Annotated in this window: 37 protein-coding genes; 14 read left to right on the top strand and 23 right to left on the bottom strand. The window is 61.2% G+C overall.

The features are described from left to right. Window positions 1-108: 108 nt before the first annotated feature. The 3 genes from AC1DRE_RS22835 to AC1DRE_RS22825 all read left to right on the top strand — a co-directional run bounded on the left by AC1DRE_RS22835 (window position 109) and on the right by AC1DRE_RS22825 (window position 3,542). A complete protein-coding gene (locus tag AC1DRE_RS22835) occupies window positions 109-1,041 on the top strand; it encodes an isocitrate lyase/PEP mutase family protein (RefSeq protein ID WP_476986775.1) in 933 nt (310 codons plus the stop codon). A 389-nt stretch (window positions 1,042-1,430) separates the two neighbouring features. Next, complete coding sequence (locus AC1DRE_RS22830) at window positions 1,431-2,642, top strand: acyl-CoA dehydrogenase family protein (RefSeq protein ID WP_476986774.1); 1,212 nt, start codon at window positions 1,431-1,433, stop codon at window positions 2,640-2,642. Window positions 2,643-2,861: 219 nt separating this feature from the next. Beyond that, entirely contained in the window at window positions 2,862-3,542 is a 681-nt protein-coding gene (locus AC1DRE_RS22825; RefSeq protein WP_476986773.1) for a riboflavin kinase, read from the top strand. 265 nt (window positions 3,543-3,807) lie between these two features. On the opposite strand, the gene AC1DRE_RS22820 is transcribed toward AC1DRE_RS22825, so the two are convergent. Then, a complete protein-coding gene (locus AC1DRE_RS22820) occupies window positions 3,808-4,869 on the bottom strand; it encodes an IS110 family RNA-guided transposase (RefSeq protein ID WP_476986772.1) in 1,062 nt (353 codons plus the stop codon). A 398-nt stretch (window positions 4,870-5,267) separates the two neighbouring features. On the opposite strand from AC1DRE_RS22820, the gene AC1DRE_RS22815 reads away from it, so the two are divergent. Next, window positions 5,268-5,756: a hypothetical protein gene (locus AC1DRE_RS22815; protein WP_476986771.1), complete on the top strand. Its 489-nt coding sequence runs from the start codon at window positions 5,268-5,270 to the stop codon at window positions 5,754-5,756. A gap of 6 nt (window positions 5,757-5,762) precedes the next feature. On the opposite strand, the gene istB is transcribed toward AC1DRE_RS22815, so the two are convergent. The 3 genes from istB to AC1DRE_RS22800 form a co-directional block, all read right to left on the bottom strand. Continuing rightward, window positions 5,763-6,551 carry an IS21-like element helper ATPase IstB gene (gene istB / locus AC1DRE_RS22810; protein WP_476986770.1) on the bottom strand — a complete coding sequence of 263 codons (789 nt, stop codon included), beginning with the start codon at window positions 6,549-6,551 and terminating at the stop codon, window positions 5,763-5,765. Beyond that, on the bottom strand, window positions 6,551-7,768 hold the full coding sequence (istA, locus tag AC1DRE_RS22805; RefSeq protein ID WP_476986769.1) for an IS21 family transposase: 1,218 nt from the start codon (window positions 7,766-7,768) through the stop codon (window positions 6,551-6,553). Before istA ends, istB begins: the two co-directional genes overlap by 1 nt. A gap of 231 nt (window positions 7,769-7,999) precedes the next feature. Next, window positions 8,000-8,842: an SDR family NAD(P)-dependent oxidoreductase gene (locus AC1DRE_RS22800; protein WP_476986768.1), complete on the bottom strand. Its 843-nt coding sequence runs from the start codon at window positions 8,840-8,842 to the stop codon at window positions 8,000-8,002. A gap of 663 nt (window positions 8,843-9,505) precedes the next feature. Between AC1DRE_RS22800 and AC1DRE_RS22795 the strand changes: the two genes are divergently transcribed. The 3 genes from AC1DRE_RS22795 (at window position 9,506) to AC1DRE_RS22785 (ending at window position 12,424) form a co-directional block, all read left to right on the top strand. Further along, window positions 9,506-10,294 (top strand): ABC transporter ATP-binding protein, encoded by a 789-nt coding sequence (locus AC1DRE_RS22795; RefSeq protein ID WP_476986767.1) that lies wholly within the window; start codon window positions 9,506-9,508, stop codon window positions 10,292-10,294. After that, a complete protein-coding gene (locus AC1DRE_RS22790; protein ID WP_476986766.1) occupies window positions 10,294-11,190 on the top strand; it encodes an ABC transporter permease in 897 nt (298 codons plus the stop codon). Before AC1DRE_RS22795 ends, AC1DRE_RS22790 begins: the two co-directional genes overlap by 1 nt. Window positions 11,191-11,329: 139 nt before the next feature. Continuing rightward, window positions 11,330-12,424: an ABC transporter substrate-binding protein gene (locus AC1DRE_RS22785; protein WP_476986765.1), complete on the top strand. Its 1,095-nt coding sequence runs from the start codon at window positions 11,330-11,332 to the stop codon at window positions 12,422-12,424. A 397-nt stretch (window positions 12,425-12,821) separates the two neighbouring features. Here AC1DRE_RS22785 and cofC read toward each other — a convergent pair whose 3' ends face one another. From cofC to AC1DRE_RS22725, 12 genes are all read right to left on the bottom strand, one after another. Then, window positions 12,822-13,418 (bottom strand): 2-phospho-L-lactate guanylyltransferase, encoded by a 597-nt coding sequence (cofC, locus tag AC1DRE_RS22780; RefSeq protein WP_476986764.1) that lies wholly within the window; start codon window positions 13,416-13,418, stop codon window positions 12,822-12,824. Continuing rightward, complete coding sequence (locus tag AC1DRE_RS22775; protein WP_476986763.1) at window positions 13,411-14,958, bottom strand: flavin-containing monooxygenase; 1,548 nt, start codon at window positions 14,956-14,958, stop codon at window positions 13,411-13,413. Before AC1DRE_RS22775 ends, cofC begins: the two co-directional genes overlap by 8 nt. Continuing rightward, window positions 14,955-15,443, bottom strand: coding sequence for a hypothetical protein (locus AC1DRE_RS22770; RefSeq protein ID WP_476986762.1), 489 nt, complete (start codon window positions 15,441-15,443; stop codon window positions 14,955-14,957). The genes AC1DRE_RS22775 and AC1DRE_RS22770 overlap by 4 nt, the downstream gene beginning before the upstream one ends. Next, the gene (gene cofG / locus AC1DRE_RS22765; RefSeq protein ID WP_476986761.1) at window positions 15,433-17,856 is read right to left on the bottom strand and encodes a 7,8-didemethyl-8-hydroxy-5-deazariboflavin synthase CofG; all 2,424 of its coding nucleotides are present in this window, start codon (window positions 17,854-17,856) and stop codon (window positions 15,433-15,435) included. The genes AC1DRE_RS22770 and cofG overlap by 11 nt, the downstream gene beginning before the upstream one ends. 94 nt (window positions 17,857-17,950) lie before the next feature. Beyond that, window positions 17,951-19,003 carry a glucose-6-phosphate dehydrogenase (coenzyme-F420) gene (fgd, locus tag AC1DRE_RS22760; RefSeq protein ID WP_476986760.1) on the bottom strand — a complete coding sequence of 351 codons (1,053 nt, stop codon included), beginning with the start codon at window positions 19,001-19,003 and terminating at the stop codon, window positions 17,951-17,953. A gap of 314 nt (window positions 19,004-19,317) precedes the next feature. After that, window positions 19,318-20,244 (bottom strand): LLM class F420-dependent oxidoreductase, encoded by a 927-nt coding sequence (locus AC1DRE_RS22755; protein ID WP_476986759.1) that lies wholly within the window; start codon window positions 20,242-20,244, stop codon window positions 19,318-19,320. A gap of 212 nt (window positions 20,245-20,456) precedes the next feature. Continuing rightward, window positions 20,457-21,203, bottom strand: coding sequence for an NADPH-dependent F420 reductase (locus tag AC1DRE_RS22750; protein ID WP_476986758.1), 747 nt, complete (start codon window positions 21,201-21,203; stop codon window positions 20,457-20,459). Window positions 21,204-21,336: 133 nt separating this feature from the next. Further along, window positions 21,337-22,266: an alpha/beta hydrolase gene (locus AC1DRE_RS22745; RefSeq protein WP_476986757.1), complete on the bottom strand. Its 930-nt coding sequence runs from the start codon at window positions 22,264-22,266 to the stop codon at window positions 21,337-21,339. Further along, window positions 22,266-22,865 (bottom strand): nuclear transport factor 2 family protein, encoded by a 600-nt coding sequence (locus AC1DRE_RS22740; RefSeq protein ID WP_476986756.1) that lies wholly within the window; start codon window positions 22,863-22,865, stop codon window positions 22,266-22,268. Before AC1DRE_RS22740 ends, AC1DRE_RS22745 begins: the two co-directional genes overlap by 1 nt. Window positions 22,866-22,969: 104 nt before the next feature. Then, entirely contained in the window at window positions 22,970-23,764 is a 795-nt protein-coding gene (locus tag AC1DRE_RS22735) for a citrate/2-methylcitrate synthase (RefSeq protein ID WP_476986755.1), read from the bottom strand. Between the two features lie 28 nt (window positions 23,765-23,792). Continuing rightward, window positions 23,793-24,974 (bottom strand): LLM class flavin-dependent oxidoreductase, encoded by a 1,182-nt coding sequence (locus AC1DRE_RS22730; protein ID WP_476986754.1) that lies wholly within the window; start codon window positions 24,972-24,974, stop codon window positions 23,793-23,795. Further along, window positions 24,974-26,848 carry a flavin-containing monooxygenase gene (locus AC1DRE_RS22725; protein ID WP_476986753.1) on the bottom strand — a complete coding sequence of 625 codons (1,875 nt, stop codon included), beginning with the start codon at window positions 26,846-26,848 and terminating at the stop codon, window positions 24,974-24,976. Before AC1DRE_RS22725 ends, AC1DRE_RS22730 begins: the two co-directional genes overlap by 1 nt. Before the next feature lie 322 nt (window positions 26,849-27,170). Between AC1DRE_RS22725 and cofE the strand changes: the two genes are divergently transcribed. The 5 genes from cofE (at window position 27,171) to AC1DRE_RS22700 (ending at window position 34,986) form a co-directional block, all read left to right on the top strand. Further along, window positions 27,171-28,031 (top strand): coenzyme F420-0:L-glutamate ligase, encoded by an 861-nt coding sequence (cofE, locus tag AC1DRE_RS22720; RefSeq protein WP_476986752.1) that lies wholly within the window; start codon window positions 27,171-27,173, stop codon window positions 28,029-28,031. Continuing rightward, window positions 28,028-29,029: a 2-phospho-L-lactate transferase gene (cofD, locus tag AC1DRE_RS22715; protein ID WP_476986751.1), complete on the top strand. Its 1,002-nt coding sequence runs from the start codon at window positions 28,028-28,030 to the stop codon at window positions 29,027-29,029. The genes cofE and cofD overlap by 4 nt, the downstream gene beginning before the upstream one ends. 658 nt (window positions 29,030-29,687) lie before the next feature. Next, the gene (locus tag AC1DRE_RS22710) at window positions 29,688-30,776 is read left to right on the top strand and encodes an ABC transporter substrate-binding protein (RefSeq protein ID WP_476986750.1); all 1,089 of its coding nucleotides are present in this window, start codon (window positions 29,688-29,690) and stop codon (window positions 30,774-30,776) included. A 352-nt stretch (window positions 30,777-31,128) separates the two neighbouring features. Further along, window positions 31,129-32,511 (top strand): MFS transporter, encoded by a 1,383-nt coding sequence (locus AC1DRE_RS22705; RefSeq protein WP_476986776.1) that lies wholly within the window; start codon window positions 31,129-31,131, stop codon window positions 32,509-32,511. Window positions 32,512-32,829: 318 nt separating this feature from the next. Beyond that, a complete protein-coding gene (locus AC1DRE_RS22700) occupies window positions 32,830-34,986 on the top strand; it encodes an amylo-alpha-1,6-glucosidase (RefSeq protein WP_476986749.1) in 2,157 nt (718 codons plus the stop codon). 801 nt (window positions 34,987-35,787) lie between these two features. Here the strand turns inward: AC1DRE_RS22700 and AC1DRE_RS22695 are convergent. Further along, the gene (locus tag AC1DRE_RS22695; RefSeq protein ID WP_476986748.1) at window positions 35,788-36,165 is read right to left on the bottom strand and encodes a hypothetical protein; all 378 of its coding nucleotides are present in this window, start codon (window positions 36,163-36,165) and stop codon (window positions 35,788-35,790) included. Between the two features lie 160 nt (window positions 36,166-36,325). Here AC1DRE_RS22695 and AC1DRE_RS22690 point away from each other — a divergent pair, with 160 nt between their 5' ends. Then, window positions 36,326-37,780, top strand: coding sequence for an FCD domain-containing protein (locus tag AC1DRE_RS22690; protein WP_476986747.1), 1,455 nt, complete (start codon window positions 36,326-36,328; stop codon window positions 37,778-37,780). A gap of 783 nt (window positions 37,781-38,563) precedes the next feature. Here the strand turns inward: AC1DRE_RS22690 and AC1DRE_RS22685 are convergent. Beyond that, complete coding sequence (locus tag AC1DRE_RS22685; protein ID WP_476986746.1) at window positions 38,564-39,070, bottom strand: cupin domain-containing protein; 507 nt, start codon at window positions 39,068-39,070, stop codon at window positions 38,564-38,566. A gap of 141 nt (window positions 39,071-39,211) precedes the next feature. After that, window positions 39,212-40,315, bottom strand: a complete 1,104-nt coding sequence (locus tag AC1DRE_RS22680) for an ABC transporter substrate-binding protein (RefSeq protein ID WP_476986745.1) — start codon at window positions 40,313-40,315, stop codon at window positions 39,212-39,214. Window positions 40,316-40,687: 372 nt separating this feature from the next. On the opposite strand from AC1DRE_RS22680, the gene AC1DRE_RS22675 reads away from it, so the two are divergent. Next, the gene (locus tag AC1DRE_RS22675; protein ID WP_476986744.1) at window positions 40,688-41,566 is read left to right on the top strand and encodes a LysR family transcriptional regulator; all 879 of its coding nucleotides are present in this window, start codon (window positions 40,688-40,690) and stop codon (window positions 41,564-41,566) included. Between the two features lie 969 nt (window positions 41,567-42,535). On the opposite strand, the gene AC1DRE_RS22670 is transcribed toward AC1DRE_RS22675, so the two are convergent. The 4 genes from AC1DRE_RS22670 to AC1DRE_RS22655 all read right to left on the bottom strand — a co-directional run bounded on the left by AC1DRE_RS22670 (window position 42,536) and on the right by AC1DRE_RS22655 (window position 46,946). Beyond that, the gene (locus tag AC1DRE_RS22670) at window positions 42,536-43,492 is read right to left on the bottom strand and encodes an ABC transporter substrate-binding protein (protein ID WP_476986743.1); all 957 of its coding nucleotides are present in this window, start codon (window positions 43,490-43,492) and stop codon (window positions 42,536-42,538) included. A 441-nt stretch (window positions 43,493-43,933) separates the two neighbouring features. After that, window positions 43,934-44,875, bottom strand: a complete 942-nt coding sequence (locus AC1DRE_RS22665) for an aspartate/glutamate racemase family protein (protein WP_476986742.1) — start codon at window positions 44,873-44,875, stop codon at window positions 43,934-43,936. A gap of 97 nt (window positions 44,876-44,972) precedes the next feature. Beyond that, entirely contained in the window at window positions 44,973-46,118 is a 1,146-nt protein-coding gene (locus AC1DRE_RS22660; RefSeq protein ID WP_476986741.1) for an acyl-CoA dehydrogenase family protein, read from the bottom strand. A gap of 318 nt (window positions 46,119-46,436) precedes the next feature. Beyond that, a complete protein-coding gene (locus tag AC1DRE_RS22655; RefSeq protein ID WP_476986740.1) occupies window positions 46,437-46,946 on the bottom strand; it encodes a nuclear transport factor 2 family protein in 510 nt (169 codons plus the stop codon). Between the last annotated feature and the right edge of the window lie 608 nt (window positions 46,947-47,554).

The following is a 47,554-nucleotide window of genomic DNA, read 5'->3' as shown; positions in this document are numbered from 1 at the left end:
ACCACTTACACAACGAGCTAAGCAGCTGCATCCGCTAACAGCTTGAACACTCCACAGCTACTCCGGCTGCAGTTCAGGGTATAGTGCAGCACCCAGAAAGGAACAACGATGTCTCCGAATGGAAGAAGGACAAGACCCGCGTCCGCAGCCTCTCGGCTGCGGGAGCTGATCGCCGGAGAAGGACTCGTGCAGATTCCGGGTATTCACGATCCGTTCTCGGCACGGGTGGCGCAGGAACTTGGTTTTGAAGCGGTCACGATCGGTGGCGGGGTGACCGTGTCGGTTGCCTATCACGTAATGCCTGACATGACCATGCTCTCTACACGTGACGTTATTGAGGTGGCGCGCGGTATCACTCGGGCCATCGATATCCCGCTTATTGTGGATTTCGACGATGGTGGCGGAAACCCGCTGCAAGTCCGTCAGGCCGTCCAGATGGCGGAGGCAGCGGGTATCGCAGGCATGATGATCGAGGATACTGACTTCTCGTACCCCAAGCACACGCCGCCCAAGGAGCTGGGCAACGTGATGCAGTTCAAGGACAACCACCACCTGACCCGGGATGCAGCGGTCCAGCGGGTTCGGGCGGCTGTGGAAGCCCGTCGCAACCCCGACACGGTCATCATCGCGAGAACGGACAGCGCCCTCATATCGAAGGAAGAGGCGCTGCTGCGGATGCGGCTGTTCGCTGAAGCGGGAGCCGATGTCATTAAACCGACACATTTCGCTTTCGAGGACGCTGCGGAAGCGGTGGAAGCGTCCGGCGGCGTGCCGGTGATGATGGTGCCAATACGGCTTGGTAGTTCGACACGGGAAGAGCGTGAACTCGCGATCCAGAACGGCGTGAAGATTCTGCTCGATCCCGTCCCAGTGTCCTATGCGATCTACGAGGCAGCGATCAAGACTCTGACGGAGCTCAAGAAAACCGGTACGGTCGACGCAGATTATTCAAGCACCGCAAAATTCGTCCAAGAGACGATTCGCTACCGCGAGTGGGGCGACCTGGCCGTCCGCTATCAAACGTCGGGTCCTACGCCGTGACTTCAGCATGCGCATCCCCGACGTGCTGCAGTGCGCAATACGAAACAGCGCGGGGAGGTCACCGGTGCACCCGTGCTCGACAGCAATGACGGGAGAGGCAGTGTTGCCCCACCATCACCTGTTGCCACCATCGCAGATTAGTGGCGCCCGAGTGGTATCTATCTCTGCAGACAGCACGACACCTCGGCACTTTGATCGAGTCGCAGGCACAGGTGCGGCTTCACAAGCGTCTAGGTACTGTTGCTGGGAGGGACCAGGGCTGATGGCTCGCGTCGCTGCATTCTCAAGGCGGGCGCCGTGACAATCGGGCTCTTGGGGCCTCAGCACCAAGAGCCGTGCCAACACATCCGTCCACACTCCAAACATCTCGCCCTACGGAGGTCAACATCATGGGGACAGTAACCACCGCACCTGATATCCACACCGCTCACGAGTCGGATGAAGCGCAGAAGTGGGTCGCCGTGGCGCGGTCCTTGGCGCCGCTCGTCGAGTCCGAAGTCCGGCAGGCCGCTGAGGACACCATTATCACGTCGAAGGTCATCCAGGCTTGGAAGGATGCCGGTCTGTACGGCGTGCTGCTGCCCAAGCACCTCGGCGGTGCGGGCGTTGATGACGTGACGTACCTCCTGATCGCAGAAGAGATATCCCGCCAAGACGCCTCGGCGGGTTGGGTCTACGCCAACCATCAAACAGGGACCCTGTTCCCTGGGATGCTGCTTCCGGAGGAGGCATTCCGCGAGCTGATCGGTCCGAACGCACAAGGCATCGCTTGTGGCGCGGGAGCACCGGGAGGAACGTTCGGGACCGCAAAGCGTGTCGACGGCGGATACCTCGTGAAGACGGGACCTAGGTTCTTCGGATCTGGATCGCAGCACGCAACGCGAGTTGTCACACGGGTGGCCCTGATCGATGATGATGACGAGATGTTGATCGGCCATGATGGGGAGCCGATCATTGTCTTCATCTGGGTCGATCCAAAGTATGTGGTGTGGTCCAACGATTGGAATCCGTCTGGCCTTCGCGGGACGGGCTCGGGGTCCTACCGTGTGAAGGAACACGTCCTGGAGACGAAGTGGATGGCAATCGAAGATGTGAAAGGGTTCCCCGACGATCCAGCCTTCGCCCAGGGATTTGCCGCGGTGCCGATTCTGCACCACGTCGGCTTGGGGCTCGGCTTGGCGAAGCGAGCTCTCGAGGAGATGGCGAAGTCCGCTCGCGGACGGCGCCGCGGCGACGTGCCGTCAGTCGACAACTATCCCCTGTTCCAATATGACTTCGTCCGCATCGAGTCGCAGTACCAGGCGGCTCGCGCGTTCGCGCTGGACTCCTACAGGAAGTTGTGGGAGGCGACTGCGGAGCACCGCTTGACAGACCTGCATATTACGCGCATCGAGCAAGCGAGCCTCAACCTTTATCGCGTACTTGACGATGTCATCTCAACGTCATCGCTTTGGGCTGGTTCGGACGTCATCCCGGAGGACGGCATCTTTGCCCGCCTCAATGCAAACGCGCGTGTCGCGATGAATCATCTTCTTGTGGGCCCGCAACAGTTCGCTCACATCTCGCCGCCATTGATTAAGTTGTGGCAGGGCGAAGACTGAACGATAGATTCGGGTTCGGGAGCGGGTGGCGAACGCCGCGAGGGTTGAGGAAACCAGGCGCGCTCGGGTGATGGAAAGCTCGCGCCATCGACGCGTTTGGGTTTACGGCCGGGCGGGTGAGTGGAGCATTAAACCGCGAGTCAATTTCGCAGCAACCGCTCGTGAGAAGAAAAACACCGCTTCATCACGGGATGGATAGTGAGAAGGATCGAGACAAGAGTGAGTGACCTGACCAAGGTGGTCGAGGGCAGAGTCGTGCAGGGAGACAAGAGGAGCCGCACCCTCGGGTTCCCGACAGCGAATATCGACGGCGGCGGTGCGCTTGAACTCGATGGTGTCTACGCTGGCACCCTTGAGCTGGAAGTGGGGGCCGACAAGAGGAAGTATGTCACGGCCGTCTCTGCAGGCCGCCGCCCCACCCTGCGTGAAGGCGGCGCACAGCTGATCCTCGAGGCTCATATTCTCGACTTTACGGGTGACTTGTACGGACGGGACGTGCGCGTTGAGCTTCATACGCGGTTGCGACCCCAATTCAGGTATGTCGATGCCCCCACCCTGATGCGCCAGCTGCATTTAGATGTCGAAGCCGCACGCGCTTGGGCCTTCGCGAACGGCCTTGAATATCTGCTAAAACCACCATCGGACGCGGCCGAGTCTTCGGAGCTGGACAGTCGGGGTATTCGCTCGCGACCTGTCATCCGTCGGAAGAACCAGGGAGGTGCCGCAAAGAGCGCAGAGCGCCGCCAACTTCGCCAGCAGCGGCTTGAACAGGCAATCGATGAATGCCGTGACCGAAGACAACTCTCTCCGGAGTGGCTGGCACAACGAACTGGCCTCCCTGTCGGATTTGCCCGGTGGTATCTCGAGTCATCGAAGAATGTGATGTCCCCTTCAGTTTAGTTCGCGATTTGTCCTCGACGAGGTGAAGCATCGTGCAATGATCGGTGAGAACTGTCTAGGTTGATGATCTGGTCCAAGCAATTAGTGCACGATTTCGGATTTTAAAGTCCGAAGTCTCCAAGATCTGGGCCACCGGGACCGAGAGGTCGTGGCGTGTCGACCGCGCAACACCTCGGCTGTCAGGGATGGTCGAAAAGTGAGCCATTTCGCGGGCTTGGCAACTAGTGGTCGACTCTTCTATGTCTGTCAACCGCGTCCGTCGCATCTACCGCGCCGCGCTGAGCGTGCGGTAGATGCGGCGGGCCAGGTAGCGTTTGGTGCAGCGACGTATTTCCTTGTCCGTACGACCCTCGGCGCGTCGCTTCTCCACGTACTCGCGGGTTTCGCCGTCATGGGTCATCCTGACGATCGCAACCATGTGTAAGGCACTGTTCAGAGACCGGTCACCGCCCCGGTTCAACCGGTGCCGGACAGTGTTCCCGGAGGACGCGGGTATTGAATTTACCCCGGCCAGAGAGGCAAATGCTGCCTCGTTACGGACCCTGCCTTCGTGCGACCACGCGGCGAGGCACTTCGCAGCGCTGATCGCCCTGAACCCCGTCTCCTCCAGCAGCGGTGCGGCCTCGCTGACCTTCACCAGATCGTCCAGCTGGTTCTCGTTGGCCTTGAGTTGCTCATCCAGCGCCAGGACGTGTTTGGCCAGCCGCACGGCCTCGACACGGGCGATGGACAAGGAAAGCTCTTCCTCGCGGGAACGCCACTTTGAGACTTCCGTGATCTGGGCGTCTGTGAGCTTCTGGCGGGCATCGATGCCCAAGTCGTTGCCCCGCACCAGCGCGTTGAGCGCGTTGACCGACCGGGTCCGGTCCTTGCTCATGGATCCCCGCGCCGTGACCAGGATCCGCACGCCCTGGCGAACCCCATCATGAAGGCGCGGTCGGCGCAGCTTGCCCACCGGCAAGGGCAGAACGGCCATGGCGATCCGGTGGGCGTCCAAGGCATCGGACTTGCCCACGCCCCGACTCTTCTTGGCATCCATCGACGGGGCCTCGGCGACTGGGAACCCGTGGGTAGCCACGGTGCCGGTGAGGATCGCACCGTAGGATGCGGCTCCTTCGATGACCCAGAGGGTGTCTGCATCAGCGTTGGTGCGGCGTGCGACCCATTTGATGGCCCGGCCGATCCCGGCTGCAGTAGTGGGGAAAGACTGCGTATCCAGTAGTGCGCCGTTGGTCGCGTCGAAGATGGCGTAGACATGGTTTCGGGCGTGCGTGTCGACACCCACGACAAATGGATGGGCACGCGCGACGATAGACATGGCGGTCATTCGTACCTTCCACTTAACGGATGTAGTCATGGCCGTCACCGGCCGGCACCAGTCCGGGAAGAGGTCACCAAAGGAACAGCACTGTGATGGGCCACGCCCCGCAAGGGGTGGGCAATCTTCTGATCAAGCTACCGAGGTGGGCCGGACGAGTGCCGGCCGGACCACCCCGATGGACGGACAAGTCGACCGAATGACACCTGGGGTCAGTTGCAACATGAGTCACGTCCACAAGGTGGAACGGGCCGATCACTATCCTGCCAGCCAGTCCCAGACCAGCTACAAACACTCTCACAGTTGCAACACCTGAGCTTTTCGGAGTTGCGATTGGGTAGAGATGAACCACCACGAAGTCACGGGACCCGCCAAAGAACGTTGCACGGGTTCACTATGATCAGCTGATGAAACAACTGATGGGCAATTCCGAGGCCTGCCGAATCGTCGCAATCAGCCGTAGTTCGGGCACTCGGCGGCACGGTCACACAGTTATTCTGAAGTCGGGCGATGCGAAAAAGATCCCTCGCATCTCCCATCTGAAACCAGCCGCGATTTCTGCCCGGTTTCTCTCCGAATCCGAAACGATCACGATCGCGGACCTCCTGCATGCCGGGCAGAGCATTCGCGCTATCGCAATAAACTGCGCGCAATCCGTCGACCGTGAACAGAAAGATCCGTCGGAACAACCACGAACCATCTGGCAACTACCGGCCACGGACAGCAAAGCGCAGCGCCGAACAGACGGAGCCGCCAGCGGACAGGCAAGATTGCAAAGAACCCTGCACTGCACCCGCGTTCGTGGTCGACGTACTCACGCGGACCGGAGCCTGAAGAGTTGTCAGCGCTGGTCGAAAAGTGAGCCATTTCGTGGGTTGAAAAGTGAGCCACGTTGACGTTGGTTATTCTGCCGTATTTTCCGGTCTTGTCGAGGGCAGAGAGTCTGTTTGTGCATGTTTGAGCCGGTAGCTGGAGCCTTTGAGGGTGACGACTTCGGCGTGGTGGACGATGCGGTCGATCATGGCTGAGGCGACGACCTGGTCCCCGAACACGTCTCCCCAGCGGGCGAACGGCAGGTTCGAGGTCAGGATCAGCGAGGCGTGTTCGTAGCGTGAGGAGACGAGCTGGAAGAACAGGTTCGCGGCGTCCTGCTCGAACGGAATGTAGCCAACTTCATCGACGATTATCAGCCCGTAGCGGCGCAGCCGGACCAGCTCCTGCGGTAACCGCCCACCTTGATGAGCAGCCTGGAGCCGGGCGACCCAGTCGATGGCGGTCGCGAACAGGACCCGGTGGCCCAGCTGGGTGGCGCGCAGCCCCAACCCGGTGGCGAGGTGGGTTTTCCCGGTCCCGGGCGGCCCGAGCAGGACGATGTTGGACGCCTCGGTGAGGAACGCACCGGTGGCCAGGTGCGCGATGGTGTCGCGTTTGAGGCCCGGCTGATGGTCGAAGCTGAAATCCTCCAGCGACTTGCGGGCAGGGAACCCGGCGGCTCGGGCACGCATCTCGGCTCCGGAGGCTTCGCGGGCGGCGACTTCCCGGGACAGGACCGCGGCGAGGTATTCCTCATGGGTCCAGCCGGTCTCGCGGGCCTGGTCCGCGAGCCTGGCTGCTGCTTCCCGAATCCGTGGTGCCTTCATGGCCCGGGAGTAGTACTCGATCTGGCCGGCGGTTTCTTTGGCCTCGGTCATCAGGCGACCTGCCCGTCATCAAGGACGACACCGAAGGCCCGGTCGTAGTCAGCCAGATCCCGCAGCCCGGCCGTGTCTGCTGCAGGTGGGGGATTTTGGAAGGCTTTCCGCAAGGTCTTGGCGGCTTCGACGTGGTCCGGATCGGTGATCGTCAGGCCCTTGCCCCAGGACCTTGCGTGGTTGCCGACGCAGCGTCCGTCCAGGCTGATCGTGACTGTTTCCAGGTCAGCGGTGACATCGACGAACCTGCCGATCGCCTGCGGATGCACGGAGTAGTCGTTGGACCCCATACGGACGTAGTAGTCCCGCGGGAGCCGGACCCTGGCGGCGAATCCGGTCACGGGTGGAACCGGCGGCAGCCCCAGCATCGCCGCCTTATCCTGTCGGATCAGCTCCGCGGGCCGGGCCCCGGTCCGACGGACCAGCCGGGCATTAGCCAGCTGCAGCCACTGGCTGAGCTGGGCGTTGAAGTCCTCCGGGGACGTGAAGGTCCGGCCGGGCAGGAACGAGGTTTCCAGGAACTGGTTGGCCCGCTCCACCACGCCCTTGCTCTCCGGGTCGTAGGGCTTGACCTGCACAATCCTGGTCGCGAGGACCCCGGCGAACGCAGCGACTCCGGCGGCGTAGCTGTTCCGCCGACCGATGCCGGTTTCGTTGTCCCAGATCAGCCGACGCGGCACCGCACCCAGGGACCCGATCAGCGCCCACATCCCGGCCAGCAGGTCCCCGGTCATCCGGGACGGGATCATCCGGGCCATGATGAACCGTGAATGCGAGCACACCATCACCAGCACCGGCAGAACCCTGGGCTTTCCAGTCCCGACGGGTATCCGGACCTCGGGGAACCACAGGTCGCACTGCGCCTGATCGCCGGGGTCGTAACTGATCCGGTCCGCGGGATCAGCAGGGGCATACTCCGGCCGGATCCTGGCCACGTTCTCCCGGAACCACGCCGGGGACCCGGACCAGCCCACACGTTCGGCGAGCACCGTCGCAGGCATCCGCGGGTTTTCCCGCAACAGCGCCCTGATCGCCGGTTCCACCGCCTTGATCCCGGAGTCCTGCGCCGCACGCACGTAGGTCGGCGGGCCCTCAGCGCTGACCGCTTTCGCAACGGTGTTCCGGGAAATACCCAGCCGCGCCGCTATCGACCTCATCGACTCACCCTCGGCAAGATGCAACCGCCGAATAAGCGCCCAATCCTCCACTGTGATCACCCACCCAATCGTTTGGAACAGGTGGCTCAGTTTTCAACCGTCACAATGGCTCAGTTTTCGACCGTCACCGACAAGAGTCTCGCCTTCAGGGATCCAAGACACCGTTAGACACCGTCGCGACAATCATCAACATGCCCTTCTCGAAGTAACGAGTTGATCACAGCACGTGCACTCGCCAGGAGCCGTTGGATCGGTGAATATGCACTTCATGACGAGGTCCGTCTGCGATGGTCATGCCGGCAGTACGTCGTGGGCGCCCGCCTCGTAATCGCGTACCCGGCGCCCTAGAGTATCCAGCGGCGCGGGATGGGTGAGGCAGTAGGGACGGTTCTGCTCGATCGCCTCGATGACCATCGCGCCGATAAGATGGGGCTCAATGGCCTTATGATAAGCGGCGGCCGGCCGGACCGACTCGTAGGGCTTCACCCCCCGTACCTCCGAACGCTCGGATGCGTCACGCAGACGCTCGCTGGTGGCGATCCGCGTGGTGACCACCCCGGGGTAGAGAACCGTGACGCCGATCGGGTCACCCTGGTCCTCGAGTTCGGCCCGGAGCACCTCTGAGATACCGTCCACTGCGGCTTTCGACGCCGTGTACATCCCGTGTCCCGGCACCTCATCGAGCGTGACGAACGACGAGGTGTTGACGATGTGGCCCCGTTTCCCCTGGGCTCGCATGCGCGGAACGAAGGACAGGATTCCGTTGACGACTCCAAAGTAATTGATGCGCATCATCCATTCGAAGTCCGTAATGGAGGCGTCCCACACCGCGCGGAAGGGGCGCATAGACACACCGGCGTTGTTGACGAGGACATCGACCCTGCCGCGGCGCAGGAAGACCTCGTTGGAGACTGCCTGCATTGCCTGTGCGTCGCCGACGTCGACCTGCATCGCCTCTGCCCGGCCGCCGTGGCTGAGGATGTCCTGCACGACCCGATCAGCTGCACCCATTTCGATGTCAGCGGCGACGACGATGCCTCCGCGTGCTGCGAGCTCGCGGGCGATCGACTCGCCTATGCCGCCCCCGGCGCCGGTGACGAACGAGACGGCGCCGTCCAGGCTGATGGTCTCCATAACTAGTCCTTTCGTATGTGGCCGCTCCCATCGGGCAACGCAGCGGTGAGAGCCCTGCGGGTGTGGTGTCTGGGAGCACCCTCTGTGGTCCCAAGTCGTGCGCCACTGAAGAAGTTTGCCGAGGGTGGGTGCTGCGTCGATCATACAACTGGATTCGTATTCAGACTAGTGCCAGCGCACAAGGGGAAGGAGCTGAGGCCAGTGGGGGCCTCCGGGCTCTGGTGGGCGTCAATTCCCCGCTTCCTACCGGCGCCGCCCGGGCTACTCTGGCTGGTTTTGGGCAGACCATCGCTAAGCCGTCACGGAGACAGGCCCACGGCTCGTTCATGAACCAGCCAACCCGCTGACCATCATCAGGCGCAAGCAGCACTTCAAATTCGCAAGCCCCAAGACCCCGCCGAGCTCCAATAACCATTGCGGGACAGCCTCTTTGGATTCGTATGTAAGACGCGTTGACATCGTACCCAAAGGACCGGTACCGTGGCGTGAGGAACGTCACCGTTGACTGCTTCAAATCGCGTGGTTCGCAACGGTGGATACGAGTCCGGAATCTACGCGAACGGAAAATTAATGAGAAGTAAAGTGGGTCTCTCGGAGTTTGAAGTAACGTCTGAGCCGACCGATATGCCCATGGTTTCGCCTAGGAGCAAAGGTGCCCCTGCCGTGAATGATGTGATCCAGGTGGAGTATTCGTCGGTCGCCCGGACTTTCAACGGGCCCATGGGGTCCTTCGTAGCGGTGACGGACATTGACTTACAGGTTCGTGCCGGTGAGTTCGTTTGCATCATCGGTCCGAGTGGGTGTGGTAAGAGCACGTTGCTGAACATGGCGGCGGGCTTGCTGACCCCGAGTGAGGGGACCGTCACCTATTCAGGCGAGCGGGTTCGAGGCATCAACACTGACGTGGGCTATGTGACCCAGAAGGATTCTCTGCTGCCATGGCGGACTGTGGAAAAGAACGTCATGCTTCCGTTGGAGTTGCACAAGGTCCCAAAGGCTGAGCGCAAGCGACGGGTTGCTGAGATGCTGCGGCGGGTTGGTCTGGAGAAGTTCGCCAATCATTACCCAAGCCAGTTGTCTGGTGGCATGCGCCAGCGGGCGATGCTTGCCCAGACATGGGTGTATGAGCCGCACACCCTATTGATGGATGAGCCGTTCGGGGCGTTGGATGCCCTTCTTAGGACGCAGCTCCAGCAGGACCTGCTGGAGATGTGGCAGCGCGACCGCAAGACGATTCTGTTTGTCACCCACGATCTTGAGGAAGCGATCCTGATGGCCGATCGTGTGGTGGTTTTCGGTGCTGCCCCCGGGACCATCCTGCATGTGGAAGAAGTGAACTTTGACAGACCTCGGGACTTGATGGAGTTGCGGGCGACGCCTGAGTTTGTCGACACGTGGAAGCGATTGTGGCATCTGTTGGAGACACAGATCGATGCGAGTGGAGAAAACTGATGACGACCGTAAATACCCACACCGGGCAGACTGCTGGAGAACTTGCAGGCGCACCGGCGCCAGTCCCACCTCGTCGTCTAGGTTCGATTAGCGCACGGCGATTCGGCCGCCGCGTCACTCTGATCCTTGTATCACAACTGATCCTATTTGCCGTGATTTTGACGGTTTGGCAGTTTGCGTCAGGGACCCCCGGCGAGGCAGGCAAATTCCTCGATGAGTTCACGACAAGCACCCCGTCAGCCATATGGGAAGCGTTGAAGGGTTTCCAAGACCGTGGTGAGCTTTGGAGCAACATCTTATTGACATATCGCGTCACTCTCATCGGCTTTACTATCGGCGCCTCCGCGGGCTTCCTGACGGGTCTGATCCTAGGGTCCAGCCGCTACCTTGCTGATGTGCTGTCTCCGATCATCAATGCCCTCAATTCCACCCCGCGGCTGGCGTTGATGCCCCTTTTCCTGCTTTGGTTCGGCATCGGGGACGGCGCGAAGACCGCGCTGGTGGTCTGTATCGTTTTCTTCCTGGTCTTCTACGCCACTTTTGCTGGAGTCAAGGAAGTGGATCCGCAGGTCATTGATCGGATGAAGTTGATGCGGGCCGGCCGAATCAGCATCTACCGTAAGGCAATCCTTCCTTCGGCAGCCAGCTTCATAGTCGAGGGTTTGCGCGTGTCCGGCCCCTTCGCGCTTGTTTCCGCCGTGACAGCCGAGATGTTCTCATCCAATCATGGGATGGGCTACTTGGTGCAGCGTTCGGCCACTCAATTCGATACAGCTGGCGTGTTCGCGTGCATCATTGTCATGTCAGTAATGGGAATCCTGCTAATGGCTGCAATACGTCTGCTCGAGGCGCGCCTGCTTCGATGGAAGCCCGAGCGGATCGCCCGCGGACGTTGAACTTCGACTTCCCAAGGAAGCCCACGAGAGGTGGGACCTGGTCCCGCGAAATCAAGCCACCGTTTGCCGTCAATACGTCACGGTGTGGCGTTCATTCCCTGCGGTTCGACTCAGAGCGCAGCTACCTATAGGAAAAAGCATGAACAAACGACCCCTGAAGCTCCATGCGGTGCGAGCGTTCGCAGCGTTGACGGCATCAGTGCTGGCACTGACTCTGTCCGCGTGCGGATCCGGAGACGATTCGGCGATGTCAACGGGCGCGAACGGACCAACGAAGGTACGCGTAGCCAACGCAGGGATGAATCCTGCCTCCCTGGACCTGGCGTGGGGGCAGGAGAGTGGAGCCTTCAAGAAGCACGGGCTCGACGTCAGCCTCAATCCACCGCAGCTCTCCGCCTCAGACTTGGCTAATACTCTTATCAACAAAGACGCCGATGTGGGGCTCATCAACGGAACAGTCGTGCCGAGCGCCCGCAAGGCCGGGCGACCGTTGAAGATCGTTGCGACGACTCAAATTCCCATGCCCCTGAACATTGCGTTCACGCCTGAAGTTGACAGGAGGCTGCGGGACCAGGGGCTTTCGGAAGACTCGTCCGTCCAGGATCTTCTTGCCGCGCTCAAGGGACTGACCCTGGCCACGAACGCTCCCGGATCATCGCTGACCGCCGCATACCGGTACCTGCTGGCGCAGTACGGGCTGAACCCTGAACGGGACAACATCACCCTTTCGCCCATGCCAGACATCGCGTCCCAGGTCGCAGCGCTGTCCAACAAGAGGGTGGACGGAATCGCCAGCAGTCTTGGGGGAGCGGCGACCGGAGCGAAGGCTCAGGGTGCCGGCGTGCTCTGGAATCTGGCCGAGATGAAGGGAAGCGAGCCCCTCAAGGCCATTCCATACGTAAGCGTCGTCGCCACCGAGGACACAATCAAGAAACACCCCGAGCTGATTCAGTCCTTCCTCGACGCCTTCCATGAAACGCAGCAGTCCATGCTCAAGGGGCTGTCTCCCGAGGAGTCAGCGTCGCTGAAGAAACTCGTGGGAGCCACGATGGACGAAAAAGTCTATAACGAAACGATCTCCGGCTTGGAACGCTTGTTCCCGGACAGCTATGTCACGTCCGACGCATCCTGGGATGCCTTGCGCAAAGTGGCCGAAGTGAACACAAAGGACACACTGAATATCCCCGCCGCTGACGCCGTTGACAACAGCTTCGCAGAAAAGGTCAGGAAATAGGCACCTCTCTTGCCCTCCGCTACCGGAACTGATCGACCCTGACGGACGTCGAATCGTGCCTCCGAGTTGGCGTTGAGCTGACGCATCCAGAAAGAACGTGGCCGAGCACCGCTGGTGCCCGGCCACGTTCGGCGTGTGGCTCAAATGGTTGCGAAGAGCCGTAGCCGCAAAATTGGCTGGGGCCTAGACATCGAGCGCCGGACGGCGAGGTCGGTGGGGACCTGGTCCTGTCCGCGTCTTTCGTGACAGGTTCTTTCATCGGTTGTCGTCCCAAGGAGTAGCCCACGTCCGCGAAGGCCAAGGGGCCGTACCCTATCGAGCACATGGCATTGATGACTGAGCTGAAGCATTATGTCAGCGTTTGGAGTCTTACGGGCTCGTCCTGTGAAGGTATTGCTCAACGCGCAGATTGCCTGATCATCTCCATAGCCTCGGCGGTCCGCGGGCCGAGTCGCCCCTCGAGCCGTTCGAGGTCGGCCCAGGTGTCGACGTCCGATCGCAGCCCCGACGTCTCGTCGATATGGAGCTCGATGTAACCCGCGGCGCGGTGCGCGGCACGCGAACCTTCGCCGAACGCGGGGCGATGTCGCTCAGGATCGAGGGCGGTGAGCAGCGTTGTACCGGTTCCGGCGGCGTCTGCGACGAACGAAAGCTCAGCGGCTGAGGCGAGCCACAGCGCGACCTCGAGTTCAGCCGACGTTAGAGCCGGCAGGTCGCCCTGGAGCACGGCGACCTGGCCAGGGCCCGCCGCTTCGATGCCGTGGAGCACCGCTGCGGACAGCCCCCGTCCTGGATCGTGCACGGTCTCGGCGCCGAGGGCGCGGAAATCGGCGGCAGCGGCGGCGGAGGTGACGACAACGAGGCGGCCCACGGGCAACGCGGCAGCCACGGTGTCAAGGGCGATCGCCCTCGCAAGGCCGGGACCACCCCCAAGACGGGACTTCGCGGCCGCGGTGCCCTTGACCGGCACGACGATGGTCCAAGCATCAGTCATGCGCAACCATCCCGGCGTTGTAGTCGGCCGGGTCGAAACGGGCCAGCCGCTCGCGGAACGCCGAGGCGGTGTCCGGCCATAGGAGGGTCAGACGGCGGCTCCGCTCGTCTACGTACCAGCTGCGACAGCCACCGGTGAGCCAGACGGTACTCTCGGCCAAGCGGTCGATTTCGGCGACGTAGGTCGCCTGTCGCTCCGGCCGGACGTCGAAGGCCGGCACGCCGCGGCTGCGCAGGTACCAGAGGGCCTCGAGAACGTACGCTATCTGCGACTCGATCATATGCACGGCCGAGTTGTGGCCGAGGCTGGCGTTGGGGCCGTCGATGACAAAGAGGTTCGGGAAGCCAGCCACGGTGGTGGAGTTGTAAGCGACCATTCCATTGGACCAGGCGGCGTCGAGGTTGAGGCCGTCGCGGCCTCGGATCCTGTGCGCGATCGGTGGCCGGGTCGAGTGAAAGCCGGTCGCCAGGATGAGCGCATCGAGTTCATAGGCGGCTCCCGAAGCGGCCGTGACTCGGCCGCCGTCGACAGCAGTGAGCGCCGATTGCTCGAGGCGCACCGACTCGCGCATCAGGGCCGGATAGTAATCATCCGATAGCAGGACGCGCTTGCAACCGGCCTCGTAGTCAGGTGTCAGTGCCCGGCGGAGGGCTGAGTCGGGGATTTGCGCTTCGAGGTGCCGTCGCGCGCGGTCGCGGAGCGCGGTAAGGAGGTTAGTGGCGCCGAGCCTTGCTGCGAAACCTGCTTCGGCGTCCCAGAACATCCGCGTGCGGAGTCTGGCCAGGGAGTCTGGCTCGTCTCGCCAGGTGGCCTTCTCAGCTTCGGTGTAGGCGCGGTCGTCGCGGGGAACGATGTACGCGGCGCTCCGCTGGAAGAGAACGATTTCGTCGGCCACCGCGGCCATGCGCGGCAGGATCTGCACGGCGGACGCGCCGCTGCCGACGAGCCCGACCCGCTTGCCCGCCAGGTCGAGATCGCGCGGCCACTCGGACGAGTGGAAGACGGGGCCTTCGAACGCGTCGAGCCCCGCCACGTCGGGAATCCGTTTCTCGGAAAGCCGGCCCGTCGCCACGATCACCCAGCGGCAACGGTACGTGTCGCGCGTAGTGACGACCGTCCAGGTCATGGTGGTGTGGTCCCAGTTCAGCGCGAGCACCTCCGACGAGAAGCGGAGGTGTGGCAGGATACCCTCCTCGCGGGCGGCCTCCTGCAGGTAGTCGAGGATTTCGGCGCCGGGAGGGTAAAAGCGGCTCCAGTTGGTGCGCGGCCGGAACGAGAACGAGTAGAGCTGTGACGGGATGTCGCAGGCGACGCCCGGGTAGACGTTGTCTCGCCAGGTGCCGCCGACGTCGGCACCGCGCTCTACGACGACGAATGACTGCTCGCCCGAGCGTGCGAGCTGGATCGCGGCGCCGAGGCCGGCAAAGCCCGCACCAATGATGACGATGTCAACGCGCTCCGGGGCGGCGGCTTTCGTGCGGACGGGGTCGGCGTTGACCGCTTCGGCGCGGAAAGTGTAGGTGCCGTTAGTCTGCGTCACGGCCGGGCTCGCGGTATTGTGCTCTGGGCCGGGTATCGCTGCGGGTCGCGTAGGAACGCGTCGATGAGATGCGCCTGCTCGGCGGGATGGCCCGCCTCGGCAAAGCGCACGTCCGCGGTTGCCGGACCAGACCCGGGCAGTCCCGCCGGGGCTATGACGAGGACTGGGCAACGGACGTCCGTCGTCGGCGCGGTGGAGCCAAACATGACAAGGGCAGAGACACGCGCGTCGGCTATGAGGGGGGTCTGGTAGCCGGGCCCGATGAGGAGCGCGAAGCGGTCGGGCAGCTCGCTAGCCCGGACGTGCGCGCCTGCTCCGAAGACCTGATGCCGCCGCGTCAATAAGGGCAGCGCGGCCTCGAGATCGAAATCAGGGCTGGCTGGGTAGGCCACGATAACGACCGGGTCGAGTGATTCTAGGGGCAGCAGTGTGACCCCTGTCAGGATCTCTCGCAGGCCCGTGCCCGTCCCAAGGTCAACGGTCATCACGCGAAACCTTCGGGACCAGTGCGTAGTTCGTCGTACGTTCCCGCGCCTCGCGGCCAAGAGCCCTGGCGATCCGCTGCACGTCGCCCGGTGTCGCCTCGCGGTACGCCTCGGGACCGGCCTCCGGCCAGATTGCACCGTCGAGCAGCAGGCCGCCGAAGTCGTCCGCTCCCCCGGCGAGTACAGCCTTTGCACCGTGGAATCCGAGCTTGGTCCACGCGGCCTGTACATGGTCGATCCTGCCGTGCAGCAGCAGGCGAGCGACCGCATGGAGCGCCCGGGAGGCGTCGAGGCCTGGCCCTTCACCAGCTACCGCTCGCACCCCAGGTGGCACGTCGAACGGCACGTACGGCATGGCGATGAACTCAGAGAACCCTCCGGTCTCGTCCTGGATCCGGGTCAGTCGGCGCAAGTGAGCTACGACCTGGGCTGGCGTCTCAACGTGACCATAGACGATCGTCGCCGTCGATCGGAGGCCTGCCCGGTGAGCGGCCACGAGGGGCTGGATCCACTCGTCGACCGGCGGATCAGTGCCCTCGCTCAGCAGCGCGCGCACGCCGTCGTCCAAAATCCGGGCGCCGGTACCGGGAACGCTCGTCACGCCTGCCTCACGCAGTTCCTCGAGGAAAACCTCGACGCTAACGCCCATCCGATGCGCCCCGTCCAACACTTCGGCGGGGCGGTAGGCGTGGAGTGACAGATCGGGTCCGGCTGCGCGGACAGCCCGAGCAAGGTCGCGGTAGGCCGTGCCTGGCAGCGCTTGGTCGATTGGGCCCTGGACGCAGATCTCGGTTGCACCAAGAGTAATGGCCTCCTCGACGAGCCGCCGGATCATGTCGTCTGTGAGACCCTTTTTGTAAAGCGACGAGTTCAGGTTGCGGTTGATGACGTAGGTCAAAGTGTCACCGACTGCAGCCGAGCGGACCTCGTCGGCCAGCGTCGTTACCGCGTCGAGGTCGTCACCACGGGCGGTAAGCAGGGAGCAGTACTCTGCGTCCGTCAGCGAGGCCGGGGCGAACGAGGCTCTGGCGAGGGCGGAGACAATGGTGGCGTCGGCGCGGCGTGGCAGACCGGCGGCCACGGCGCGATCGACGGGAGGAGCGGCGGCGGCGACAAGAACGGTGACTGGGTCTGCCGACCGGGGTCGCGGGCCGCGCGCCGCGGGGGGCGCGGGCCTGACGCGTGCGCCCTCGTCGGCAAGCAGGGACACCGGATCGGCGAGAGCGGTAACGGCGGGGGCGACGCGCGGATCCAGCCAGGTTTCTGGATCGTTGAGGTAGGCCGGGTGTGCGGTGAGCCGCTCGCGCAGGGTGAATCCGGCCTGCGCCGTCAGCTCGGCAAGCGTCTGGAGTTCGGGCCAGGGTCGTTCGGGATTGACATGGTCGGGCGTGAGCGGGCTAACGCCGCCCCAGTCGTTGATGCCTGCGCGCACCAGCAGCAGGAGTTCAGGGAGTTCGCTGAGGTTCGGCGGCGCCTGGAGGGTGTGGTCGGGGCCCATGACAATCCGGGCGACCGCGACCGCGGCGGCGTACTCCTCGAGGGCGAGGTCGGTCTCGTTCTGCATCGCGGTGTGCGGTTTCGCGCGGAAGTTCTGGACGATGGTCTCCTGCACCTGACCGTACCGCTGGTGTGACGCCCTGATGGCGAAAAGGGCGTCGGCACGCTCGGCGTAGTTCTCGCCGATCCCGAGGAGGACCCCGGTGGTGAATGGGATCCGGGAGCGGCCGGCGTCGTCCATCACCCGCATCCGCAGAGCAGGATCCTTATCCGGGGACCCGAAGTGCACTCCCCCGCGCTCGCTCCATAGCCTCGTGGCCGTGGTCTCGAGCATCATGCCCATCGAAGCGGCGACCGGGCGGAGCCGCTGCAGCTCAGCGAAGGACATGACGCCGGGGTTGAGATGCGGCAGAAGGCCGGTCTCGGTGAGCACGAGTTCGGCGATCGCGCCGATGTAGTCGAGGGTTGAGGTGTAGCCGTGGTCCTCGAGCCACTGCCGGGCGACCGGCCAGCGGTTCTCAGGGCGGTCGCCGAGGGTGAACAGCGCCTCCTTGCAGCCGAGCGATGCCCCCTCGCGAGCGATGCGAAGGATCTCTTCCGGCGGCAGGTAGGTGGGGATCCCTTTCTTCAGCAGTCCGCCCGGCGTCTCGACGAAGACACAGTAGTGACAGCGGTCCTGGCAAAGCTGCGTGACGGGGAGGAACACCTTCTTCGAATACGTGATGATGCCCTCGCGGGAGGCGCGCGCGAGGCCCTCGTCGCGGAGTCGCGACGCAACGGCCAGCAACCGGTCGAGGTTGTCGCCTCGAGCTCCGAAGAGCGCCGTGGCTCCGGCGAGGTCAGTCTCACCCGTGTCTTCGAGACGGGCGAGGGCATCAGTGAGGGGGGCAGGATTCAAAACCGAGGGGGCGGCCATGATGGACCTTCAAGACGATGGTGGCACGGGTCTCGCGTTTCGCAGACCGAGCCCGCAAGTCCGGGGCTGTGCTGCATGACCCGACAAGCCCCGGTCATGGGGTCCCCCGATCTCCAGCGGCGGCTAACCGGTCGGGGCCGTCGGTGCTCAGTCCCCGCAGCCGCGGCATGAGGTGTTCGGCGAACTGGGACAAAAACCGTTGCTGGTCATGGCCCGGGGCGTGGAAGATCAGGTGATTGAAGCCTGCCTCCACATAGGGCGTGAGCTGCTCCATGACCTGATCCGGGTCCGAGGCGACGATCCAGCGTTTGGCGACTTGTTCGATGGGCAGCGCGTCCGCGGCGGCGGCCATGGCCGCGGGGTCCTCGAGGCCTGCCTTCTGCTCCGGGCTGAGTGACAGCGGCGCCCAGAACCGGGTGTTTTCCAGCGCCATGGCGTAGTTCGTGTCGAAGGAGAGCTTGATTTCAATCATCTTCTCTATCCCGGCCGGATCCCGTCGGGCGGCCTCGGCGCCCTGGAATACGGCCGGGAGCAGCTTCTCCGTGTACAGGTCCATGCCTTTGCCGCTGGTGCAGATGAAGCCATCGCCGGCCGCGCCGGCGTAGCGGGCCACCACGGGGCCGCCGGCTGCGATATAGACCGGAACTGGGTTTGCGGGCCGGTCATATACGGTTGCATTGACCGTGCGGTAGTACTCACCGTTGAAACTGACCCGGTCCTCGGTCCACAGTCGGCGCATCAGCTCCACTGCTTCCCGGGCCCGGGCGAAGCGTTCCTTGAAGGCCGGCCAGTCGGCCCCCGTGACGGCGACCTCGTTGAGTGCCTCACCGGTACCCATGCCCAGAATGACCCGGCCGGGATACAGGCAGCCAAGGGTAGCGAATGCCTGTGCGACGACGGCCGGATTGTAGCGGAATGTGGGGGTGAGTACGCTGGTGCCCAGTACTATCCGACTGGTGCGTTCTCCGACGGCGGCCATCCAGGCCATCGCGAAGGGGGCATGCCCGCCCTCGTGGCGCCACGGCTGGAAATGGTCCGAAACCATCACTGAATCCAGGCCGATGTCCTCGGCAAGAACCGAGTATTCGACCAGGGTCCTCGGGTCGAACTGTTCTGCGGAGGCTTTATAACCGATCCTGATGCTCATTTTGACTCCTCGGTACATGCATAATGGTCAACTATGGGAGAACTCACCCGGGTCCGGGGATGGTCTCTCCACTGGTTTCCTACGGCCGTCTTAAAACCGACTCGAAACAGCGATACTGTCGCCACACTTTCGATGCCATACGAACGATCCGGCGCCTCGCGGCGTGCACCAGTCCTTCGGCGACGATCTCTGCCGTGTGCAGAATGGGGAGGTAGGCACGTACCCGCTCAGCGATCTTCGCCGCACACGACATCTGTACTCGACGTCGTTTTCGAGCATGGGAGATTGCTGAACCTGCGGGCCATACTTCCTCATTACACCGTCGACGGGGACCCATGGTCTAGTTCCTGAGCGATCTTTCCCAGCTCGCTCACGAATTTTCGCGTCTCACTGTCGCTCGACGAGGCAGGATGCGAATAGATGACTCGATCCAGGCCGAGGTCAATATATCGGTCTACGGAGTCGAGCCGTCCTAAGTTGAGGGTGACTTCCATCGGCTTCCCGAGGGTCGCCGCACGTTCGCGCAACTCTGTGATTCGGTCCCCCAAGCTATCGAAGTCTTTATCATTATGACCAGGCATCCAAGCGTCGGCGTGAGTCAATGTTCGGTCGAGCACGGTCGGGCCCAATCCGCCCATCAGAATGGGCGGATGAGGCCGTTGCAGGGGCTTCGGCCACTGGAAGATGGGGTCGAAGTTGACCTGCTTTCCGTGATACTCCGCTTCTTCATGCCCCCAGATTTGCTTTATGGCTTCAATGCGTTCGAGCATGAGCCCGTTGCGGGTCTTGAGGTTTACGCCGTGATTCTCGAGCTCAACAGCGTTCCACGCCGCTCCCGCACCGACGCCGAACAGAAAGCGCCCGCCCGTCAAACGGTCGATCGTGGCGATCTCCTTGGCTAGCCAGATCGGGTCACGCTGAACAACCAGACAGATGCCGGTGCCCAACAGCAAGGTCGAGGTCACCGCGCCCATCATCGCGAGTGACGTCAGCTGATCGTAGTTGCGGTAGTACTCGCGAGGGAAGCCCCCAGGCGAATGCGACCCTGTGAAGCGCCGTTCGCGCACATCGTCGCTGCCGCCGTAGGCGACTTTGTGCTCATCGGGTACCCGCGAAGCTACTGGAACGTGAGAATGGTCCGGTAGCCAGATCGATTCGATACCACTGTCTTCGACCAGGCGCGCGAAGTCCAGAGGCGGAAACGTCTCATCGGTCGGGTAGAACTTAATGCCAGTCTTCATGTGAACTTCTCCCTGTGGGGTGCCGGCTCCGATAAGGAAGCCGCGGACTCATTGCGCCGAGCTATCGCGGCTTCTTGGTACGCATACACGTGGAACTTATTTCAGGTGCTCATCGCAGTCGTGGCTGCCGAACCCGCGGCATTCTGATCCCGCGCACAGCCAGATCCTGGGCAGCTCCGGGGATGAGGGTGGCTCGAGAGGTCACACGGCCTTTAAGTGTTGAAGACACGGTGCAGTTGAACCATGTAGTCCTCACCTCGCACTGAGGTCGGGTCGTTCAGAATCTGACGGTTGACCTGGACCATCAGGTCGCGTCGAAGGATCGACCGCCTTTTGTCGGCTGCCGCGAGGGCGTCGCCGATCCTCTTCTTGGTGAAGTCCGTGCAGTAAACCGGGGTGCCTGGCTGTTGTCGCCACGACTGGTCGAGGTGCCCTGCGTCGAAGGCATCGAAGCCTGTCTCCTCGACCAGCGACATGGCCAGGGCACGCTGGGCGTCACTGTCGCCAGCGACTGCGATTGCAATACGGTCTGGGTGACCCACCGGTGTCGCCTTGGAGTCGAACGATCCAGTGTAGATGGCATTCCACGCCTTGATAACCCTGCGTCCGTACTGCTCACTGACCCAGAGACTCTGCACCTGCCCCTCGTCCACTGCGGCGATGTTCCCGTCGCGATGGGGGTAGTAGTTAGAGGTGTCGATTACCACTGCATCGTCGGGAAGCTGTTCGATCAGTGGCTTGAGGTCAGGTACCCGCGCAAAGGGGACCGAGGTGATGAGGACTTCAGCTCCGTCGACGACCTCACTCGCTGTGACGGCCTTTGCGCCGCTGGTAAGCGCATTGGCCGGGATGGTTTCGGGGCCGCGGGAGTTGGCAACCTTGACCTTGTGGCCAGCCGCGGCGAGACGTTGGGCCAAGGTTGCGCCGATGTTGCCGACGCCGAGAATTCCTATGTGCACTTCTTCTCCTTGCTAGTGAGCAATGTCATGAGCTAATGCTGTCGGCGCGGGTTTACGCCGCAGATTGATTTCGTGAACCAAGTCCCGTGGATGGTGACAGTCACGAATTGTGAGCAATTCAAAAGTGGGCGGTTCAGCAACTACAAGTGTTTCCAGCGGTCTCGGCGTTCAAAAATGCGCCGATCTGCTCCAACGCTTCCTGTCCTTCAGGAAGAAATGACGAAAACAGCGTCCAGACGTGCACCATGTCGTCGTACTCCCGGTAATCGACTTGCACCCCTTCACGCTTGAGCTTCTCCGCTAGATTGCGAGAATCGTCCAGCAGAACTTCTGCACCGCCCACGAGCAACAGGCATGGCGGGAGCCAGCGAAGATCGGACAGCATCGGGAACGCCGCCGGAGCTTCATCCGGTCCTCGTCCGTCGAGGTAGAGACTGGCGGCGCGTTGAATGCCTTTGCGCGAGACGATCGGATCGATCTGTGCACGCTCTTCGTAGCTGGGGTTGGTGACCGTCAGGTCCACAAGCGGCGACACGAGTACTATGCGTCCAGGGAGCGCCGCCCCTCTGCGGTGCAGATCCCATAGGGAGCTGAGCACCAGTCCCCCGCCTGCCGAGTCTCCAATTGCGAAGCATGACTGCGCGCCAACTTCGGCGGTCGCGGCAGCAAGGACGTCTCGCGCATCGTCGAGAGCAGCCGGAAACGGATGCTCGGGGGCCAGACGGTACTCCGCCACGAAGACCCGCGCGTCGGTCGCCCGCGACACCTCCGCAGCATATGCACGGTAGCCTTTGGCTGATCCGATGATGTACCCGCCGCCGTGCAGCATTACGCCGATCCGTCCGATCGAGGCGCCAGCCGCGTGGACCCAATACCCGTCAATGCCTCCGTAGGTGGCAGCCGTAATCGATACATCCTCTGGGATAGGCAGCTGTGCGAGCACCGCCTCGTAACCCTCGCGGCGATCATCCAGCGTCCCCCCACCTTGAGCGGGCAGCGCGTGCTCCAACATCGCCTTTGCCCGGTCGAGGGGCGTCGAAACTACCGACTTGGCTTCTGTCATCAATTAACCCTTTCGTTCCGCACCGCATGTGCAGCGAGATAACTGGGCAGCTCCTCCGGAATCTCCGCGTCCCGCGGCGCGACACCGGGAACGCGAACGCGCTGGCGACCCGCGAGGCTGCTACCCAATGCCTCGTGGGACGAAAAGTACTCATAACGCTGTTGCCGGCTCGCGAACAGCCATCGGCCCTCTTCCCAGCGATATTCGTCGTCGTAGCGATACGCTGCAAGACACCGTTGCCCCTCGATCGCCACTTCTCCATGACCCATCTGCACACCGACTGCTGTCTTCGCACCTAAGGCCAGGTTCACCACGTGCGAATGAACGCTGTGGACGGTCATGGAGTAGTGGCGAATGATTTGATCAAAGAACTGACGCAACTCCTCCCGGCCCGTATACACATGTCCGGGACGGAGGAAAGTGCCGTCTTGCGCGAACAAGTTGACGAGGGCGTCGAGATCGTGGCTGTCAACGAGGATCGGGTAGATTGCCCCGAGTTGCTGGATTGCCTGTATGTCGGCCAGCCGCTGCAAGTGTAGTAGTTCCGTCCCTGCCTCGATGTGGGGGCTAGCGTTGACACGATTGACGTCCAACGTCATGGTGCGCCTCCTTGTTGCGTTCTGTACCTTTTATGGGCTCCCGGTCCTGGGAGTGCACCCGCGATCGTTGAGCGCGGGGGATGACGTCTAGATCCACGAGGTATCTATACGGTTGCGGCTGGTTGGGGTCCGGTGTAGGTGACCTGGCTGCCGGGGACGTGGCGCCACTTCTGGCCCTGGTCCTGCTCTTCGATGAAGTGCGCTGCGAGAGACAACGTCCGTGGTGTCATCAGGATCGGACGTGCCAGACGCGGATCGAGGTCGAGATCCGATAACAGTGCGGCTGAGACACCGTCGATGTTGGTCGCGATTCGTCTTCCTACGGATGCTTCGAGTTCGCTCTCGATTGACTCCAACAGAAGACAGTGATCGCCGTAGACCCCATGTTCCCTGGCGATATCAAGCAGTAGAGGCGCCCGCGGGTCGACGTCGTGGTGCGGGTGCCCGAACCCTTCGATCGGTTCACGGGCCGCGCGCCTGTCCGCGACGATACTTCGTGCCTTCGTACGGATCTCCTCGGCGCGATCGCTTCCGGTGCTCTGGAGGCTCGTGACGGCTTCCCTAAGCCACCCGGCGATCTGTTCTCCGGCGCCCCCGTGGTGATCGCCGATGGTGAGCAGTCCGGCAGCGATTCCTACCTGAATGGGATTGCCGTAGGAAGCCATCATGCGGGTGACGGTGGTCGTTGGTGAGATGCCGTGTTCCATGACCGAGACCATGATGGCCTCGAGAACGTGGGCCTGACCTTGAGTTGGCCACTTACCACCGATCAGGAGGTATGCGAGTTCACCGAAGCTCCGTTTGCCAATCATTGAGGTCAGCAGGTTGCCGCGAACCAGAACGTCGTCGTCCCGCACTTCCGCTATGGCTGTAGACCAGTTATCGGTTGTCGACGCCATCGGCGCCTCCTTCTATAGAAATGGCGGATCAGACTACCGTTGACTCGGAGACGATTTCCGGAAAAGACGGCCTGCGGTACGTTTTGCCGTGCTTGGCGAGTTCTGCCTCGAAGGCGGGAATCGTGTCAGTGCGGAAGAGCTCAAGGTCACTGACGTAATCGAACAAGTTCAGACAGACCCCATCAATTTCGTTCGTCGCCGCCCAATTCGCCAACTGTGTTCCGGCGTCCTCAGCGCTAGCAATGATCGCGTCACCGAGGAGGAACTCATACACGTCTTCACGGGTCACCATGCGCTCTTCGGCGGACTCGGCAGACTCAGCGCCGCTGGACACCAGCATGTTACGCAATGCTCCACGGTCTGCCTGGTCGATGATCTGCTTCGCGCGCTCCTCCGCATCGGCGGCCGTCTTACCGACAATCACGGCCTTCGCACCGATGAAGCCGCAGTCAGTGCCGACCTCCGCCCGAATCTGGCGGAACTTCTCCGCATTATCGCCATAGCTGAAGATGTAGTCTGCACGCTCGGCTGAGAAACGCATCCCGGTGTAGGACTGGCCGGCATTCACGATCAAAGGTGAGACTTGCATCGGTCGCGGACGCCCAGAGGCCTTATTGATCTTGAAGTACTCGCCATCCAGCGTTGCCTCGCCGTCACGCCACAGCATCTCGACAACGTCCAACCACTCTCGGGTGTACGCATAACGATGCTTGCGGTCCAGCAGCTCCACCCCCATCGAAGCGAACTCCTGCACCCCCCACCCACTGACCACGTTGACACCCCAGCGGCCGCGTCCGATGTGGTCAAGGCCCACACCGAACTTGGCAGCCACCACCGGATTGAGCAGGTTGGTGTGCATCGTGGTGAAAAGGGTGATCTTGGTTGTGGCCGCCAACAGAGCAGCGGACAGGGTGATCGAGTCAAGGCTGGCACCCCGCCACACAATCTCATCACCCGGCAACCCAGCCCAACGCGACGGAGGCAACGCGAAACTCATGCCCATTTCCTCCGCCGCCAACACCGTCGCCAGATTCTGCTGGTAGGTCCACTCAGTCGGGTTCGGCGCCAACGTAGGCCACTCACCAAACGACTGATTCGGCATGAAAATCCCTAGCATCACCGAACTCTCATCGGTCGGCAATGCCCGCTCGACACAATGTTCAAGATCGGAGCGGGTGGCCGGATCTGCGCTGTCAGGGTAGAACCGCATTAGAAGCCTCTCTGTGTTTGAGCGAACGCGTGAGCATCGTCAGGTGAATCAGACCCATCCGAGGACACGTTCAAGATCATGTCTTCGCGGAACCCCTCCCGGTGTCGCCACGCATCGATCTGTTCGCGGAACCCGAGCGTACCGCCCGGGTATCCCGCCGCGACCGCGGGAACAATATTGCCGTTAGCACTGCCCTCGTTGTTGTAATAACTCGGCGTGCACTCAAGCACGGATTTCGCGATGGCCGCACCACCACGACGCAACTCGGCCATGTGGGCGTCCCACGCCAACTCCGCTTCGCGCTTGACTTCCAGCGACGTAACGCCCGAATCCACCAATGTCGTGATCAGCTCGACCACATGAGCGGCCTGAATCTGCATCCGGAAAGGAATGTTGAACGTCGGCGCTGACTGGCGACTGTTACCGACCATGAACATATTCGGGAACCCATGGGTGTAGAGACCGTGGAGCGAGTAGTACTCGTCACGACCCAACTTCTCATCCAGCGTGATGCCATTCCGCCCGATCACGTTGTACCGACCCGACTGCGACGGCGACGTGGCGAACGACTCGAAACCGGTCGCATAGACGATGCAATCCACCTCATACGCGACACCATCGAAATGAATAGCGTTCCCGGAGATACGATCGGGCCCGCGGCCATCGGTGTCGACCAAGGTGACATTGGGCTGGTTGAATGCCTGCAGATACTCGTCACTGAAACAAGGCCGCTTACAGAACCGACCGTAATACGGCATGAGGCCAGCGGCGGCCTTGGGATCGTTCACGATCTCGGCAATGCGATGGCGAATACGCTCCATCTGCTGGAAGTCCATTGCTTCCATCGCCTCGGCAACCTCTTCCGGCGCCATAGACGAAGCAGCTGGGCGACCCCAGATCTCTTTCCACTGGTCATCGATCAGATTGCGGTCGGGACTCTTGCCCTCCAGCACCAGGTCAAAGTTCGTCTGGCGGTCCTCCTGCCACCCCTTCGGCAAACTCGACCACCACTCCGGGTCGGTCGGAAGATTCCCCCGTGCGTCAAGAATCGACGGGGTCCGCTGGATCAGGAACGTTTCCTTGGCATCCTGCGCAACCCGAGGCATCACCTGGATAGCTGTGGCACCCGTACCGATCACCGCGACCCGCTTGTCAGCCAGTCCCGTCATACCCCCGAGGTTGTCACCACCGGTGTAGTCATAATCCCAACGGCTCGTGTGGAACGAATGCCCCTCAAAGCTTTCGATGCCCGGAATGCCAGGCAATTTGGGACGACTGAACATCACTCCGGACGCCAGCACCACAAACCGCGCGCTGATCTCATCGCCACGGTCGGTGCTTACATCCCAGAGTTCCCGTTCCTCATCCCACCGCATTTCAGTCATCCGGGTCTGGAAGAGAGCATCCTTATACAGGTCGAAGTGATGCCCCATCCTGCGGGCGTAGCTCCAGATCTCGTCGGTACGTGCGTACCGCTCCGACGGCATGTAACCGACGTCTTCGAGGAGCGGTAAGTAGATGGAGGACTCGATGTCACACCGAGCACCTGGGTACCGGTTCCAATACCACACACCACCGAAGTCGCCGGCGTCCTCGATGATCGCGAGTTCCATATCGCCCGCCTTGCGCAGCAACGCACCGGTGGTCAAACCACCGAACCCGCCGCCCAAAATCAGGACGTCGACCTTACGCCGGACCGCATCACGCTCCACATGAGGCGTGAACGGATCGCGCAGATACTCCGAGAATGGATCAAGCTTGATGTACTGCGCCGTACCTTCCGCACGAACCCGCTTGTCACGCTCATGCTGATACCGCTTACGAATCGACTCACGCTCGTCCTTGGAAACGACGCTGTCACCATCCGAAATCATCCACAACCTCCACTTATCTATCGCTTCGCCCCACACCGCCCCGCGAATTACGCGACACTTACCACGGGACCAACTGCCCTATAAAGACATTATGGAATCGCATCCACAAAGCGATGGTATCGTATCCAGAACTGAAAATCGAGCGGTTTTAATTGCGCTGTGTGGTGCCTTGCCGTGCAGCTCGACAACCCGACGCCCCCGAAGGAACCGTCTGGAACGCTACTGGAGAGTTCGGTACGGCTGGTTTGGAACGTTCTGGTGAACAAGACTCTCCAAGAAGCTAGTCTTGGGGAGAAGCGGACCGCGTCTGACGGGATTTGGGATGAATCAAAGCAATCTGACGATCATTGGAAGGCGCGAGCCGGCGGAGGCCTTCCAGCAGCTAGCCGTCGTCGGGATCGATGGAATCGGTGAGATCCTGGCCGGTGATGACCTCGTGATGCTGGTAGGAAACGCCATCGAAGATGAGATTTCCACCGGCGACATCGTCGTTGTAACCAGCAAAATAGTTTCGAAGGCTGAAGGACGTTCACTGCGGGCCGACAGCCGCGAAGATGCCATCACTGCCGAAACAGTCCGGCTCGTCGCCAGCAAACCGCACCCCGGCGGTGTCACCAGAATTGTTCAGAATAAGTTGGGATTGGTGCTTGCCGCCGCAGGTGTTGACGCGAGCAACGCCCCGGACGGCACGATACTGCTTCTGCCCGAGGATCCGGATGCGTCAGCGAGGGCGCTATGCTCCGGGTTGCGCAGGCGGTTCGGCTTCGACTTGGCCGTGCTTATCACCGATACGCTGGGACGCCCTTGGCGCGTGGGGCAGACCGATATGGCTATCGGCGCCGCCGGTATGGCAGTGACCCATGACTTACGTGGCACACTGGACGATTTCGACAAGCCGATGGAGGCAACCATTACTGCGGTGGCGGATGAAATAGCAGGTGCGGCGAATTTGGTCCTCGGCAAGACCTCGCGCCGCCCGGTCGCCGTGGTGCACGGCTTGGGCCACCTCATTCGACCGATCCAGGAGCCCGGAGCGCGGACGCTGATTCGCTCTGCAGAGGACGACTTGTTCCGTCTAGGATCGGCTGAAGCACATCTGGAAGGATTCCGTGAGGGCTTCGCGGCAGGAGAAAGGTCAGCCGTTGAAGCCTCTAGCATCGCAGATGGCAGTGATACCCCATGAGAGTGACGGTGCTGGCCGGTGGTGTGGGCGGGGCGCGTTTCCTGCGGGGGCTGCGTCACCATCTGCGCCAGGTCTTGCCGGATAGTGGCGGCGGAACGACTGCAGAAATCACCGCGATAATCAACACGGGTGATGACATGTGGCTGACAGGCTTGCGTATCTGTCCCGATCTGGACTCGGTAATGTATGCCCTTGCCGGCGTCAATGACGAAGCGCGGGGATGGGGCCGGGCCGGAGAAACCGAGCGTGTCAGTGCCGAGCTAACGGCCTACGGTGTGGGCTGGCCGTGGTTCACTCTGGGTGATCTGGACCTTGGCGCCCACATTACCCGCTCACATCTACTACGGACCGGCCTGCCTTTGAGCCAGGTCACGCGGCGGCTGGCCTCCCGGTGGGACCTCGGGGTCGAGCTGTTGCCCATGAGCGATCAGGAAGTTGAAACCAACGTCGTGTTGGACGGTCCCAGCGCTGATCTGCCGGAGATTGTGCACTTTGAAGAATGGTGGGTCCGGCACCGCGCCCAGCGTCCGGCCCGGGAGTTTCTCCAAGCCGGACTCGCCAAGGCTGTTCCTGCCCCAGGGGTCCTGGCGGCGATTTCCGGTGCCGATGCCGTCGTCCTGGGTCCGTCCAATCCGGTGGTGTCCATCGGTACCATCTTGAATATCCCCGGCATTCGGCAGGCAATCCAGACGACGGCGGCCCCGGTCGTGGGGATCTCGCCCATTATCTCCGGTGCTGTCGTCCGCGGCATGGCAGACGCCTGCCTGGCGGCGATCGGCGTCAAGACCGCCGCCGACGCGGTGGCAGCGCATTATGGTGCGAGATCCTTGGGCGGGATTTTGGATGCTTGGTTAATTGACAGCGCCGATGCGGAGCTGACCGCTTCCATCGCGGGTGCGGGGGTCAGGCCCGTTGTTGTACCGCTGTGGATGAACGATGTCCAGACCAGTGCGGATCTTGCCGCAGCGGCCTTGACAGCTGCTTCGGCAGCGGAATAGGCGGACTCCCCGGCAGCTGTCCGCTTGACCGGGGGACGCGTGGTCGAACTGGGTATGGTGGCCGGCGCCCTGGCCCCGGCGGGATTGGCAGTGATTATGGCTGGCTCACAGCCGGGCTAGCGTTCCTTGGTGGTCAGAATGTTGATCTTTGGCTTGGGTTTCAAACAAAATCCTTCGGGCCTTGCCGATGGAGCTGGCGACGCGTCGCCGATGGTTGCCGTGCTTGGACGGAATAGAGCCGGCGCGGCGCCGGGAGGGCGCAGGAACCCCGTTGTGGACGATGGAGTAGAGCCCGCACTACCGAGGTCATTAGCGGGCAGGTCTTAGAAATTAGTGGGGGCGAGGCAAAGGGAGAAAACACTTGATGAATTCGTTTCCACAGATGATTGACGACGTATTCAAGCCTCAGGTATGGTTGCGTTTACGTGACGAGCGTCACCCATGAAATTCATTCAGAATCGGTCGGCCCAGCTCGACGCTCACAGCTCCCCATGCCGATTTAAATGGATCAGCCGCGATAGTACCTACTCTCTCCGCGTCGAGTCCAAGGCTGTTGGCCTTCAGTTTCGTTCGCAGGACGGACGCTGTACGTGTCGGCTGGAGGGTTTCTAGTTTGAGTACTCGTTGCCCTGGGCACCGCTGCTAAGGAGAAGAAGGCATGATCAGACATACCCTCAGGCGCCACGCAGGGCGGGCTTTGGCCGCGTCTATGACCCTTGTGTTGGCAACCACGTTGTCCGCGTGCGGGGGAGGCGATGACAAGCCCGCGGCGGGCCAGCAGGAAGTGACGAAGATCCGCGTGGCCAGCGCCGGTCTCATTCCGACAAACGCGGATCTGCTGTGGGCGATTGAGGGTGGCTTCTTCAAAAAGCGCGGGCTCGATGTGGAGATGACGCCACCGATCTACTCAGAAGGTTTGGCGAACGCGGTCATCCAGGGTGATGCTGAATTCGCGGTCGCTACTCCAACGCTCGTAGCAACCGCTCGTAATGCCGGGCGACCTTTGAAGGTCGTTGCCACCATCGCGTCTCCTTTCCCCCTCAGCATCGCGTTCACGCGCGAAACCGACGCAAAATTGCGGGCTCAAGGGCTTTCAGAGTCTTCAGACATCTCTGATCTCTTCAAAGCCCTGAAGGGGATGACTCTCGGCACAAACTCCCCCGGCTCACCAATCATTGCCGTATTTCGGTACTTGCTGGAGGAGAACGGGATCACCCCTGAGGCGGACAACATCACCCTGCAGCCCATGGCAGACATCGCTTCCCAAGTGGCGGCATTGGCCAACCGACGGGTAGACGGAGTCGTAAGTGCACTGGGAGGGGCGTCCACTGGAATAAAGGCCCAAGGCACCGGTGTTGTCTGGGAGCTGTCAAAGATGCAGGGTAATGAGGCGCTCAAGAAAATACCGTTTGCCGGCGTGGTAGCTTCCGACTCGTTCATTACAAAAAATCCCGAGACGGTCCAGTCCTATATCGCTGCATTGTCTGAAGCACAACAGTCCATCCGCGCTGGAGTGTCCCCGGAGGTTGCTGCGTCGTTCAAGACGAAACTGGGGGCGCAGATGGATCAAAAGACCTTCGACGACACCATGGCTCAGGTAGAGAGCTTGTACCCTAGCGACTTCGTCACGTCCGATGACTCATGGGACAACGTCCGCAAGGTCGCTGAAGTTCTATCGGGGGCTAAAGTGAACGTGGCCGCCAAAGATGCCGTCAACAACAGTTTCGCCATGAAGCTCAAGCAGTAGACAAGCAGTCAAGCATCAGCTTTCGACTGACCGCTTACTTCACATATCCGGAGCTCAAGAAGTTGCCGTCAGCCGGGTAGCGGTCGGCAGGCCTTGTACCAACGCGTTGCGATCCTGGCCAAGCGCCCTTGTGCTCGGCCAGGATCGCCGGCGACGCGGACTCTCGATGGCGGAGCCAGAGGTGCTTTACCCCGCGGCAGCGGGCCGTGACACTGACGGTCTAGCCAATCGGAGTCGTTTTGCAGCCGCGCGCTCAGTTCACTTTGGATGAATACCGGAATGAGAGTTCGTGCCAACAATTGCCGAGGAAGTGGGCTTCCGCTCTGAGCGCGGTCCAATCCTTATTGCCTTGATGCTTTCGATGGGTTTAGTGGCGATCGATTCGACGATCGTGGCCACGGCAGTTCCTTCGATTGTGCATGATGTGGGAGGCTTCACTTCCTTTCCGTGGCTCTTCTCTGCCTATTTGTTGGCGCAGGCTGTCTCTGTACCCGTTTATGCGAAACTCTCGGACGTCGTGGGCCGGAAGCCCATCATCCTTATCGGGATTACCCTCTTCTTGCTCGGTTCGATCCTCTGCGGAGTGGCATGGAGCATGTCGGCCCTCATCGCATTCCGGGTCCTGCAAGGCTTGGGTGCAGGAGCAGTCCTGCCGACGGCGATTACCATCGTCGGCGACCTCTACACGGTGACCGAACGGGCAAAAGTTCAGGGCTACCTTGGCAGCGTGTGGGCGGTCTCCTCCGTCGTTGGCCCGATCCTTGGTGGCATGTTCTCCGAACTGAGCATGTGGCGTGGAATCTTCCTCGTAAACATCCCCCTCTGTCTCCTAGCGGCGTGGATGCTGCACCGAACCTTCCACGAGAATATTGAGCGCGCGAAGCACCACGTCGACTATTTGGGGGCAGCGCTATTGACAATCTCCCTCAGCCTGATAATTCTGGGGGCCCTTGAGGGTGGTCAAACCTGGGCCTGGAATTCTATTGCCAGTATCATCGTCTTCGGTGGCGGTGCAGCTTTGTTCACTGCCTTCATATTCATAGAGCGTAGGGCAGAGGAGCCTGTCCTGCCGCCGTGGGTTGTGTCCCGACGGCTGCTGGCGACGACGACCATGATCTCCTTCGGAGTTGGAGCCGTCATGCTTGGTCTGACCAGCTACGTTCCCACATTCCTTGAAGGAGCCCTCTCGAGCTCCCCAATCCTGGCCGGCAGCGCCTTGGCAGCACTTACGGTCGGCTGGCCAGTCAGTGCTTCTCAATCGGGCCGGTTCTATCTTCGGATTGGATTCCGGAAGACCGCGATGATCGGTGTCACCGTCACGGTTATTGGCACGGCGGTAATGGCCTTCACCGCCTCTCGGCCCAGCATTGTCATGGTTGCGATGAGTTGCTTCATCGTTGGGCTCGGTCTCGGACTGCTAGCGCCCTCGACCCTCATCGCCGCCCAGTCAAGCGTCGAATGGAATGAACGAGGTGTCGTCACCGGCACCAATCTCTTCGCCCAGTCGATCGGCAGTTCCATCGGAGTCGCCATCTTCGGGGCTGTAGCCAACGCGATCTACGCAGCTACCCCGAGTGGAGATACAGACCCGCAAACGATCGCGTCCGCTTCGGAGGCTGTTTTCCTGGCAGTACTTGCCGGTGCCGCGCTCACCGTTCTCGCGGTCATCGCGATGCCCGTCGTAAGCCCTAAAGCCTCCACCCACGTTGCGGAAGACGAGCCCACCGCTGCGTGAGCGGGTGCCTGATATCGAGGCAGTGCGTTATGAGGAACTGATGTAGTCAGACAACGACCGCACGACAGACAACGCCAGAATATTCGCCTACCTCGAGCAGATCTGGAAAGTGCTAGCCGGGCTGCCGGTTGCTGAGGCAGGAAAACGAACCGGAGGCAACTTATGCCTCTTGGCAGCTAACAAACAGTCAGCCCCCGATCTGGCATCACCATTCATACAGGCGTAGCGTCGATTGCGCAGGGAATCGTTCGGGCGGACAAGCATCCGCGCAGCGTCCGGTCGGTTTAACCGGGAAGTAAACCCTTCGGAGGAGTCGGTATGGCTGGATGGAATGCTGACACTGCTGCGGGCCCGCTGGGGGCGGGATCGGTCACCCTGGTGGAGGGTTCCTCCTTCTGCATCTCCGCGTCCAACGGCGATATCCATCCGGAATACCCACACGGGGTTTTCTATGAGGACACCCGCATCCTTTCTGGATGGAAGTTGACCGTGGACGGTGAGCCCTTAGACCCGCTTGCCGCCAAGACGAGGGAACCGTATCGCGGCATCTTTGCCGGCCAGGCCCGCCGTGCAGATGGGCACGCGGATAGTTCGCTCATCGTTGAACGCCTTCGCGAGGTAGGAGACGGAATCCTGGAACAGATTACGCTCCGAAACTACTCGCGGACTCCTGCAGAATGCCTTGTCTCCCTGACCGCGGAAGCAGATTTTGCCGACCTATTCGAGGTGAAGGAAGCGCGCGTCCAGCGGCACTGGGACGAATCACGTCATGCGGACGGCTCAACGCTAACCATCCAGGGTGTCTGGCACGACATTTGCAAGGGCGTAGTCATATCAGCCAACGGCGCCGACGCCACACCTGAAGGCCTTGTATACCACGTTGTTGTTCCACCACACGGACAATGGAGCGCCACGGTAAGCGTGTCCCCCGCCGGAAAGGAAGCCGATCCGGGGGCAGCCTTCGTCCACACCAATGAGCGCCCATTATCTCCCCGGGACCTGCGCAGGCAGGAGTGGGTATCCAAAATTCCCGTGGTGTACTTAGGCAACAAATCCGTAGAGCGGACGCTTCGCCGGAGCTACGACGATCTTGGTGCGCTCCGCATTGAGGATCCGCACCAGCCGGAGCGCATCGTCGTCGCCGCCGGCGCGCCGTGGTTTATGGCATTGTTCGGCCGAGACTCGCTATGGGCGTCACTTATGGCATTGCCGGTGGATCCCTCCCTGGCTTTCGGAACCATCCAGACGCTGGCAGACCGTCAGGGGAGCGTCGTGGATGAGACGAGCGAGGAGGAGCCGGGCAAGATCCTGCACGAGGTTAGGCTCGATGTCTCCAGCAGTCTGGCGTTGGGCGGCAAGTCCGCCTACTACGGCAGCGTGGATGCGACACCTTTATTCGTTGCATTGTTCGGGGAAGTCAGCCGCTGGGGATTCGCCACAGATGCGATCTCCGCCCTCATACCTCACGTTGATCGGGCGCTGGACTGGATCCGGGACTACGGTGACAAAGACGGCGATGGCTTCGTGGAGTACCAGCGGCTCAATGACCGGGGGCTGATCAACCAAGGCTGGAAAGACTCCTGGGACGGCATCAACTTTGCAGACGGCACCCTGGCTGAACCCCCGATTGCGCTCTGCGAAGTGCAGGCCTACGTCTACGGCGCCTATTTGGCTCGCTCCTGGATAGCTTACGACGCCGGTGACCTGGGCCTTGCCACCAAGTACCGGGACCTCGCGGCGCAGCTGAAGAAGCAGTTTAACGAGCAGTTCTGGTTGCCCGAACTCGGCTACTACGCCATCGCCCTGGACGGCAAGAAGCGGCCTGTCGACGCGTGCGCATCCAACATGGGCCAATGCCTTCTATTTGGCATCATCGATGATGACAAGGCGCCGCTGGTGGTAGAACGGCTCATGTCCCCAGAGATGTTCAGCGGCTGGGGCATACGGACCCTGGCCAGCACCATGGGAGCCTACAACCCCGCCAGCTACCACAACGGATCCGTGTGGCCCCATGACAACGCGATCATCGCGGCCGGGCTCCGTCGCTACGGCTTTGTGGAGCAGGTGCAGCGGATCTCCACAGCCTTGTTTGAGGCGGCCGAGTACTCGGAGGGGAGGTTGCCGGAGTTATTTTGCGGCTTCAGCCGCGAGCACTTCGACGAACCAATACCGTACCCGACCGCGTGCTCCCCCCAGGCCTGGGCTGCCACCACCCCCATCATGCTGATCAAGACCCTCATGGGCTACTACGCCGACGTTGCCCGTGGTTCCCTCTGGATGGATCCAGCACTCCCGGAATCCTTCGGCGACCTGCACATCACAAACGCCCCCATGGCAAACAGCCTGATCACCATCGACATCTCAGGTACCAACGGAACCATCAAGGGGCTGCCCGAAGGCATGGAGCTCCACCACGGAACCCGACCGCGCGTGACCGACATGGTAGAAAGGGCTGAAATGCACGGAAAGGAGTAGCCTCCGAGCATCTACCAGCGCTGCACCATCTGGTAACGCTGTCGGGGCTTCCCCGTAAATTCCGATCCTTGAGTCAGGCCGGCGCGCGTTTCCCGCCATTCACCCTCTGTTAGCCCGGTCCCAGCCGTGCCGCCGGCGCTTCGGACCTCCAGGCTGCAGGCGGTCTATGACTTGTGGGATTTGTGTCTTGCCCCTTGGCCACGCTCCGACGCTAGTCAAGAACACATCCCCGTACTGTGTCCAGACGTGCTGAGCAGGCGACTTCTTTCTAAAAGAGAACTGCGGTTCCCGCGGGTGGGTGTCGGCCCCGGCGGCCTATGTTGCCCTTAGTTCCGGGGACCAGCACGAAACATTTCGTTTGGCCGCGACGCTCCCCCGCTGCTGACCACTGCAGCCGCTTCAACTCCAAATGAATGGTCTGCGAACACCTTCGGCTCTGGAAAGAGGCGCACTCTGCCGTTTCGGTCCATGCCCCCGGCCTTCGACCGCGCCGCTGGACACAAGTACCGTCTTCAGCTATCTTCCTGCGTCAGTGCGTGTGATCCTGATGCTCCAGCAATTCGTGCCTGTAGTGAAGCAGGAACTCATGCTTGTAGTGAAGGCCAATCCAAGGTGATGCCGAGTACTCGTCAATGCCAAAATCCTGAACCGGAGCCGGAGCATCGTCAGTGTAGATGCTGTGGCCCGGTCCGTGAGACCGGACTGACGCCTGAGTGGGGCCCTTGTGAGCCACTCGGGGTGAAGGCATGATTTCTCCTCGTGTTATAGGTGTTTGGAGTGCTGGCTCGAAGCTGCGGCGCTTCACAGTTCGCCTCCGCGGAAAGCTAGGGTTTCCGCGCGTATATGGAGATCGGTGCGGGCTGCGTAGTCGAAGTGGCGAGCTTCCGCAGGAAATCCGCCGTTCGGCCCGAGCCCTTCGCGGGCGAGGTCGTGGAGCAATTGGTGGTAGGCCGAAAGGGCGAGAGGCGGCACTTGGTGGAGGGACGCAAGAGTCGCATGGGGGCGGTCCACACAGAACAGGGCGAGGATGGCTTTATCCTCCTGCGCATCGTCCAGTGTCCGGTAGGCGCCGATCGGGCAATCTGCGTTAAGTGCTTCTGCGTAAAGGTGGAGGCGGTCGAGCGGCGCGGAGCTCCCGGCGCGTTGCCAGACGCCGACGACATCAGTGCTCTCAATCATGACCATCGACTCCTTTGTGATGATCGGAATCTTGAAGAACCTGACCGGCTCCTCCTGTTAGTCTTAACGTTAGACCTTTAATGTCAAATGTCAATGAAAATTCAAGGTAGAATGTTAATGTTTAGACATTAGCCGCGGCAAAGATCCAGGAGCGTATTCCATGGCCAGCTGGAGAGAGCAACTCGCCTTCGCGCCGTTGGAGACTCTCGAGCGCGGCGAAGAAATCGGGCGCCGCCTCGGTCATGCGATTGAGCTGGGAGTACTCGAAGATGGTGCCCAGCTCCCCAGCGAAAGTGAATTGGCAGCAAGGATGCGCGTCTCCACGCTGACGCTGCGTGCCGCCCTCGCCGAACTTCGTCATCGGGGACTTCTGGAAACACGACGCGGCAAGGGTGGTGGAAGCTTCGTGCGGGCTAGCACCGGAGACATCACCAAGGCCCAGCGGGACATCCTGGCCGCTTACTCGCTTGAGGACCTGCGTGACATCCGAGAATACCGGGCATTCCTGGCAGGCTCATCCGCGTTGACCGTGGCAGGCCGATCGCAACAGGTCACTATCGGGCGGCTGGCTTCTATGGCGATGATGATCGAGACCGCGCAGACGCCCGTTGAAATGACCCGAGCGGACAGTCGATTCCACATAGAGCTCGCGGCCACATCGGGATCGGTCCTGTTCGCCCGTCAGGAGATGGAAATGCAGGCTGCGGTAGGGGCATTGGTGTGGACCAGCGCCCCTGACCGCCGGCGTGAGGCCGCTATCGAGCACACGATGATCGTGGACGCCGTACGAGCCGGGGACACGATTCGAGCACGAGCCTTAGCCGAAGACCATGTGCGCCGGGACATGAACCGCCTCATCGATCTGCGGATGTCAATGGAATCTCCGGCACCAGGATCGACGCCTAGGATCGAAGGCATCGATAGCGCAATTTCGGCCGTCGAATCGTTTGCTGTGAGCCTCGAAGAGACCGCAGCGACGTCGATCCGGACCGTCGAAGAAGCCGTCCAAAACGACCTTGACCGCTCAAAGAACGGCAGGCTGGATGAGTTAGTGAACGTCTACGCCGTGTGCCAAGACCTGCTGGCGAAGGCTGTGCCGCCTCTGGTCGGGACGGGATTCGTCGCCGATCCATCCTTCTTCGGCGAACCGGGCCTCATCTGGTGCACGACCCCGGCGGGCCCGGGATCGGCGCGGCGGGTGGAAGCGGATCTGGAGTTCTATGGTTACTCGACAGCTCCGTGGTGGCCCGGGCACGACGCAGATGACGAGGTCCACGCCACCTACGCCTACGTGGATGCCCTTGGCGCCAACGAGCACCTTGTCTCCTTTACCAAGCGAGTCACCAGGGACGGCAGGATGACTGGCGTTGCTGCCGTTGGCGTCCTCGTTAGCAGCCTCCAGACTGGATTCGAGCCATTCCTCCGGTCCCTACCGCCAAACACGTGCATCGTTGATCAGAACCAGGTCATTCTCGCTACCAACGCGGGCAGCCTCGTCGGTGAAACCCTTTCCCCGTCCCATCGGACTGAACGACGAATCGCTCTACCATCGCTCCCGTGGAAACTCTGCCTAGGTGTAAGCCCCGGAGAGATTGTCCAAGACGGGGCTCGGTGAACCGCAGCCGGTCCCTTCGTGCTTGTTCGCAACCCGCGCCGTGACAACGCCGGCGAAGTGGGACCCCACAGTCACCACAGTTGTCAAACACCAGTCGGACTGCGCGGACCTTGCTTTCCACTTGTCGGGATCCGGGCTTGGTGGCCGAAGGCCTCCTACACGGGTGGCTTGTGAAAAACAGAAATCCTGGCGGCAGTGCGATATTTCGCTGCAAAGGATCAACCCTGACCTCCGGGCCAGCTCCTAGCCAGGGACGAACTTAGCCCGCGAGTGTATCGCTTGGTTCAGCTGCGGGTGGCTTAGCCTCGATCCACCGGCCGCGGTTTGATTGGACGGCAGTCAATTCCTTGCCGCCGGGCATATTGCGGCCGAGCCGACGGATCGCGGCAATCAGCTGAATGACCTTGTTCCGCCAGCCCAGCGCACATCATCGACGACCGTAGCGGTTCGTGGGGAGTTTGAATCTGCACCGGGTATTGGGCGCGACCACCGATGTCATGGCGTCCAGGGGCTTGCTCTAGGGCCGTCGTCGTCGCACGTGGGTGGATGCTACGCCACTACGTAACGTGCACGGGCGGAGCGCTGTCTCGTTCAGGCCATTCCCACAGGCGTCTTTTCACAGCGCGTCATGAGTTAATTGCGCCGCCGTTCCCTGGTCGGAGAGCCCCTGCAACGCCCGGCGCACCAGGACCGAGCCGATCAGCGGCGCCGGCACTGAGGGCCCCCCGACCCGAAGGGAAAGATCCTCCATCATCGCAGGAGCCTATGAGCGCACTTCCTACGTCACTCGTTGAATCCGACTATGACCGCGATCCAGACGCAATCCTCGTCGTAAGGGTTCTTCCAGGCGTGCGGCACACCCGTCATGACGAGTAGGTCGCCCGGAACGAGAGTCTGTACCTTTCCACCGGGCAGTTCGACATCAACTTTCCCGGATATCACAATGTCGTAGTCTGTTGTCCTTGTGGCGTGCATGGCGGGGTCGCTCTCGTCAACGTCACGCCACTGGCTGGCGGTAGCTGCGTCTAACTTGCCAGCAGACCGGGCGGGGAAGCACATCACGCCGAATGTCGACCCGTTTGGGCCGGCGAGCTGGAACTTCGTGGGCGGTGAACCGGGGTTCTCGAGGGAGTGACCGTTCTCGACGCCCCAGTACCAGGCCCCTTGGGCGATTCCTGGTGCATCAAGCAACGCTTCAGGCTTGGCGTCGACGAAGAAGGCAGGCTCGCCTTTGTCATCCGTCCCAGCGACGACGAGCCGCCAGTCGTAAGGGTGTGGGAATGCATTCATTGGTTCTCCTATGGGTCTTGGCCGGTTTGGGGTGTCAGTCGGTTTGGTGTTGGCGTAGGTGGCCTCGCGGGGAGATCGAGCACTTTGAAGGCCCTCGTGTCCCGCATCGATCAGTTCCGGGAGCGCAGGCCAAGAGAGCTCCTATTTCTTGACCTTCTCTGCGAAGCTGTTGTCGACGGCGTCAGCGGCGGGGACATTCAGTGCTCCTTGCGCGGTCACTTCGGCCACTTTGCGCAAGGCATCCCAGGATGCGTCGGACGTGACATAGCTGTCCGGGAACAGGCGTTGCAGGCCAGAGATCGTCTCGTTATAGACCTTGTCGTCCATCGTGGCTCCCACAAGTTTCTTCAGCGTTGCTGACTCCTCGGGAGACAGCCCCTTGAGCATGGACTGCTGCGTTTCATGGAAGGCGTCGAGGAAGGACTGAATCAGCTCGGGGTGATTCTTGATTGTGTCCTCGGTGGCCAGGATGCTCTGGAATGGAATGGCCTTGAGGGGCTCGCTGCCCTTCATCTCGGCTAGATTCCAAACCACGCCGACACCCTGGCCTTTCGCTCCAGTCGCAGATCCCCCAAGGACGCTGGCGATTCCGTCTACTCTCTTGTGGGACAGGGCTGCGACCTGGGACGCGACGTCTGCCATGGGTGAAAGAGTGATGTTGTCCCGTTCAGGATTCAGCCCGTACTGCGCCAGCAGATAACGGTATGCGGCCACGTTCGCTGACCCGGGAGAGCTGGTGGCCAGGGTCAGTCCCTTGAGCGCGGCAAGAAGATCCCCGATGGACGAGTCTTCCGAAAGCCCCTGGTCCCGCAGCTTCTTGTCAACCTCAGGTGTGAACGCAATGTTGAGTGGAATGGGAACCTGAGTCGTAGCAACAACCGTTAGAGGTCGCCCAGCCTGGCGGGCACTCGGCACGACTGTTCCGATGGTGACCGCCACATCGGCGTCTCCGTTGACGACTGTGTTAGCCAGGTCTGAGGCGGAGTTCTGCGGCGGGTTGAGGGTGACGTCGAGTCCGTGCTTCTTGAAGAATCCACCCTCCATCCCCCAAACCAGGTCCATCGTGGCGGGAATCGCCCCCGCGTTGGCTACACGTACCTTCGTCAGTTCTTTCCCGCCCGTCGATGTCGACGACGACGCCTCGTCGCCTGATCCGCATGCGGACAGAGTCACTGATAGCACCGAAGCCGTCAACAGTACGAACGCTCGCCGCACCGCACGGGGCTTCATGGGTCGTTTGATCATGGTTTTTCTCCTTGATAGGTACCTGCTGCCCGAAGTCGAACCACAGGGGATGAACGCGAACCCGGCTTCTTTGTGAGGAACAAGGTGTCGTCACATGGGTAACTAGATATTGCGGTCCAACGCTGCTTCGCGGCCTCTGCGACTTACGAGAATTTTGGCTCCGCGTTCCGGCAAGTTAACGAACTTGGAAGGGGTAGTCGTCATTGACTGCATCCATAGGGTTAGGTAGGGCGCTTCTTTACAGAGCAACTTATAAGCCGCGATTGTGTCTCGGATCACTAGTAAATACGCCTGGGAGCGTAACTTCCAATACCGTTTGGGCTCCCTCGGTATACCCTAGAGTTATGGCTCGTTCTGCTTCTCGGGGGTGGCATGGAAATACGGCAGCTGATCTATTTTTCGTCTACATTTCGTCACGGCTCGGTAACGCGGGCAGCGACAGAGTTAATGATTTCCCAGCCGGCTCTGACCAGGCAGATTCGTCAGTTCGAACGCGAAATCGGAACACCGCTCTTCGAACGGATTCCTACCGGCGTGACTCCCACCGCTGCCGGGGTCGCGCTCTACAGGCACGCACTGGCAATTCTTGATCTTGCTGACAGCGCAGCTCAAGTAGCCGTTCTTGCCGCGCCACCGGTGGAAACGGTGGAGGTGGGGTTGTCTCCAGGGATTCCGGGCACTTGGGTGGATAGGCTCCTGTCAGCGGTATCAGCACAGGTGAGTCTCGCTAGAATCAATTTCACTGACGCGGACAGCGCCACACAGCTTCAGATGGTCAGGGAAGGCCGGCTCGACATCGCACTGGTTCAACAGCCGCCGCCGGACGGGTTGGCAAGCTATAGCCTGGGCGAGGAAGATTTCGGGGTTGCAGTCAGACCAGGGGAACCTATACCTACAGCTGATATATGGACGATGAAACAACTCGATGGCCTTCGGGTTCTCGTGCATGCAAAAAATCAACTGCCTACAGGTCACTACCCGATAGTAAGCGCCGCCCACCAAGTCGGTGCCATCCCGCACTGGCAATTTGCCACCTACACAGTTCACGCATTGGCGTGCGCCAATGCGGCAGGAGCGGACGTTGCCATCATGACGCGATCCGCGGCCGAGCGGCTCTTGCCTCAGTGGGCTTGGGCCCGGCTGGTGGAGCCCTCGGTGGTAGTCAAGACCTGGACTGCACGCCAGCCGGTTACCAGAGCTGTTGTCGCCAAAGTGGACAATGCGATCAGAACCGCCTTTCCATACTCGTAGCGAGGCGGCACACAAGACTCTGCAGGGTCCGGCAAGCTGCCTGTGAGAAGCTCCAATAGACGGTTACGCTTTTTCAACTCCCGCATTTCAGCCGGCTTCGATGCCACCCGCGCCGCCTGGTCTCCTTACGTCGGCGATGAAAATCCGGAGCTCCAACGTCGTGACCGAACGCCGAAATGTGGTTCGGTTGGGCGAGGCACCGCTGGCGCAGGTTGTGGACATAAGTTGTGGCGTGGTGCACGAGCACAAGCTGGCTAGGTGTACACAGCCAGTAGGTTGGTTGCATTTGCTGATGGGCGGTTTGGGTCTGAGGCTGCCGCTTTGAGGTGAAGGGTTGACAGTAGGCCCAGCCTTCTCGCAGGGTGCGGTTGAAGCGTTCTGTTTTGCCGTTTTGCAGGGGTGGCGGGGCATTTCTTGTCACGGAGGACTTCGGCTAGGCGAAGCGGGTGCAGACGTCCACGCCGACGTGGACGTAGTCAAAGCCCATCCTCTGATGTGATTTGTGGTGGTTTGCCGGGCCCTGGAAAAGTCGGCCCGCCAGCCGCGGCCCTCCGGGATCCTGCGGAGTTTCTTGACGTCGATGTGGATCATGCCGCCCGGGCGTCGCGTTCGTAGTGGCGCTCCGTGGCTCAGGAGGCCCGGATCCGGAAGACCGTCCGGGCGCTGGTGCCGCAGCTCACCGCCAGATCCAGCGGCCCTATGCGTTTGGTCAGGACCTCGGCAACCACCTCCGCCGGAGTGGCGTGCGGACATGACTTTGGCTTTGGAGCTGCCGCCTTGCAGAGCGTACCAGCCGTGGGCCCGGTACCGGGTGATCCAGCGGTGGGCGCACGCCACTCGCCGAACGTGGCCGAGCTACAGCGGGGCTCGGCCACGGTTTTGGATGCGGTCAGCTCACGCCGACCTGGGTGCACGATTCGACGGCGGTCAGGGTCCACCAGTTGCGGGTGCGCAGGCCAAGCAACGTGCCTATTTCTTGACCTTCGCGGCGAAGCTGTTGTCAACGGCATCAGCGGCGGGGATATTCAGTGATCCCTGTGTGTTCACTTCGGCCACCTTACGGAAGGCATCCCACGATGCGTCGGAAGTCACATAGCTGTCCGGGAACAGTCGTTGGAGGCCAGAGATCGTTTCGTTGTAGACCTTCTCATCCATCGTTGCTCCCAGAAGTTTCTTCAGCGATGCTGACTCCTCTCCAGACAGCCCCTTGAGCATTGCCTGCTGCGTTTCATGGAAGGCGTCGAGGAAGGACTGAATCAACTCGGGGTGATTCTTGATGGTGTCCTCGGTGGTCACGATAGTCTGGTAGGGAATGGCCTTCAGGGGCTCGCTGCCCTTCATCTCGGCCAGGTTCCAGACCACGCCGACACCCTGAGCTTTCGCTCCGGTCGCCGCTCCCCCAAGGCCGCTGGCGATTCCGTCTACTTTGTTGTGGGATAGCGCTGCGATCTGGGACGCGACGTCTGCTATGGGCGAAAGGGTGATGTTGTCTCGTTCCGGATTCAGCCCGTACTGCGCTAGCAGGTACCGGTACGAGGCGGTGAGCCCTGACCCGGATGCGTTCGTGGCCAGGGTCAGTCCCTTGAGCGCAGCAAGAAGATCCCCGAGGGACGAGTTTCCCGAAAGCCCCTGGTCCCGCAACTTCTTGTCAACTTCAGGCGTAAACGCAATTTGCAGGGGCGTGGGAACCTGCGTCGAAGCAACAATCTTCAGCGCTCGCCCGGCCTTGCGAGCAGCCGGTACGACCGTTCCACTGGTGATCGACACATCGGCGTCTCCGGTGACGAGCGTGTTAATCGATTCTGCGGCGGAGAGCTGCGGTGGATTGAGGGTGACGTCGAGTCCGTGCTTCTTGAAGAATCCACCCTCCTGCCCCCAGACCAGGTCCAGGGAGGATGGAATCATCCCGGAGTTGGCTACGCGCACCTTCGTCAGTCCTTTCGCGGACGTCGACACGTCGTCTCCGGATCCGCACGCGGACAGAGTTAGTGCCAGCACGGACGCCGTCAACAGTGCGAGCGCTCGTACCGCACGGGTCGTCAGGGGGCGTTTGATCATGCTTTTCTCCTTGGTAGGTAAATGAGCCCCTGAGTCGAACTACAGGGGATGAACGCAGAAACACCCTGGCGTGATGAGCTGGACCCGGTCCCAGCAGTTCCTCGACTTCCTTTGCAAGTCGAGGTTCAATCCGACCGGTGGATCGAGGCTTAGACAGTCCCAATCTTTTCTGCCGCACGAAGGCATCAGTTACCGCGCGCCCGACGGTTGATCACCTCTGGGATCGGCGTTCCTGCAACGCAGGGTCGCGTGATTCGACCACAGCGGCGTCACCTACTTAGATCAGCACGGCGGGGGTGGGTTCCGCCGTCAGGCAGTCACGGTCGCGCCTGAACGGGTGGGGTCGTAGGCGGAAGAAAGCGCCTGGCCTGGCCTGCGGACTTGTGACATCCCGATTCCGCGTACGGACAGATCCTGGAGAACCTCCTCCGGCGTACTTCGATAAGGACTGACGACAGCCTCCGACTTGGCAAGTCCCACGGTGCGCCGGAGATCAACCAACGACTCGGCAAGTTTGATCATGGCTGGCAATGGCGTTACAACCGGCACTCCGGTGTTTGCCACTTCTGTGTATCCGGCATAGGACAGCGCCGTTCCGTAGGGCATGCAACCACAGATGACAACGTCAGCCCCGTCGCGCACGCACTCTAGGGCATACTTTTCGAATACTTCGATCAGCCGATCCGGACGGCCCTTGTACGCCTCGACCAAGAGTGGGCCTATGGCCGGCGCGAAGGGGCGGACTGGCCTGTTCTTGATGGCCCGATCCTCCCAGCCGAGAACTCGGAGGTTCTGCTCTACGACATTGTGGCCATACACAGGACCCTGCTGGTAGATGTCCTCGGTTGCCAAAGTTACGACGGCGAACCTTGCGCCTAGGAGTTGCGCCATCACCATAGCTGACTCGGCCGGGCCGACAACAGGCATTTTGACCGCCTGTCTTGCTTCTTGCAGAAAGAACTCGCCGTAGCAGACTCCTGGGAACGCAGCGTCGAAACCGTCTTCCTCGGCTTGCTTGACCCGTTCTAGGATTTCCACGCTGAGAAGCGCCCGGTTGTAACGCATGTACGGCGGGAAGTGCTTTCCGACCGCCTCGGTCGGGAAATTCATGACAATCTTTGTCGTGGGCCTCGCGACGCTTTGCGCAAACTCAAGCATTTTGTTGAGGATGAGTTGTTTGTCCTCGCCTACGCTGCCGCCGCCGGTCTGCTCAAAGGAAGAGTCATATTGCCAGAGGATCTTGGTTTCCATATTTTTCTCCATGTTTTAGGTCTCCAGTAGCGGATTTGAAGGGCCAGATTTGGGTGACGCCGGGGCAGCCGAGCCCACTCCAGCGGGCTCCTGCGACTTACGGCGATCCTGGCTCAGCACCCGGCATGTTCAAGATGCTAGCCACGGTGGAGTAGTGCATGTCGGTGGTACAGTCGCCGATCAGGAGCCCGGCTGCGTCACGCAGATAGATCTCGATGCCTTCGGAGCGCTGGTAGCCACGGCCGCCGTGCAGAGTCATACACGTTGTCGCGACGTCTACGGCCATTTCGGTTAGGAAGGGCTTCAGAAGATGATCCAGGACGGCGTCACCTTGGCCGGCGTCAACGAGTTGTGTTGCGTCATAGAGCATCGATCGTCCTGCTTCGATGTTCTGTCTCATGCGAACGAGCTTGTGCTGAAGAGCCTGCATCGACGCAAGGGGCTCGTTGCGGACCGTGCGCTCACGCAAGAAGGCGTCTGTCTTTTCCCACACTCCTTCAGCAATTCCTAGTGCCATTGCTGAGATAGGGTGCGTCGATATTTTGCTTGCGCCGGTGACGTCGACAAGTTGGCGGTCTTTCACGAGAACGCTCATGTCGCGGACGTACTCCGCTGGGACGCGGACGTCGTTTAGTTCGACGCGGGCCCAGGGCGCGCCAATGCCCATCTTCGGCATCGGGCTTACCTGAAGACCGGGGCTATCGGCGGGAACCCAGAACAGATGCATATTGCCGTCGACCAGTCCCGAGATGCCCAACACGTCGGCGAAGGTTCCCTGTCCCGCGAATTTGCGTACGCCGTTGAGCACAAACTCATCGTCTTCGCGACGGCCGATGTCGGGATGCTCGGTGTAGTTCGCATACCCAACCGGATCGGTGGATGCGAAGGACACGGTTGTCTCGCCGGCCAGTGCACGCCGGGCCCAGCGGTCTGCTACTGCGGGCGTTTTGACCATATTCGCGGGGATATTCATCTGGATCATGGCGCTCATGGCGACTGCAGGACTTTCGCGTGAGAGTTCCTCCATGACGATGGCAAACGCCATGACGCCCATCTCGTCGCCGCCGAGCGACTTCGGTGCAAAAGTGCGCAAGATGCCGGCCTCACCCATGAGCCGGTTCATCTCTTTGAGGAACGCAGGGTTCTCGTAAGCTTCCAGTCTCCGCGGCCCGACGGTTTCGCGGGCAAAGGCCCTGACCTTGCCGCGCAGTTCTATCTGCTCAGGTGTCAAAATTCTGGACAAGAGGTTCCCTTTTCGACTCGGTGATGTGCATGATCGCATTTGCCTTGCCTGTACGCGTGTAGCATCAGGCGTTCGGCGATCGACTTGGGGCGAGGAGAATTCTCGCATTTGCCGCCGCCATTATCAGGAACAGAGCCATGTGGCACTGTCAAGCAGGGTCGGAATCGTATTCAAAGGCGGCAGAACATTAGCGTCCGCTTGAAGTCGGTATTGTGCGGGCGAGGCCGGCCGCCTCGTTGCGGCTTCGCGTGTGGTCGGGCTGCAAACGACTGAGCCAGGAACGTCGAGGTTCAACAGAAGCCATCATCAGGCTCGCGCTTACCGACATTCGACCCGTCGGCGCTCAAGCCTAAGCGTTTTGATGTACCACTGACCATCCTCGAGACGAACGTATGTCTCATGGTAGGAACCGAAATTGTGCATGTACTGCACAGGTCCGCCTTCCGGGAGCCAGTGGTGACTCTCGAACCGAAAAACTGCTGTGGCCGTCGTGTCGGAGGTTAGGGCGATATCGGGATTAAGCAGGTGATGAACCATTTGGTGGTCAATCGGAACCTTGATGTGCTGGGCACGAATGGCCTCGCGGCCGATGATCGGCCACTTGGAATTAGAAGATGCCTTTGACTCTAGGTACTCGACCATGGCGCTAGAGGCGGGTTCGTTGGTGAACGGTTGGCGCGGGGTGGGAAAGTCGCTTTCGTCGAACACTGCGTCGGGCGCGAAGACGGAGGCGAAGTCGTCCCAGTTGTGGTAGTCGGCGGTGAGCGCGTACTTGTTCTTGACCCGCTTGATTTGCTCAACAGCGGAGAGCTGATCAATGGTGCTCATGGATAGCTGGATCGACGTCGTCATTGTTACCTTTCAGTCGCCATGCCTCGTTGCAGGCGGTATCCCCAGGAAGACGATGCCTCCCTATCTGTGAGCCTCTTTCTATCACCGGGCCATGACGCGGTCAAGGGAATATGGAATCGAGTCCACCAGAGATTGACTTCGTATTCATTTCTGAGCGCAAGGCCATGGAGGCCGCGGCTTCCGTCTGCAGGAGGTTTGCTGGCGCCCCGAGGCAGCCTTAACTGGGGGCGAATCCTCCGGCCGGGAGGCGGGCTGCGGCACGGCTGACTGCATTCGTCATTGGCCAGGAAAGAACCTGTGGCGCGGTTCAATCCTGCACCAAACCAGATGGCAGCGGCTTGTGGATTCGTGTCCAATCCGGTTATGGTATCGTATCCAAACAATTGGATTGCGTGAGTTGTTGGCTGGCAGGTTTGTTGCCGATACCGCGCATATTGAGCCTTAAGTAGAGGTGGGAATCTTGTCAGCGAAGACGGAGAATGCGTTGAGCGTGCCATCGGAAGCGGTTGATGCCCGGGTTGACAAGTGGTCGACGCCGGTCCTGAACGATGAGAATCGTTTGAAGCTTGCGACGTTCGCCACGA

The organism is Arthrobacter sp. P4_H3 (assembly GCF_056400885.1).
This window is presented reverse-complemented; position numbering and strand designations above follow the sequence as displayed.

What these genes read in the sequence shown, in the direction of transcription:
- AC1DRE_RS22835 (WP_476986775.1), top strand. Translation starts at nt 109, where the DNA reads ATGTCTCCGAATGGAAGAAGGACAAGACCCGCGTCCGCAGCCTCTCGG.
- AC1DRE_RS22830 (WP_476986774.1), top strand. Translation starts at nt 1,431, where the DNA reads ATGGGGACAGTAACCACCGCACCTGATATCCACACCGCTCACGAGTCG.
- AC1DRE_RS22820 (WP_476986772.1), bottom strand. Translation starts at nt 4,869, where the DNA reads ATGACCGCCATGTCTATCGTCGCGCGTGCCCATCCATTTGTCGTGGGT.
- AC1DRE_RS22815 (WP_476986771.1), top strand. Translation starts at nt 5,268, where the DNA reads ATGAAACAACTGATGGGCAATTCCGAGGCCTGCCGAATCGTCGCAATC.
- istB (WP_476986770.1), bottom strand. Translation starts at nt 6,551, where the DNA reads ATGACCGAGGCCAAAGAAACCGCCGGCCAGATCGAGTACTACTCCCGG.
- AC1DRE_RS22800 (WP_476986768.1), bottom strand. Translation starts at nt 8,842, where the DNA reads ATGGAGACCATCAGCCTGGACGGCGCCGTCTCGTTCGTCACCGGCGCC.
- AC1DRE_RS22790 (WP_476986766.1), top strand. Translation starts at nt 10,294, where the DNA reads ATGACGACCGTAAATACCCACACCGGGCAGACTGCTGGAGAACTTGCA.
- AC1DRE_RS22785 (WP_476986765.1), top strand. Translation starts at nt 11,330, where the DNA reads ATGAACAAACGACCCCTGAAGCTCCATGCGGTGCGAGCGTTCGCAGCG.
- cofC (WP_476986764.1), bottom strand. Translation starts at nt 13,418, where the DNA reads ATGACTGATGCTTGGACCATCGTCGTGCCGGTCAAGGGCACCGCGGCC.
- AC1DRE_RS22770 (WP_476986762.1), bottom strand. Translation starts at nt 15,443, where the DNA reads ATGACCGTTGACCTTGGGACGGGCACGGGCCTGCGAGAGATCCTGACA.
- cofG (WP_476986761.1), bottom strand. Translation starts at nt 17,856, where the DNA reads ATGGCCGCCCCCTCGGTTTTGAATCCTGCCCCCCTCACTGATGCCCTC.
- fgd (WP_476986760.1), bottom strand. Translation starts at nt 19,003, where the DNA reads ATGAGCATCAGGATCGGTTATAAAGCCTCCGCAGAACAGTTCGACCCG.
- AC1DRE_RS22755 (WP_476986759.1), bottom strand. Translation starts at nt 20,244, where the DNA reads ATGAAGACTGGCATTAAGTTCTACCCGACCGATGAGACGTTTCCGCCT.
- AC1DRE_RS22745 (WP_476986757.1), bottom strand. Translation starts at nt 22,266, where the DNA reads ATGACAGAAGCCAAGTCGGTAGTTTCGACGCCCCTCGACCGGGCAAAG.
- AC1DRE_RS22740 (WP_476986756.1), bottom strand. Translation starts at nt 22,865, where the DNA reads ATGACGTTGGACGTCAATCGTGTCAACGCTAGCCCCCACATCGAGGCA.
- AC1DRE_RS22735 (WP_476986755.1), bottom strand. Translation starts at nt 23,764, where the DNA reads ATGGCGTCGACAACCGATAACTGGTCTACAGCCATAGCGGAAGTGCGG.
- AC1DRE_RS22730 (WP_476986754.1), bottom strand. Translation starts at nt 24,974, where the DNA reads ATGCGGTTCTACCCTGACAGCGCAGATCCGGCCACCCGCTCCGATCTT.
- AC1DRE_RS22725 (WP_476986753.1), bottom strand. Translation starts at nt 26,848, where the DNA reads ATGATTTCGGATGGTGACAGCGTCGTTTCCAAGGACGAGCGTGAGTCG.
- cofE (WP_476986752.1), top strand. Translation starts at nt 27,171, where the DNA reads ATGAATCAAAGCAATCTGACGATCATTGGAAGGCGCGAGCCGGCGGAG.
- cofD (WP_476986751.1), top strand. Translation starts at nt 28,028, where the DNA reads ATGAGAGTGACGGTGCTGGCCGGTGGTGTGGGCGGGGCGCGTTTCCTG.
- AC1DRE_RS22710 (WP_476986750.1), top strand. Translation starts at nt 29,688, where the DNA reads ATGATCAGACATACCCTCAGGCGCCACGCAGGGCGGGCTTTGGCCGCG.
- AC1DRE_RS22705 (WP_476986776.1), top strand. Translation starts at nt 31,129, where the DNA reads ATGCTTTCGATGGGTTTAGTGGCGATCGATTCGACGATCGTGGCCACG.
- AC1DRE_RS22700 (WP_476986749.1), top strand. Translation starts at nt 32,830, where the DNA reads ATGGCTGGATGGAATGCTGACACTGCTGCGGGCCCGCTGGGGGCGGGA.
- AC1DRE_RS22695 (WP_476986748.1), bottom strand. Translation starts at nt 36,165, where the DNA reads ATGATTGAGAGCACTGATGTCGTCGGCGTCTGGCAACGCGCCGGGAGC.
- AC1DRE_RS22690 (WP_476986747.1), top strand. Translation starts at nt 36,326, where the DNA reads ATGGCCAGCTGGAGAGAGCAACTCGCCTTCGCGCCGTTGGAGACTCTC.
- AC1DRE_RS22685 (WP_476986746.1), bottom strand. Translation starts at nt 39,070, where the DNA reads ATGAATGCATTCCCACACCCTTACGACTGGCGGCTCGTCGTCGCTGGG.
- AC1DRE_RS22680 (WP_476986745.1), bottom strand. Translation starts at nt 40,315, where the DNA reads ATGATCAAACGACCCATGAAGCCCCGTGCGGTGCGGCGAGCGTTCGTA.
- AC1DRE_RS22675 (WP_476986744.1), top strand. Translation starts at nt 40,688, where the DNA reads ATGGAAATACGGCAGCTGATCTATTTTTCGTCTACATTTCGTCACGGC.
- AC1DRE_RS22665 (WP_476986742.1), bottom strand. Translation starts at nt 44,875, where the DNA reads ATGGAAACCAAGATCCTCTGGCAATATGACTCTTCCTTTGAGCAGACC.
- AC1DRE_RS22655 (WP_476986740.1), bottom strand. Translation starts at nt 46,946, where the DNA reads ATGAGCACCATTGATCAGCTCTCCGCTGTTGAGCAAATCAAGCGGGTC.